The sequence below is a fragment of the Faecalimonas canis genome (assembly GCF_054601575.1).
The window spans coordinates 1-57,671 of record NZ_BAAHSI010000008.1; the positions used below are offsets into that span (position 1 = coordinate 1).

Below are 57,671 nucleotides of genomic sequence, written 5' to 3' on the forward strand. Positions count from 1 at the left end.
GGACTTTGTCTACAGTCTGTCTTCTTATAATAATAAGAAGTATTTCCGCTTGTATCCGGATCTGTTTTCAACGGCTGTAAACATTTATCATCTGTACAAACAACTGTATCTCCTGTAAAGAAATAGAACGAGTTCGACTTTGAAGGTGTGAAATTTGCAATTGTATTTCCTAACTTCTTAGCACCACTTGTTTTTAGTCCGTCATAGAAGTTAGAGTAAAATGCCGCTTTATTTCCGTCAACTCTGTTGTCTTTTAAGTAAGCATTTAATTCTCTATCCTCTGCACTGTCATTCAATCCGTCTTTCAATGTTTCCACAACTTCCGGTTTTAAACTTGCGCCATAGAAAATACGCATTGGATATGCTTCCTTAATTGACATTGTTGTTTCTGTATTTCCATCAACATCAATATTAAAGTGTCGTAACGGAATTAATCCACCCGGAATTTTAACTGTTACCGTATCACCTTTTTGAAGATTATCACTTTTCTTCACCTGAACAATAATTTCATTCAAGTTACCTTGTGGGTATAATTCAGAGTCACCACTTGCTTTTCCTTCATAGAAATAAGTTGTAACTCCATCTTTCGTTTCACTTCCTGTTGGTTTAAATACTTGATCAGCAAAAACCAAGTCTTTAAACTCGTCTACCTGCATATATTTTCCAAGTTCATCCGTAAATGTGATGTAACCTGATTTCCCCGCAAAACCTTCTTCAGTATGTGTTGGGAAACCCGAACCGCTATTTACTTCATCAAAGATTTCTTCAAAAATTTTATTAAGTCCATCTGTATCCTGCGCCGCTTTATAGTAATTTAATTTTTCAGCAGGTTCTCCTAACTCACTCCACTTTGTTGCATTTGGATAGTTACTTGATACACCATGCATATATGCATTAAATGAACTCGAAGTATTTTCAGGGTTGGCTTGGTCAAACACACCTATTGAATATATCTTTGCAGCATTATCCTTCATACGTTTTGCTATCTGAATAGTTGCATTTGCCGTAGCATCCTCAAATCCAGACTGCCCCGGTTGTCCATCTGTAAAGAAAATCACTACTTTCTGTGCATCCTGACGGGCATTTTGTAAAGATTTTTCCGCCTGCTCCATTCCTGCGTTTGCATATGTTGCACCATTTGCACTTAGGCGATTGATAGTTCCTTCAAACCTTGAAATTGTACTTGAGTTATATGCCGTAAGTCCCTGTCTAAGATACCCATTACTTGAAAAAGTCACAATAGACATACGGTGTTGTTTCTCTGTGTCTATAATAGAATCATTACGTTTTGCCGTTTCATTTGCAAACTGATTTACCGCAATCTTCAACGCTTCCATTTTAGACAATGAGCCAGGTTTTTCTTGACGAGTATAAAATTGAATTCCACTCGTGTCTGATGCATTCTTCTTCGGTGTCACTTCTTCTCCGTTTAATTCCCAACGTTTAAATCCACCGAATATACCTATTATGCGGTCAATTTTAATGTAGTTTCCATCTACCTTCGCGTAATACCTGTCACTGCGGGTACTTACACTATATGTCGGACTATAAATATACTCCATAGGATCACCCATAGACCCTGATGTATCAAGTACGAATACAATGTCAAGTGGCTTTTCTGTCAGCGTTACTGTATTCGATGTAGATGATAAAGCAGATAATCCTACAAGAAAATCGGAATTTCCTTTATCAATTGTAAATTCATTTCCTTGTGACGAAGCCGGAAGTTTTATATTCTTATCCGAAACGGTTTTATCCGTCCAAATTCGTCCTATATTTTCTGTAGAATTTTCTACAACTTTCATCCATGTTTCTAACGATGATTCGTCTGACACGGATTCCTCATTAAATGCTGCTCGCGACTGATTCTTCACATTGCCTGTGGATTTGTCCTTCGCATAAGACGTTATGCTATTAACAGGCACTAAACCAACAACCATACTGATTGCCAACAGAATCGCCACGAACGAATCTCTGAACTTTCTTCGTTCTCGTTTCATAATCATCTCTTCCTCTCCTATATATATTTACACTGCGAGCAGTGTATCTTAACAATAGAATTATACAAACCAAAGTGTTACTCTTTCGTTACTTTTACGACAAAAAATATTGGGGACGTAGTAAAATTGAAAAATACCCTGTCCCTAATTAGATTTCACTGTGTCCCTAATCGTTGAAAGGGGTGTCCCTTTTTTTAGATATGTTAAAAACCTCCGTAAAATCAGGCTTTTTCATTTTTCTTTAAAAAGTATATTATGAAAACCATTTTTACTTTGTTTTTGGCTCATTTTCGGACTTTTAGTATATTTTTAAAATCACAACCGTTTTTACTAGCAAAAAGGGACAGGGCGTTGTCAAAAAAGGGACGGGGTAAAACAAAATTCGGGACGTAGTAAACTTAAAGTTTACTACGTCCCGAATTTTCCAATTCCACAGCCGTTTCTTCCGCCCATGAATATTCCCATAAATACTGTCCAACACACTCTGCAAGTGATTTTTTTCTTTCCAAAATCGCATAATAATCACAATCTACTTTCTCATAATTAATATTACACGAACCTCTATTATTTACAAATACATCATCTATATCATATGCCTGAAAGATTTTTTTCAAATACATAACTGCTTTTCTATACAGAGTCTTAACACGTTCATCATACAATCTTTCTCCCCACAGTTTGTCCACCGCTTCTTCCATCGTCACATTTCCACCTCTGTGGTCTACGCAAAGCGCCAGCAATTCTTTCGCTTTTGCATTTGCAAAATACACAACCTGTCCATCTACAAAAACATCAAATCGTCCAAAAGTTCTAAAATAAATTCTTTTCTTTTGACGTTTAGAAAGATAGTATGAACGTTTTAGTACATCTCTGATTTCTTCCTGATTATATGGCTTTAAGACATAATAATCCGCTTTCATTTGAAAGGCATCCCGCAAATATTGTTCATAACCGGTCACAAATATAAGAACAATATCAGGATATAATTCCCTCACTTTTTTGCCAAATATAATTCCATCCATCTCAGGCATTTCAATATCCGTAAAAACAACTTCTACCGGATGTTCTTTAATATACTCGTACGCCTCAAGCGGATTTGTAAATGTTGCCACGATATCCACACCTTTAATTCCTGCGCATTCCATTTCAAACTGCTTTATCTGAAGCCACTCATCATCAATAATCACTATCTTCAATTTGCTCTCCCCCCCCCCCTAAATTTTGAGGAAATATTAAAGTTGCCTTCGTTCCTACTCCGCATTCTGAGTGTAGTTCACATTTTCCATGTGACATTTTTTCAAGCCGAAATTCTATATTTTTAAGACCCGTGGAATTTTCTTTTCTTTTTTCATTTACATCAAATCCCACACCATTATCTTCTACTTCTACAATATAGTTTCCGTCTTTCTTATAACTTCTAATCCACACACAGCCTCCGCCCATCTTTTTACGAATTCCGTGTTTAATTGCATTTTCCACAAGTGCCTGCACGCTCAGAGGAGGAATATAAAAATTTTCTTCCCTTATATCAAACACCACTTTTAACTGGTCCTTGAAACGCACTTCTTCAATATTGACATAAGATTTTATGTGCCGGATTTCTTCTGAAAATAAAATAGTTTTTTTGTTTCCAATCGCATCAATATTTCCTCGAAGATAATTTGAAAAATCATATACCATTTTATAGGCATCATCCGGAGAAATTTTTATCAGCGTACGGATTGAACCGAGTACATTGTATATAAAATGAGGCTGTATCTGGCTCATCATCAATTGAATTTCACTATTTTGCAGACGTCTGCTTAATTTTCTATTTAATCGTGCCGTATTATAAATTTCCCAAATATAATAGCCAAACAGATACATTGTATAAATAAGCACTGCACCTCTTATGCATATACCGAATGTATACCATTTTTTTGAATAGAAATGTACCCATTCAACCAACCCTGCCCCCAAAATGATAAGCATACAAACAAATTCTCCTTTATTATACCCCGCTTCTTTTTCTAAAACCTTTTTCCCATAAATAACGATAGCGTAAACAAACGATATAATAAATGAAACCAATATGTATCCTGCACTCTGTATCAAATCCTTTGCATCTGCCACCTGCAAAATCAGACATAAGACAGCATTGAAAAAACTCAAGTAAAATCCTATCCGTGTAATCTTTTGAATTTTTCCTTCTACTCTCTGCTCCAAATAACTCAAAAAAAATACATTGCAAAATAAGGCTGAAACCATTGTAACAAAATATATTGTTTCTACCCCTATTTCTTTATACACCATTTCCGACACACCACACAGCCAAAGAGAAACAAGAACAAACAATATTCCCAACGTTTCTTCACAACGGTACCCTCTAAATCTTCGCAAAAAAACAGATATAACAACCATAACTATTCCCATAATTCCTATAAATAGGCTTATTAAAAACTTCGGAAAATTTGTTTCTCTTATTGCATAATATAAACTATTATACGATCCCCAATATATATAATTCTGCTTTCCTTGAAATTGTTTATACGGAGATGAAACTTCAATACTAATGTGTTTTCCCTCGCTTTCTTGAGGTAAACGGATAAAATTCCATGTACTTGGTACAATTCCTCCTCTAATTTTTTTATCAGGATATGTATAAATCTCCTTACCATCAATCGAAACTCTCACTTTTTGTAACTGAGAGTGAAAAGCAATCGTCGTGTTTCTGTAAGGTATTTTCGGTATAATATTTTCCATGACAAATTTGCCTTTATCCGTTTTTTCTAAAACTCTAGGCAATTCCGGTATTATTTTCTTTCCGTCTTCTTTATAGTACCAGCCTTCCATTTTTTCAATTCTTTTATCCGGCTTTGCCGTACCCATCTCATTTTGTACAAGAAGAGAAAATATAAAAAGGATTGCCAGAATACCGGCAGTTATTTCTGTCACTCGTCTTTTTAACATTTCTTCATTTAAAATCTCTTTAAACTTTTTCATTTCTAATCTATCAACTACTTTATAACCCTAATTTTTCAAATACTTCCTGTCTTCCACGCGCCTCATCAAAATCTACTTTCTGATTTACAAGCACCTCGCTCGCTTTTCCTTTTCTTTTAAATATGGTTCTGAAAATTCTCTGTATCCATGCCACCGGAAGTAATATCGGGTATTTCTCTAAATATCTATATTGTAGTTTCATCAATCTGTATGGGAAAAAAATCGTAGAAATCCATACTTTCATCTGTCCCATCCAGACTTTTTTATCTGCTGAAGCCACAGTTTGTATTTTATAGTTTTCCACTGTTCCATAAACACCGCTGCCCACAATAATTTCCGTCAACTGTTCATAAAACGAATTACTCTTCTCACCTTGAAACCAGATTGCCGTCAATTGTTCCATATGATGCAGAAATTCTTTTAATCCGATTTTTTCTAATTCTGATTCCACATATGTCCAATTCATCTGTTCTTTCATTTTCTTTTCAAACTGCCAAATATCAACAATAGAACGAATTCCACTTCCTCCGTTTTCAAAATGTTTTGCAAAATGGGCAATTACATAAATATAGAAATCTTCCCATCCATATTTTTGCACATACGTCTTCCCTTCAGCCTGAACCGCCTTCTCCCAAGGATTTGCATAATAAGCAGCAAACCTGCTGTCCTCATCGACTAAACAATAGTGCATTTCTATATTCATAAACGGCTTTCTAAAATATACATGGTGATGGTCATCCTTATGGTCACAATAATATCCGAGTTTTGTCAGAATTTCTTCTACTTTCTCTTCCTGCTCCAATCGGAATAAAATATCAATATCCGCCATCATACGAAGGTCCGGCTGTGGATAGAACTGCTTCATAAACACACCTTTTAAAGCCATACAGTATACTCCCGCTTCCTCAAACGCCTGCAGCAACTCTTCTAAAGAAAATTGTTGCGTAGTATCTCTTGCCACTTCCAACTGCCATGCCTGTTCAAATTTTTTGCGAATTTCCTGCGGAATATTCTCCTTACCCTGCATTTTATCAAGCCCATGCGCCACAACAGATTCAATCTTATGAAATTTGCAAATCTTATATAATGCCTCCCAATTTATATTTCCTGTCGCAACCGGACTTTCGCCTCCTTCAAGACTATATCGTATAATCTCGAATAAAAATCTCCATTTTTGCACCTTACTCATACTTCACCTCTATAAATTTTTTATTTTCAATCTTGACTGCACGATCACAACATCTTATTCCCGCTGCCGTATGAGAAATACAGATAATTGTTTTTGTATTCATTTTCTTTAAATTCTGTAAAACATTCCATTCTGTTTCTTTGTCTAAAGAAGCTGTACATTCATCCAGCAAAAGTATCGGCGCATCGTCCAAAATTGCTCTCACAATCGCAATACGCTGAATTTGTCCCATGGAAAGTCCTTCTCCTCGTTCTTTAAGCACAGTATCTAGTCCCTGTGGTAAAGTTTCGATATAATCCCAAATACACGCAACTTCTGCGGCTCTTTGAATTTCTGCATCTGTCACCTTGGGATTACAAAATGTAATGTTCTCCCGAATTGTTCCCGACATAATCATATTTCCCTGCGGAACATAGGAAAATACATTTCTTGTGCCTGCATCAATTTCAATTTTCTCAGACACAGTTTCTAAATATAATTTTCCCTCAGAGCATGGCATAAGGTGTAAAAACAGTTTTACAAGTGTACTCTTCCCTATTCCTGACTCTCCTACAATCGCAAGCAACTCGCCCTTCTCCACACGAAGAGAAACATTCTCTAAAACCTTTTCCCCTTCAGTATAAGAAAATGTAACATTGTCAACAACAATTCCCATAAAATCTCGATAAAATTGCATCACATCTAAAATTTTAGATTCTGCCTGTTCATCGGTCATCTCCTCAAGTTCCATTAAACGCTCGGCAGATGCCTGCATACTATAATACTGAGGAATTAGTCCTGAAACATTTCTAAACGGTGCTTTAATCTGTTGAATAATCTGCAAAAACGCGGTCAAAGTTCCGAAAGTCATCGCCCCTACCGAAATCTGCAATGCTCCCCAAGCAAGCGCCGCATAATATCCCGCCGTAAATAACACATATACCATTGTGTTTGCAAAATTGCTGATCGTATTTCTTTTAATTCGTATCTTATAATTCTCCTGCTGAAATTCATTTAACTTGCCGCCAACAGCACTTTCATTTACAAACGATTTAATCACAATAAGATTTTCAAAACATTCCTGCATATAGGAACGCACAACACCATTGGTTCTTTGTACTTCCTTATGTAAATATTTAAAATGCCTGCTGTAAATTCTGCTGAACACACAAACTAATCCGCCGACACAAAGCACAAGCCCCGTGAAACGTGCATCAATAGAAAACAAAACAAACACACCCGCCACTATTTTTGTCAACATAGAAATCGCCTGTGGAATCAGTGACACAATACTGCCGACAACAATATCAATATCACTTGTCAGACGGTTAAGAATTTCACCGGAATGTACTTTGCTCACTTCCTGATATTGTTTCCGCAGCACTTTTGCAAATACCCCCTGTTTCATACGCATCTCAATTTTAGTTGTTGTGCGTATTCTTACATTACTGCTCGCAATATTCAAAACTGCCTGAAATATAATTAACAGTCCAAGTAAACCTATCTGTGCCCATAAGTTCCCCGTCCGACTTCCTGTTGCAATATCAAGAACATTACTCGAAACAAGCGCAAGCAAAATAAAACTACCAGCTATCGTCCCACTAATAACCGCCAGCAAAAAAATATACCCGATAAAATGCCGACTATATTGATAAATCCATTGAAGTGATGATATTTTTTCTTTCTTCATCCCTACTCTTCCAAAACTCCCGCCTCTCTCATTTTACTTAAAAATGCATCCAAACTTTTCTTCGCCTGTTCTTCTCCAATTTCATACCTTTCCAGTATTTCTCGTAATACCTTTTCCTCTGTTGTTTCTTCCTTAAGAAGTTCCCAAATTTCTCCACCTGTTTCATTTAAATGAATCATTCCATGAAAGTTTTTTGCCGCTTCCCAATAGGAACAACTACCGCACGTTCTCCAACCTGACGTTTTAAAAATCCTTCTTTAATTCTCATACCTTTTCTCCAATCTTTTTCTTCCATTATACTTTTTTTATCATAAATAACAAGTCTTTCTGCCGATTATGACTTCGACAATGTTTCATATGCTACCTTTACGGCAACTAAAGAAATATTACATTTCAACACAAAAAAAGGAATTTCACAGACCATTCCGTCTATAAGTTCCATAAATTGCATTAAACTTTCCGGTTCTTCCGGCAAAAACAATTGATGAAACAAACGCTCCACTACTTCTTTATCGTCAATCTTTCTTATTTCATTCTCTATCCCTCTCTCTATAAAACAAACAGATTGTATCGGGGCATATTTAGGTGAACCGAATTTTTCTTTTCCCATCCATGCAGTGCCATACGCATACCATCTTCCATTCTGATAGCGAATAATCGGTTTATCTCCATTAATATAACTTGCTCTTCCTTTAAAGTATTCCAACCAAAGTTTTGTATGCGTCGTTTTTCCCACTCCGCTTTTTGCCGTAAACACATAGGCTTTTCCATCTAATTCTATCACTGCTCCGTGCATAACAAACGCTGAAAACGGAATTAGTTTTCTCGCAATCGCCCTATAAATACAGACACTTTCACACATTCCTCTTGTAACCCCGTCCGCCGCAAACTCTGTATATTCCGTTTCAATTTCCTCATCCGAAACCTCCATCTCTATATCCGGTTTTCGTCCGCTTTCATCCAGCCAACCCGCACATTGTCTTTCGATGTATGTATATTTGTAGTTAATTTGAATACTCAAATCCGCCATTCTTATCTGTAGGCTTTTCTTTTCCATATTTCCTTCTCCCATATCACAATTCCTTATTTTTATAATCGAGATTATCGTAACACATTCAAATGCCACTAACAATAGCACTTTGAATTCCTATATATAAAAAACTACCAAATACATCTCTGTAAATGGTAGTTATCTGTATTACTCATTCATATTCGCTAATTTAGCCGCCTGATCCGCTGCAATTAAAGGATCGATAATCTCATCTAAATCCCCGTTCATAATATTGTCAATCTTATATAATGTCAACTTAATACGATGTTCCGTAACACGTCCCTGCGGGAAGTTATAAGTACGGATTTTTTCAGAACGATCGCCTGTACCAATCTGACTTCTTCTTGCTTCTGCCTCTGCTGACTGCTGTTTTTCCAATTCTAATTCATATAATTTAGAACGAAGTAACTTAAATGCTTTTTCTTTATTCTGTAACTGAGATTTTTCTGTCTGGCTGTAAATAACGATTCCTGTCGGGTAGTGAGTTAAACGCACTGCCGAGTCAGTTGTATTGACACACTGTCCACCATTTCCTGACGCACGCATAACATCAATACGAATATCTTTTTCATCAATTACAACGTCAACATCTTCCGCCTCCGGCATAACTGCAACAGTGATTGTTGAAGTATGAATACGTCCGCCCGACTCCGTTTCAGGAACACGCTGTACACGGTGTACCCCGCTTTCATATTTCATTCGTGAATAAACACTCTGTCCGCTCACCATGAAAACAACTTCTTTAAATCCGCCGATTCCATTTTCATTAAATGAAATCAACTCTGTTTTCCAACGTTTACTCTCGGCATAATGAACATACATACGGTATACCTCCGCCGCAAATAAAGCAGATTCATCTCCACCTGCACCTGCACGGATTTCCACCATAATATTCTTATCATCGTTAGGGTCTTTTGGAAGAAGTAAAATTTTCAATTCACGTTCCAATTCTTCCACCCGTTTTTTTGAAGAAGAAAGTTCTTCTTTTGCCAACTCTCTCATTTCTTCATCCGATTCCATTTCCAGCATTTCTTCACTGTCCGCAATCGCCTGTTTCGCACTCTTATATTCATTATATGCATCTACAATCGGTGTTAACTCCGCCTGTTCTTTCATCAACTTACGAAAACGATTCTGGTCATTCGCTACATCCGGTTCTTGTAACTCGCCCATGATTTCCTCAAAACGAATGATTAAATCTTCTAATTTATCAAACATATTTTTCCTCCTATCCGTTTATCCTCTTCTGAGATATTTTACACGCCATAGACTACACGGTCAAGCCCTGCCAAATCCTTTTTTATTTTCACATTAGAAAATCCCGCCTCTTCCATAAGCGTTTTTACTTCTTCTCCTTGGGTATGTCCTATTTCAAAATATAGTTTTCCATTCTTTTTCAAATATTTTCTGCTCTCTTTTATAATCTTTCGGTAAAAATAAAGTCCGTCTTCCTTCCCGTCAAGCGCTATCATAGGGTCATGCAATTTCACTTCATCTTCCAATTGTTCTATCTCTTTTGTCTTTATGTAAGGGGGATTTGACACAATCACATCATACATCCCCTCAACATTTTCAAACAAATCACTTTGAACGAAAATCGCTTCCGTATTATGCTTTCGGGCATTTTCTTCCGCTACTTCCAACGCCTCTTTAGAAATGTCAATACCGATTCCCTTTATCGTATCCTGTCCTCTGCCTTCCTGCATCATTTTCAATAAACTGATTAAAATACAACCCGAACCGGTACACACATCAAGAACACGCATATTCGGCTCTAAATCCTCCAAAACAGTTTCCACCAAAATTTCCGTATCCTGTCTTGGAATCAGTACGTTTTCATTTACCGCAAAAGTCAATCCCATAAACTCCTGCTCTTTCGTCAAATGCTGGAGCGGAATTCTTTTCGCCCTCTGCTCAATAAAATATTCGTACCGTTTTTTTTGCTCGGAATTCATTTCCTGCTTTGGATTGACATAGTACATTGCTCTGCTGATTTCCGTTATATGCTCTAAAAGAATCCATGCATCAATGGGTGCATCCCCAATCTTATGCTCTTCCAATACTTTTTTTCCAAAACCATATGCTTCTTCCAGTGTCATTCTTCACTCACTCCATACGTTTCTTTCTGATATGTTTTCCAGTCAAACACAGCCTCAACAGATTGAATTGCAACTTCTATCATATCGTCATCCGGCTCTTTTGTCGTCAAATTCTGTAACCATAACCCCGGCTTACTCAATAAATTTACAATCGGATTGTCACTATTTCCCGCCCATTTTATCAGTTCATAGGAAATCCCTGCGATTACGGGTATTAACGCAATTCTCAATCCGACTTTTACAAGTTGAGAATCCGAGCGGATAAAAAATATCATTACACAACTAACAATCATAACAAACAAAAGAAAACTCGTTCCACACCGCTTATGCTGTTTAGAACTTTTTCTCACATTCTCTACATTCAGCGGCAAGCCATGTTCTATACAGTTGATACATTTATGTTCTGCGCCGTGATACATAAACACACGCTTTATATCTTCCATCTTGGAAATAATCAAAATATATACAATAAAAATAAGAATACGGATAACCCCTTCCAATGCAGCCAGTACTGCTTTTGAATGTATTACATCATCTGCAAGACTAATCAGAAAATACGGCAGAACCATAAAAATCCCCATAGCAAGTACAACGGAAAACGCAACCGTAATTCCCATGAAAATAGATTCTTTCCTGTTCTTCTTTCTTTCTTCTTCTTTTGTCAGGGGAATCTTTTCTTTTTCTTCCTCATAAAACTCTGCCGAATAAGTCAGCGTTTTCATGCCGAGAACCAATGAGTCGATAAAATTAAACATCCCTCGTATAAACGGTGTTTTCGTCAAAAATCTGCACTTTACAACTCCTTTATACACATCTTTTTTCACTTCTATTTCACCGTCAGGCTTTCTTACCGCTACAGCGTAATCTTCTCCATTTTTCATCATTACACCTTCTAAAACAGCCTGACCTCCTATATTGGACGATTTCATCAGTGACCTCCAATCTTTTCCTTAACGCAACAAAGGTTGAGGTTTTGCAACCTCAACCTGTAAATGCTGGATTCTATTATGCCTGAATTCCGTATTTCTTGTTAAACTTGTCAACACGACCACGAGCCTGAGTAGCTTTCTGCTGTCCTGTATAGAATGGATGACATTTTGAACAAATTTCTACGTGAATGTCTTCGTTTGTAGAACCTGTTACGAATGTGTTACCGCAGTTGCAAGTTACTGTTGCCTGATAATAATCTGGATGGATTCCTTCTCTCATGATTTTCACCTCTCTATTTTTATTTGTGCGTAATTTTGTACGCATTAACATTTTTCTCAAACATCTTTTTGATTGTATCACAAATTCATTCTCTTTGCAAGTTGTTTCTACAGGAATTTCGTTTTTCGTACTGTTTGTACTAATTCTTCATTATTTTTCGTTCGCGAAAACATATTTAAAATACTATCCACCGCTTCCTCAGCCTTCATTCCATTCAATGCTTTACGCATACTGTTAACCGCTTCCTGTTCATCCAGCGATAATAAAAGATCTTCGCGTCTTGTACCGGATTTTGCAATATCAATAGCAGGGAACACTCTTTTCTCCTGCAGTTTTCTGTCTAAAACAAGTTCCATATTTCCCGTACCTTTAAACTCTTCGTAAATAACATCGTCCATCTTACTTCCCGTATCCACAAGGGCTGTTGCCAAAATAGTAAGACTTCCACCCTCACGCATATTTCTCGCTGCACCAAAAAATCTTTTCGGCATATGAAGAGCAGCCGGATCCAAACCGCCTGAAAGTGTTCTTCCGCTTGGAGAAACCGTCAGATTGTACGCTCTTGAAAGTCTTGTAATACTGTCTAATAAAATAGTAACATCTTTCTTATGTTCTACCAATCTCTTAGCACGTTCAATTACCATTTCCGAAACACGTTTATGATGTTCCGGCAATTCATCAAATGTAGAATAAATTACTTCCACATTTTTACCGCAGATTGCCTCTCGAATATCGGTTACTTCTTCCGGTCTTTCGTCAATTAGCAGGATTAAAAGATGCATTTCCGGATTATTTTTCAAAATAGAAAGTGCAACTTCCTTTAACAATGTAGTTTTTCCCGCTTTTGGCGGAGAAACAATCATACCGCGCTGTCCCTTACCGATTGGGGAAATCAAATCCATAATACGCATTGCCACACTGCTTCCTGTACCTTCTAAGTGCAGTCTTTCATTTGGGAAAATAGGTGTCATCTCTTCAAAACAACTTCTTTGGGAAGCCTCTGCAGGATTTAACCCGTTTATTTTTGTCAGATACAATAGTGCGCTGAATTTTTCTGTCGGAGATTTCACTCTTGTATTTCCCACAACAATATCACCTGTTTTTAAATTAAAACGACGAATCTGCGAAGGAGATACATACACATCATTTTCTCCCGGAAGATAGTTCGCACAACGAATAAATCCGTATCCATCAGGAAGCACTTCTAAAATACCGTTTGCTACAATTCCGCTGTCAAGTTGTTCAATATCCGCCGTTCCCGATTTCTCATTTTTCACTTCTTCTCTTACCGCTTTTGCCTTGTCCTTTTCATCTTCAACCAACATTAATTCAATAATGTCCGCTTTCTTCATTGTCGAAATACCTTTTAAATGTCTTGCCTTTGCTAATTCTCTCAAAGTTGCCAATGGTAAAGACTCATATTTTTCTTTCATATTTTTCTTCCTTCCTTATTCACTTAACACTGTGGGAATTCTCGTCAGAACTGACTTTCTTTGAATTATGTGCTAATTATACACTATTTTTTTTTAAAAGCAAAGAGTTTCTCAGAAATTTTATCATGTTGATTTGCTTTCACAGGAATGGTATATTAATGTACAGAGAAACCGTCAATGTTTTATTTGACTGTGTAAAAATAAGGAAAAGGTGTGAAATTATGACGACAAACGAAAAAGCATTACAGATGCATGAACAATGGAAAGGTAAAATCGAAACAGTAGCAAAAGCAAAAGTAAACTCCCGCGAAGACCTTGCAATCGCATACACTCCGGGTGTTGCAGAACCTTGTAAAGTAATTGCCGAGGACAGAGATGCTGTTTATAAATACACAATGAAGGCTAACACAATCGCCGTTATTTCTGATGGAAGCGCCGTTCTCGGACTTGGAAATATCGGTGCATACGCCGCACTTCCCGTTATGGAGGGAAAGGCTGTTCTTTTCAAAGAATTTGGAAATGTCAATGCAGTTCCTATCTGTCTTGACACACAAGATACGGAAGAAATTATTAAAACAGTTGTAAATATTGCTCCTGCGTTCAGTGGAATTAATCTAGAGGACATTTCTGCTCCGCGTTGTTTTGAAATCGAAGAACGTTTAAAAGAACTTCTTGACATCCCCGTTTTCCATGATGACCAGCACGGAACTGCCATTGTCGTATTAGCAGGTATCATCAACGCACTTAAACTTACAGGAAAAGAAAAAGAACACTGTAAAGTAGTTGTAAACGGTGCAGGTTCTGCCGGAATTGCCATCACAAAACTTTTACTCACTTACGGATTCAAACATATTACAATGTGCGATATTAATGGAATGATTTCCAAAGCATCTCCAAATCTAAACTGGGCACAGAAAAAAATGACAGAATTGACAAACCTTGAAGGAAAAATAGGTTCTCTCACGGACGCTTTAAACGGTGCGGATATTTTCATCGGTGTTTCCGCTCCAAATATCGTCACAAAAGAAATGGTACAGTCCATGAATAAAGATGCTATTTTGTTTGCCATGGCAAACCCTGTTCCTGAAATCATGCCGGATTTGGCAAAAGAAGCAGGTGCAAGAGTTGTCGGTACAGGACGTTCCGATTTTCCAAATCAAGTAAACAATGTCGTTGCATTTCCTGGTATCTTTAAAGGCGCTTTGGAAGGGCGTGCCACACAAATTACAGAAGAAATGAAACTTGCCGCTGCAAATGCCATTGCAGGACTTGTATCAGATGAAGAATTAAGTGACACAAATATTCTCCCGGAAGCATTTGATCCACGCGTTGCAGATGTAGTAAGCAATGCGGTAAAATCTCTTATCTAATGAAACGTTGGGGTGAAAAACGATACTATTCCCTCGATTATTATTTAAGGGAAGTTTACGGCGAAAAGTTATATAAACTTTCCCTTAACGGAGGAATGACCTGTCCAAACCGTGACGGAACACTGGACAATCGGGGATGCATTTTTTGCAGTGCGGGCGGCTCGGGAGATTTTTCCGCCCCTTCCTCCATTAATATAAAAGAGCAGATTGCCTACGGCAAGAAATTAGTAGAAAGAAAATATACGGGGCATTCGTATATTGCCTATTTTCAAGCATATACAAATACTTATGCCCCCGTTTCGTATTTGGAAAAAATTTTTACTGAGGCTATTGAAGAACCAGAAATCAAAATACTCTCAATAGCAACCCGTCCCGACTGTCTGGGTAAAGATGTTTTAGATTTACTCACACGATTAAACAAAATCAAACCTGTATGGGTTGAATTAGGGCTACAGACAATTCATGAAGAAAGTGCCTTATTTATCAGGCGGGGCTACCCGTTAAATGTTTTTGAAACTGCCGTTAAAAATCTTCGTACTATCGGAATCACAGTTATTGTCCATACAATTCTTGGACTTCCAAATGAAACCGAAGAGATGATGCTAGAAACTATTTCCTATCTAAATCGGTTAGATATTCAAGGCATTAAACTTCAGTTACTGCATATCCTAAAAGGAACGGATATGGCAATATTCTTTAAAAATCATGAATTTCATCTTCCCACTTTAGAAGAATATATGGTATTATTAAGTAGATGTATATCTTTACTCCGTCCAGATATTGTGGTTCACCGCCTTACAGGTGACGGTCCTAAAGATTTACTTATCGCACCACTTTGGACAGGCAGCAAACGTTTTGTCCTAAATTCCATACAGCGATATTTTAAAAGCGAAGACATATGGCAGGGAAAAGAATATTTCCCTCAGTAGAAAGGGGTGTTTGTATGTCTGAAACCTTTACTTTATACAAACTCATTGTATTATATATGTTGGAAAAAGTTGATTTTCCTCTTACAAACGGACAAATTTCAGAATTTATTTTGGATAAAGGCTATACCACTTATTTCAAATTGCAGCAAGCATTATCAGAAATGGTGGACGCCCGATTTATTCAGGAAGAAACAACCCACAATCGTACTTTATATCATCTTACGGAAGAGGGCAGCGAAACAATCCAGTTTTTTATTAACAAACTATCTCCTGCCATTCGCGACGATATAGATGCGTTTTTTAAAGAGCATAAATACGAATTAAAAAATGACGTTTCCGTTAAAGCAGATTATTTTCCAAATGCCAATCAGGAATTTTCTGTCCGCTGCCAGATTATTGAAAATAATGCAAGTCTTATGGAACTTGTTCTTACCGTTCCTTCCGAACATGAAGCGGAAACCATCACAAATAACTGGCGTCAGAAAAACGAAGAAATTTATGCTTTTCTTATGAAAAATCTGTTATAAACGTACAAAGCACGCTTCTTAATAGGAACGTGCTTTTATTCTGTCCAAATATTCTTTTATCTCCTTTTCATGTCCGTTTTCTGTCGGATGATAGAAAGTCACATCTTTTATCTCATCAGGGAGATACTGTTGTTTTACATAATGTTCTGGATAATCATGAGCATATTTATATCCTATACCATGCCCTAAATTTTTCGCCCCTTTATAATGAGAATCCTGTAAATGTGGCGGAACCGTTGTCTTTTGATTTTTCACATTATCCATTGCATTGTTAATTGCCATATAGGAAGCGTTACTCTTCGGAGCAGACGCCACATATGTTACCGCCTGTGCCAAGATAATTCTCGCCTCCGGCATACCGATTCTTTCTACTGCCTGCGCCGCCGATACAGCTACGGTCAAAGCATTCGGATCTGCATTTCCCACATCTTCCGATGCACAAATCATAATACGCCTTGCAATAAATTTAATATCTTCCCCCGCATATAACATTTTCGCCAAATAGTAAACTGCCGCATCAGGATCTGATCCCCTCATACTTTTAATAAATGCTGAAATCGTATCATAATGGTTATCTCCGGTTTTATCATAACGCACAACTCTTTTTTGAATACATTGTTCTGCCACTTCCAACGTAATGTGAATTTTCCTATCCTCACTTCTAGGTGTTGTCAGTATACCCAACTCTATTGCATTTAACGCATTTCTAGCATCTCCGCCTGAAATATCCGAAAGAAATTCCAACGCATCCTCGTCTATCTCTCCATGATACGTTCCCATTCCTTTTTCCGTGTCATATACCGCACGTTTTAACAGGATTTTTATATCTTCTTTGTCCAACGGTTTCAATTCAAATACGCTGGAGCGAGAAAGTAATGCCCCATTTACTTCAAAATACGGATTTTCCGTTGTTGCACCAATTAAAATAATTGTGCCATCTTCCACAAACGGAAGGAGGTAATCCTGCTGTCCTTTATTAAATCGATGAATTTCATCTATAAATAAAATTGTTCTTTTTCCGTACATTCCCAAATTATTTTTCGCCTGTCCGATAACGGATTCCATATCCTTTTTTCCGGCAACAGTTGCATTCATCTGCATAAATTCTGCACTTGTTGTATTGGCAATCACCTTCGCCAAAGTCGTTTTCCCTGTTCCCGATGGACCATAAAAAATAATAGAACTTAATTTATCCGCCTTAATGGCACGATAAAGCAATTTATCTTTTCCAATAATATGTTGCTGCCCTACCACTTCTTCCAATGTTGTCGGTCGAAGCCTTGATGCTAAAGGCGACTCTTTTTCTTTCGTATTTTCCCGCATATATTCAAATAAATCCATATTGTTTCACCTACACTCCTGCTAATTCCCTAATGACTTCTCCTGCGATAATCAATCCTGCCACAGAGGGAACAAAAGCAACACTTCCCGGAAGAGAACGGCGTTTTCCCTTTTCTTCCCCTGTCACTCGTTCCGAAATATTAATCGGCTGCTCATCAGAATACAATACTTTTAATTTTCGTATTCCTCTCGCCTTCAGTTCTTTTCGCATTACCTTGCAAAGAGGGCATACTGATGTTTTGTAAATATCAGTAATTTCAAATCTTTCAGGATATAATTTATTCCCCGTTCCCATACTGCTGATTATCGGAATATCCTTCTTCTTCGCCATTTCCACCAAAGCAAGTTTTGCCGTTACTGTATCAATGGCATCAATAATATAATCCACCTGCTCTGTAAATAGTGTTTCGATATTTTCAGGAAGAACAAACATTTCATGTGTTATTACTTCAATCTCCGGACAAATATCTTCTATTCTTTCTTTCATTATTTCCGTCTTATATCTTCCTACCGTACTGTGATAAGCAATGGACTGCCTGTTAATGTTTGTTATAGAAACCACATCGTTATCCACAAGAATAAGTTTCCCAACTCCGCTTCTTGCAAGGGCCTCTATACAATGAGAACCTACTCCCCCGACTCCAAAAACCATTACCGAAGATTTCTTCAGATTTGAAACTCCTTCCTCTCCGAGCAGCAGTTCTGTTCTTGAATATTCGTTTATCATTGCATTCTCCAATCTATTCTAATATAAGTTTATCTACCGTCACAAATTCATACCCTTCTTTCTGTAAAATATCAATAATCCGAAGGGCTGCATCGACTGAACTCTGATAGCAGTCGTGCATTAATATAATATCATTTTCTTTTACCTCCGTCACTACTTTATTCACAATTTCATCTGTGTTTTCCGTTGTCCAGTCCAAAGGGTCAATCGACCACGCCACCGGAAATACGTCCATTCTTCCAATTAGATTTTTCTTCCAACTTCCAAAAGGCGCTCGCAAATATTCTACATTTTCCTTTGTCACCTTCTCAATCACCTGATTTGTCTTCCTTATTTCCGACACAGCCTCCTCGTCTGATATTTTACTTATATCTACATGGTTATATGTATGATTTCCTATGAGATGTCCTTCTTCTTTTTCCCGCTGAATCAATTTGGGATTTGCCTCTGCCATTTTCCCTATGACAAAAAAACTTGCCTTTACGTTTCTCTCTTTTAAACCGTCCAACAATCGAGGCGTATATGTTTCACTTGGTCCGTCATCAAATGTAATCGCTATTCTGGGCTTTTCTGACAATATTTTTTCTGTTTCCACCACCTCCTGTCTATGCGGAAAATTTATCCCCAATGCCTGAAGTAATACGAATGTGTATAACAATCCACACAAACAGGACCCGTTTTTTATTTTTTTCATTTTACACAACCCTTTTCTCTATATTCTATAAAACATATGAAAATGTTATATAAAACTTTCTTTCTCTATAACAAATAAAAAATAACAGGCTGTTACACCAATGTCATTAAGTTAAGATATTGAAAATGTATTTTCTTATAGAGCAAGGTATATAGAAATATGTACCCTGCTCTTTTTTTGCGATTTTAAAAAAAGGGTTGACAAATATCAAAAAATTTGCGGCGAAGCCCCTTGTTTATAGGAGGTGACGTTAATGAACTTAAAAATTGTTTACTAAAGATTATTGATAAAATGGCACTTTCTTCTGACGTCTTTAATCTTTCAGGAAAGCCGGCTTTTTGTCGTAAAAGTAAATTCAACTTTTCCACGTTAATTCAATTTATTCTTTCTTTTGGATGTAACAGTCTTGGACATGAGATAGGAGAATTTTTTGAATATAGGAAAGGGTTTCCAACTGTGTCAGCATTTGTCCAACAAAGAAAAAAAACTCAGTTACACTGCCTTAGAACATCTGTTTTATCGCTTTAATGAATGTACATTTAAAAAACCTGTCCTTTATAAAAATTATCGTTTACTTGCAATTGATGGAAGTGATTTTTTACTACCTTACAACTCTCAAGAAGATAATGTTATGGGTGATAATCATTTCTCGACACTCCATTTGAATGCACTTTTTGATGTTTGTAGTAAAAACTTTTTGGATGCCATTGTTCAAAAGGGATTGCACGAAAACGAAACTGGTGCAGCATGTGAACTTGTGGATCGAATCGATGAAAAACATCCTGTTATAATCATGGCAGACCGTGGTTATGAGAACTATAATCTTTTTGCTCATATTGAAGAGAAACTTTTTGATTATGTTATAAGGGTTAGAGATTCTGATAGTTCCTGTATGGTTTCTGGGCTAAATCTTCCCAAAACAGAGGAATATGATATTACAAAACGGGTGGTATTAACTAGACATTCCACTGGTCCAGCTGCGATTAACACAAAAAAATATAAGTATCTTTCAAAAAAGTCCCGATTTGATTATATTGAAAATAGCAAAAGTCCTGATTATGAGATAACAATACGGTTTGTCAGGTTTCTTTTGGATGACAATACATATGAAGTTCTTGCAACGAGCCTTCCAGAAGAAATATTTTCAACGGAGGATTTGAAAGAAATCTATCATCAAAGATGGGGAATAGAAACCGGCTTCAGAGAATTGAAATATATTCTTGGATTGTCTGCATTTCATTCTAAACAGGAGAATTCCATTTTACAGGAAATATATGCAAGATTAGTTATGTACAACTTTAGCATGTTGATTGCTCAACATGTAAAACCAAAAGAAAAAGACCTGAAGTATAAACTACAGATCAATTTCACGCAGGCTACCAAAATCTGTTTGAACTTTTTCAGGTACAAAGGAAAGGAGCCTCCTTATGATATTGAAGCCACAATTCAACGGTTCTTACTCCCAATAAGACCCAACCGAAAACGACAGCGAGTTTCTGTCAGTACATGTGTGGTTTCATTCAATTATAGATTAGCATAAATCAGAAATAATTCAATCCTTTTTACTCCTCCGATTTCGAAGGAGTTATTGTAGTACAAAAAATCAAACGAAATTTTTCTTGTAATACAAAATCAGAGCATATCCGAATTAGATATACTCTGATTTGTATATTTTTGTTTTGAATTGTCATTTACATCATTTTAACTTAATGACATTGGCTGTTACACCTGTTATCCTTATTTCTTCTTTCTGACGCTATATCCAAAAGTTCCAAGCAAATTTCCGACACCATAATATTCTCCGTGAGAATATACAATCGGTTTTGCCCTTGACAATTCAAATTTATTTTTTTCATTCAAATAAGTTTCGTCAATATCAACCGCAACAACATCTGCCAAAAACATATGATGAGATCCTAATTCTTCAATCTTTCTCACTTTACATTCAATATTGACAGGACTTTCCTTAATAAGAGGAGCATTAACAATACTTGCTTTCTCTTCTGTCAGTTTCATTTCTTTAAATTTGTGTACATCTCTTCCCGAACGCACACCACAATAATCTGTCGCATAAGCCAAAGCCTCTGTTGTAAGATTTACAACAAATTCTCCGGTACTTTTTAAAATATCGTAAGAATATCTCTCCGGTCGAACAGAGATAGACAGCATCGGCGGATTTGTACAAATAGTTCCCGCCCATGCCACTGTTATAATATTAGATTTTCCATTCTCATCTGCCATACTGACCATAACGGCAGGCAATGGATATAACATATTTCCTGCTTTCCATGTCTGTTTTGCCATTTTTTCTCCTTAACTCTGCAATGATACTACAATCGCAGGTATCAACTGTTTTTTACGCGATACAACACCTTTTAAAATAATCTCTTCCGTATCCCCCGACAAATCAAATGCTTCCAACACAAGATTTTTTGCATTATTTCCAACACAGAGTAATTCGGTTGCTTCTTCAATAATATTAGTCAACATAATGAACATCATATCAATACCTTTTTCCACAAGAGCAGTTTTTAAATACGGTAAAATACGTTCCTTAATCTCATCTAATTCTTCTTTACTCATTGAATTAATCTGTCCTACACCAAAATCAACTCCGCTTACTTCAAACTTTTTGAAATCCTGAAAACAAATTTCTTTTGCCGTCTTATTAACAAGATTACTTCCTGCCTTAAACATATTTCCTGCCAGTTCTTCAATATCAATATGTGCAATTTCAGCCAATTCTCTCCCTGCTTTTTCATCTACTGCCGTACAAGTTGGCGAACGGAACATTAGTGTATCTGAAGTAATCGCCGAACAGAGAAGACCTGCTATTGTTTCATCAATCTCTACGTTATTTTCTAAATACATCTGATATACGATTGTTGCTGTACATCCTACGGGCTGATTTCTGAAATATACCGGACCAACGGTTTCAATTCCCGTTCCTAAACGATGATGATCTATAATCTCTAATATATCTGCTTCTTCTATTCCGTCAACCGCCTGTGTTTTTTCATTATGGTCCACTAAAATAATCTGCTTTTTCTTCGCATCCAATAAACGTCTTCGGGAAATAAATCCCACAAATCTTCCATGTTTATCAATAACAGGGAAATCACGATAACGCTTTTTCGTCATAACTTCTTTAATATCATCAATATAATCACTCGTCTTAAATGCAGTAAAATTTTCTTTTGTCATAAAATGTTTTACCGGAATACTCTGGTTAATCAATCTCGCCACCGTAAACGTATCGTGAGGTGTGCGGATAATAACACAACTTCTCTCTTCCGCAATCTTTTTGATTGTTTTTGAAACAGTTGCATTCTGACATACAACAAGACAACTTGCATCCATTTCTAACGCACACAATTGGGATTCATAACGGTTTCCTAAAATAACCAAATCGTCCTGCTCAATAAAGTTTTCCATTAATTCAGGACTGGATGCGGCAATAACCACCTTCCCTTTAATAAAGTAAGCGTGTTCATTTCCAGTTACAATCTCCCCGTCCAATGTATTTGCAATACTTCTGTACTGCGTTCTTGCAGACGCCAATATATTGCTATCATACACTTCCATATAAGAAGTAGCAATATCACCGATTGTAATCAACCCTTCCAATTCCCCGTTTACTGTAACCGGCATTGTTTTCGTATTATTCTCTTTCATCAATGCCCAAACTTTTTTAATGGATACACTGCTCTCCACACCCGACATCTTATTAATGTCAATATCTTTTACCTGTGTCTGTACATTATTTAACAGCCCCGGAGGAGTTACGCCAAAGCGTTTCAATACATATTGCGTTTCCTCATTTATCTGTCCCGCTCTCTTGGCAATATAATCATCTCCCGTAATCTGCTTTTTCAAATTTGCATATGCCAATGCAGAACAGATTGAGTCCGTATCCGGATTTTTATGCCCCACCACATATACTTTTCTTGCTTTCTTGTTTTCCATAAATTCTATATCACTCCTCGTTTAAATAGGTTGCTATTTTTTACTATGCAAGTGAAAAAAGAAACAGTCAAAGAACGTACTTCCATGACTGTTTTCTTCGCTAATCAACCTTTTTCTTACAATTGAATGTTTTTAAATAAATCCCCTAAACTTGTTCCGATTTCCTCTGCTTTTGGGATTTCCACTTCCTCAACCACTTCCTCTTCCGGTTCAATTAACGCTTTCATGCTCAGGCTGATTTTACCGTCTTTGACTCCGATAACTTTTACCGTAACTGTATCTCCTACTGCCAATACATCCTTTGAAGATTTGATACGTTTATCAGAAATCTGAGAAATATGTACAAGTCCGGACAAATCATTTTCCAAATGCACAAATGCACCGTAAGTCTGTAAAGATTCTACCGTACCTTCCAAAACGCTTCCCACTTCCACAGTGCTAAGTCTGCGTGCTTTTTCTTCATTTTCCTTCTCTTTTAAAATTTCTCTGGCAGACAGTACTAATTTATTCTCCGCCTGATTAACATCAATGACACGCACTTCAATCTCTTTCAATAAATATGCCTCTATATTTTCCACATAAGAAAGAGATAAACGTGAAACAGGAATAAATCCTCTGATTCCTTCAATATATGCGATTGCTCCACCATTTACAATTCCTTCTACTTTAACGGAAAGATTTCTCCCTTCTTCCATATAGCGTGTGACAATGTTCCACGGATTTGCCACATCAAACTGGTCTTCATAATCTGCCATAGTTTCTGTCTGTAATTGTTCTTCGCTCATAATCTACACCTCTTCACTACTTCATTCTGTGCAATTATTGTACCACAAATATATACTAAATTGCACCCCTACTTTTTCTTTTCACGTTCTTTAATAATCATCACAATCTGATAAATACAATATGGTATCAAGGATATTACACCTGCCATTAAGAAAAACGGTATGGTAAACACGATAACAACTATTTTCACCACTGTCGATACTTTACCGATAGCCTTCAAAAGAAGATATACTCCATTAATTATCCCCGCTATGAGCCAGCCACCCAACAAACCTATTTGAAGTGCAAACAATGCTCTATTTCCCCAGAGGAGTAACTCTACATCCATCATCGATAACGACTGATAAAGCCGAAGCCCCATAGCGCTGTAAATAATAAAGCCAATCGCATATCCCAAAACTATCCAAAGCAGGTAATTTATCCTTTGTCTTCGTTTGTACTTTTTTCTTCCGTTAAAAAATTTCAAATCCGGTTTTTCTTTGTACAACTGATTTTCTTCCCACCGTACACTCTCTGACACATTCTGCTCTTCCTCTTCTTTTCCGTTCATAACTGCCAGAAGTCTTTCAGCATTTTTTACATAGTATGTACGGTTTCCATGTTCTAAGACAAACTGACAATATTCTTTTGCCTTATCTATATTCCCTCTTCCAAACTCTGCTCTTGCCATCAATGTATATACGGAAACCTTCTGAAGCATTCGGGACATTTCAGAAGCACATTCTGAAATCAGTTTATCATAGACTGGATAATCTTTTCGATATGCCGACACTTGCAAATCCATCCACTTTATCTGCTGAATAATCAATTTCTTTTCCATTGCTTTAGCATTCTTCAATTTCTTTTCCAAAACATTTTTCACCTTTGCCAACTGCTCTTCGTCATGTTTAACGGAAAAATACATTCTCATAAAATCATAATAACTCAATTCAAAACGTGATGGCAAATCAGAAAAGTCTATTTTGTTCATTAACTCGTATGCCGAATCTTCATATCCCTGCATTATAAGTGCCGTAGCAATCTGGATATTGTAAAAATTTTTTACTCGCTCTTTTTTTGCTTTCATGCGAAAGTATTCGCATATTTCTTTGAAACGAAACGGATCACATTCCTCATACAAAACATCTTGCATTTTCTTCATTTGGGTTCTTTTCCAAAATCCAAAAGATAGTTCCGCACCTAATATAATAATCGTAGAAACTCCCCACACACCACCTATATCGTTAGTGCTAATTAGTTCGTATCCTGTAAAAAGTAACCAGCCAATTACAACAATATAAAGTATTATTGTACCAAAATACACTCGTTTCCTATAATTTTCCGCCCATTTTCTATCCGTAGACACCCACTCCTTTTTACAATTGCTCTAAATCCTCCATCCAAATTGTCATACACGCATCACTCGGCATTCTCAAATCTCCTCTTGGAGATAATCCTACCGTTCCGACCTTTGGTCCATCCGGCAGACATGAACGTTTAAATTGTTGTGTAAAGAAACGCCTGCAAAAACTCTTCAACCATTTTAAAATTGTTGCATCTTCATATTCACCGGCAAACGCTTTCTTGGCAAGACGATAAATTTTAGAAGGTTCATAACCATATCGAAGCATATAATACAAATAAAAGTCATGCAATTCGTAAGGTCCTACCACATCTTCTGTTTTTTGTTCAATTTCTCCCTCTTTCGCTGGAAGAAGTTCAGGACTGATTGGTGTATCTAAAATATCCAATAATGCTTTTTGTAAAGTTTTATCTTCGCATTCTAAAGCACAGTGTTTTACGATAAACTGTACAAATGTTTTCGGAATGGAAGAATTAACTCCGTACATAGACATATGATCGCCGTTATACGTTGCCCAGCCAAGCGCCAACTCTGACATATCTCCCGTTCCGATTACCATACCGTTTTCCATATTGGCAATATCCATTAACACCTGTGTTCTTTCACGCGCCTGTGCATTTTCATAAGTAACATCAAAAAGATCTTCTCTTTGCCCGATGTCTTTAAAATGATTTTTAACCGCCTCACGAATCGAAATTTCCCGAAGAGTCACACCCAGTTTTTCAATCAAAATACACGCATTTTGATATGTTCTGTCCGTCGTTCCAAAACAAGGCATCGTCACTGCCGTAATATTTTTCCGATCAATTCCAATCATATCAAATGTTTTCACTGCCACAAGCAATGCTAATGTAGAATCTAAACCACCGGAAACACCAATAACAACATTTTTACAATTTGTATGCTGTAAACGTTTTTTCAATCCTAATGCCTGAATCATCAAAATCTCTTCACAACATTCATCTCTTTCTTTTTCATCTTCAGGAATAAACGGCATCCGGGAAATACTTCTTGTCAACTCTGTTTCTTCCTTTTCGATTTCAAAAGGCACTGTAACCAAGAAATGTTTCCCGCTCATCTGCTGAAAAGTCGTATTCTTTCTTCTCTCATTTAATAGGCGGTGTACGTCTATTTCCGAATAAATGACATCATTCATATAACGTCTTGATTCTTTTAAAACAGTTCCGTTTTCTGCAATAATATTATGTCCTCCGAAAACTAAATCTGTTGTAGATTCTCCCGCACCTGCGTTGGCATATACATATCCTGCAATCATTCTGGCAGACTGCCCCGAAATTAAAGATGTTCTATACCCGTCTTTACCATATGTTTCACTACTTGCCGAACAGTTTACAAGAATTGTCGCTCCCTCTGTTGCCGCCATAATGCTTGGTGGAATCGGTGACCAGACATCCTCACAAATTTCTGCAGAAACAATCAATTCTTCCATACCTTTTGCCTTAAAGAGAATTTGCGGTCCAAACGCAACCTGCTCGCCTTCGTACAAAATTACTCTTGCTTCTTCCGGACCTGCCTGAAACGTTCTCATCTCATAAAATTCCGAATAGTTTGGCAAAAATGTTTTTGTCACCAATCCTATAATTTTCCCTTTATTTAACGCCGCCGCCACGTTATATAGTTTTCCATTAATTGCCAACGGAACACCTACAAAAACCAAGGCGTCTTTATTCTCTGTGTAAGCCGCAATTTCATTTAATGCCTCTCTGGCACGTTCCAACAAAATATCCTGAAAAAATAAATCTCCACAAGTATATCCCGTCACGCAGAGTTCCGGAAAAACAACGATTTTTGCCCCATTGGCAACCGTTTCATCAATTAGTTTGCAAATCTGCTCTGTGTTATATGAAATATCTGCCACCTTAATATCCGGTGTCGCTGCCGCTACTTTTACAAACCCCTGTTTCATAATCTATCTGCTCCTTTTTAACATTTCTTTTAATTCTTCTACGGAAAATGTATAGTTCGTGTTACAGAAATGGCAGTTTACTTCTATTTCTTTTCCGTCATCAATCATTTCCTGAATATCTTTCTTACCGATACTGATAATCGCTTTTTCTACCCTTTCTTTTGTACAGTTACAGTAAAACTGAGTTGGAACTGTATCCGTAAATTCAACGTCCAATCCTTCCAATACTTCTTCCAAAATATTTTCCGGTGTATACCCCCTATCTAACATTGCCGTAACAGACGAAATTTTCTTAATATTTTCTTCCAATTTCGACAATACCTCTTCCTCAACAAAAGGCATAACCTGTACAATAAATCCGCCTGCCTGTTTTACCGTATTATCTTTTTCCATTAATACCCCCAACCCTACTGAAGACGGAACCTGTTCAGATGTGGCAAAATAATACGTCAAATCTTCCGCAATCTCACTTGTCTGTAAAATTGTCTGCCCCACATACGGCTCTTTTAAGCCCATATCTTTAATAACGCTTAATACCCCCAAATCCAATGCGCCTGCAACATCTAATTTTCCCTGTTTATTCGGTGGCAACATAACATTTGGATTTTCCACATACCCTTTAACATTTCCGTGTCGGTCCGCCGTAACGGTCAACGCTTTAATCGGTCCGTCACATTTAATCTGAATAGTAAGCATATCCGTATCGTTTTTCATCATACTTCCCATCATTGCACCGCCTGTCAAAAGCCTTCCAAGCGCTGCTGTTGCAACAGGGCTCGTATTGTGCGCCTGTCTTGCTTTTTCCACTACGTCTTTTGTTGTTGCGGCAAATGCACGAATCTGGTTATTTCCTGCTGTTGCTCTTACAATATAATCTTTCATTTCTATTTTCCTCTTTCCCTTGCTATTACATAAACTCGTTCACTGTTTTCTCTTGGTTCTTCATGAGTAAACGCATCATACGCTGCCACATATTCCAACCCCGACTTCTCTACCAAACGACGAATCGTTTCCAAGCAATATGCTTTCTGATAATGAGTTTCCTCATACTTATGATAATAATCTGACTCTCCCTCACGGATAAACAAACTGAGTTCATACTCATTTATCTCTTCCTCATCATAATAATAATTATCCCAAATAAAACTGCATTCATCTCTGTTTTCCGCAATTGTCCTATCTCCCAAAAGTTCCCGATATTTATAAATGGTATTGAAATCAAAAATAAATATCCCTTTCGGGTCCAAGTAATTATTTACAAGTCTGAAAACTTCCGTCAATTCATCTTCTTCCATGATATAATTGATTGAATCACAGACACTGACAACTGCTTTTACCGTGCCATATAACTCAAACTCTCTCATATCCTGTAAAAGATACAAAATATCATGACCGGAAGATAACTTCTTCTCAAGGGCAATCTCCAGCATTTCTTCAGCATTATCTATTCCAATCATATCGTATCCTGCCGATGCAAGCAATTCCGTCATCGTCCCTGTTCCACACCCCAGTTCCAAGACCAGCCCTTCCGTCACTCCGTATTCTGTTAAAAGTTCTTTTACATAAACACTCCATTCTTCATACGGAATATTATCCATAAACGTATCATAGACAGATGCAAAACTTGTATACGCTTCCATTTGGAAATCACCTCTTTCTAAAACATAATCTGTTTTATTATACCATATCTTTTTATTTAAAATCAATCCCGCTAATTTTTCTTGACACACTATTTATTCCGCGTTAGAATGTAGAAGAAATAAATAAACTCGGTAGGTGAGGTTACCATAGGGATTTGGTTTTTCCTAAGATTGCTGCCGCAAAATTGTGGAGACACAATTAGTTGGTTAGCAGGCTATGTCGGAACAAGGCATAACCTAATGCAATTTTTATGCCCTATGATACTAAAGCTTGAACGATGTCCATTGTGGGAGTATTTTTATACCTTGTCATTGTTTAAGCAGTGACAAGGTTTTTTATTTTTATTCAGAAAGGCAGGTGAGGGCAATGGATGCTGGGGCCAGTAGGTATATCTTAATATTGGTAAATAAAATAAAAAAAGAAAAAAGGAGATGTCATCATGAACACAACAATTTTTATGGAACTTTTGGCAAAAAGAGAATTCAAAGCCATTCGGAGCATTCTAGAAGTGATGAACGCAGTGGACATTGCCATTCTGCTTTCCGAATTAGAAGATAAGGAACTTGCATTGGCATTCCGCCTAATTCCAAAAGACAAGGCAGCCGATGTATTTTCCAATATGAATAACTCCATGCAGACTTATCTCGTAAATATTTTCACAGAAAAAGAATTAAAAGAACTGCTGGATGATCTGTATATGGATGATACCGTAGATATGTTGGAAGAACTTCCTGCAAATCTTGTTACAAGAATACTGGACACGGTTGACAGTACAAAAAGAAACAGCATCAACCAGTTGCTGAATTACCCTGACGACAGTGCCGGAAGTATTATGACAACTGAATATGTCAATCTAAAAAAATCCATGACAGTTAAAGATGCTATGCTACACATTAAAGCGGTAGGTATTCACAAAGAAACCATTTACACTTGCTATGTACTTGAACATCGCCGTCTAATCGGTATTGTGTCCGCCAAAGACTTAATGACAATGGAAGATGATACTGTCATTGAAGAAATCATGGAAACAGAAATCATCTCCGTTTCCACTCATACCGATCAGGAAGAAGTCGCAAAACTTTTCTCTAAATACGGACTTCTCGCTGTTCCTGTATTGGACACGGGAAATTTAATGGTCGGTATCGTCACTGTCGATGACGCTATGGATGTTATGGTTGATGAGGCAACAGAAGATATTACCATTATGGCAGCTGTAAACCCAAGTGAGAAATCTTATTTTGAAACTTCTGTTTTTTCTCACGCAAAAAACCGTTTTTTATGGTTGTTGATTTTAATGCTTTCTTCTACTATCACCGGATCAATCATCACCAAATATGAAAACGCGTTCGCAGCTATACCGCTTCTTGTATCATTTATTCCAATGTTAATGGATACCGGTGGAAACTGCGGTTCACAAAGTTCAACTTTGATTATCCGAGGACTCGCCTTGGAAGAAATTAAATTTTCGGATATTTTCCGTGTTATGTTTAAAGAATTTCGCATTGCCCTTTTAGTCAGCGCCGGACTTGCCGTTGCAAACGGAATCCGTATTTTCCTAATGTATCATGATGCGAAACTTGCAATTGTAATCGGACTTTCTCTGATTGCTACCGTTATTATCGCAAAATTAATCGGCTGTATCCTTCCGTTATTTGCAAAAAAATTGCATTTAGACCCTGCCATTATGGCTGCACCGCTTATCACAACACTTGTGGATACTTGTTCGATTATCATTTATTTTTCTATTGCAACAAAAATATTTGCTTTATAGACAAAAACTCAGACCAATTCAAAATCGGTCTGAGTTTTTTAGTTATTCTTTTTCCGCCAGCATTTTCTTCAAATAAACTAAGAACCATGCTACTAAAATCACGCCTTTAAAAATACTTGAAATGGTAATACTCCACCAAATTCCGTTTAAACCTAATGCTGTTGATGTAAGTGCTATAGCCATCGGAATGCGGGCTGCTGTCAAAATAATGCTTGAAATTGACGGTGGAATTGTCTTTCCCAGTCCCGAAAACGCTCCTGCCGTTGTCAACTCAATACACATAAAAAGTTGGGATACTCCTAAAATTTTCAAATAATCTACTCCCATCGGAAGTACATCTGCTTCCGGAATAAAAATTTTAAAAATAACCGCCGGAAATACCATAAGTACAAACGTACAAAAAATTCCCCACACGATTTCTATACGCATTGCCACTTTATATCCCTGTACAATTCTCTTTTTATTTTTCGCCCCATGGTTCTGTGCCATAAAAGCATTTACAGCCGCACCAAATCCTTCGGCAGTCATCCATGAAATAGACTCAATCTGAGAACCCACTTTCTGAACTGCCACCGCACTATCACCAAATCCTGCAATCATTCGTGCGATAATCATAGAAATACTTGTAAAAATCATACTCTGCACACCTGTCGGAAAACCGATTTTTACAATTGTCATCATACTTTTCTTATCCACTTTTTCAAGCAAACGCACCTTTTGAAAAATAATCTCATCTTTTAAAGCCGCCATAATAAATACGCCTGTTACAATCATCTGTGCAAAAACCGTCGCAATTCCTGCACCCATAACACCCATTTTAGCAAAAGGACCTACGCCGAAAATCAGAACAGGATCCATAATAATATTAATAACAAGCCCTGCTGCAGTTGCTACAAAAGATGTCCTACTATTTCCCATAGCCGTCATAATTCCGGTAAAAATCTGATTTAAAAAGGAGAAAATCACTCCCCCGCAAGTAATCTGTAAATAAATTCTTGCATCAGCAACCACCTGCCCGCTGTTCAGTTTAAAAAAATCAATCAGCGGATTTGCCAGTACAACTGCCAGCACACCATAAATCAAACCTAACGCTATCCCTAACTGCAATGCGCTTTTTGCATAACTTACCGCCTGTTTATCTTCTTTCGCCCCCAAAGCCTGCGCTACTTTTACCTGACCGCCCATTTTTGCCAATGTAGCCAGTCCGTTTGCCAGCCACATATACATTCCAGCGGCGCCTACCGCCGCCACGGCTGAACTTCCCACTCTTCCAATCCAAATCATATCCGTCAGGTTGTACGCCATCTGGATAAGTGATGTCGCCATAATCGGAAGTGCCAACCCTGACAGTGACGGCAGAATCGGCCCTTCTAACAGATTAATGTTTTTCTTCATTTCCTTTCACTCTCTCATATCTTGTAAATACATACTCTAAATCAAAATACGTCTGTTCCTCAGTAATCCCCGTCATTTTCCAACCTTCCATTTCATCAAGATTTGGAAAATATGTATCCGCCTCATAAGCATGGTCAATCTTTGTCACATACGCTGTTTTACAATACGGAAGAAGTTGTCTGTAAATACTTTCCCCTCCGATAACATAAATCTCTTCTTCTCCATATTTTTTCAATTCTTCCAATGCCTCTTCCACACTTGTAACGACAACGGCATCTTTTACTTTATAATTTTTATCTTTTGTAATCACGATATTTGTACGGTTTTTAAGAGGCTGTCCTGCCGGAAAACTTTCTAAGGTCTTTCTTCCCATAACAACAACCTTTCCCATTGTTGTTTCACGGAAAAATTTCATATCTGCCGGAATACTTACTAAAAGTCTGTTTCCACAGCCGATTGCCCAGTTTTTATCTACTGCTACGATTAAATTCATTCTCGTTCCTCCTTACACTGCAATTGGAATATTTTTAATCTGCGGACCTGTCTGATAATTATCCAGCCTTACGTCATCCGGTGTAAATTCATAAAAATCTTTTACTTCCGGATTAAGCCAGAATGTAGGAGCCGGATAAGGCTCTCTTGAAATCAACTCTTCAATTAAAGGAATATGTCTGTCGTAAATATGCGCATCCGCAATAACATGAACAAGTTCTCCAACCTGCATATCACACACCTGTGCAAGCATATGCACAAGCACTGCATACTGGCATACATTCCAGTTATTCGCCGCTAAAACGTCCTGCGAACGCTGATTTAAGATAGCATTCAATACTAATTTATCACTGTCCTTTTTCTTTGTCACATTAAATGTCACACTATATGCACATGGGTATAAATTCATCTCATGTAAATCCTGATGTACATAAATATTGGTCATGATACGGCGACTATACGGATTATTTTTCAAATCATAAATAACCCTATCCACCTGATCCATCATTCCTTCTTTGTACTGATGTTTCACTCTCATCTGATAACCGTATGCTTTCCCGATAGAGCCATCCTCATCTGCCCAACTATCCCAAATATGACTATTCAAATCATTAATATTATTTGATTTTTTTTGCCATATCCAAAGCATTTCGTCCACACAACTTTTGATCCCTGTACGACGCAATGTCAATGCCGGAAATTCCTTTGATAAATCATAACGGTTTACTACACAAAATTTTTTCATTGTATAAGCGTAACTGCCGTCCTCCCATTTCGGACGCACCTTCTCGCCTTCCGTACTTACTCCATTATCAATAATGTCACGACACATTTCTATAAACACTTTATCTGCATAACTCATTTCATTATCTTCCCCTTTATTTTTTTACTTTAACCAGTTCAAAAACTCTGGCCTTTGACAGTGCTTTTGCTACAATATAGAAAAGAAAACTTTCAATCGGAACAGACATAACCTGTTTCCATACTCTGACCGGAATTAAAGCCCAAAACGCTTTTCCATACATAATGTGTAACCAGTATGTCCCTAGAAATACATTTACAATAATTGATACAATAATTTTCGCAATCAAAATTCTTTTAAACGTGATTGGACGATGATATAAAATCACCCCATAAATAACCGCTCCCAAAATTGCGTTAAATGTAAATCCAAAGAAATACGCTCCCGTAGGTTTTAACACAAACTTGATAATGTCAGTTACACCACCCATAATTCCGCCTACCACCGGACCGAACAGCAATGCCGTCATTTCATTGGCGATAAAGGAAAATCCGATTTTCAGAAAATCCGTTACCTGAATGGTAAAAAAGAATCCGAGTACGACACCGATTGCAATAAACATCGCAGTCACTACAATCGTTTTCAAATGTTTCAACTCTTGCCAAGAATCCTTAAACTGTGCTTTCATTTGTTCCATAAAAAATACCTCCTTTGCAGTAGTCCTCAAGCCACGCATAGCAGGTATACAATACAAACATATCTGTCATGTGTAGCAGCGGGATGCAAAATATGTACCGCAAGCCATTCACTTTTCGTCCCACCGGCAACTCCCCGTCCGGTCAGCACTTAACGCACATATTTCTACTCTGCTTTTTTATTTTATTTTCTTAGAAATTGTATCACAGTATGAAAAAAGATGCAAAAGAATTTCAAATTCCTCTGCATCTTTTTATTTTTTAGGCTTTTACCGTCACACTTTCTCTATGTTTTTTCGGATTTTTTTCCACTACGTCTTCATAAATCAGTTTCTGGCGTGTACCAAATTTTTCTTTATACTGTTTTCTCGCATATCCATAAAATATAATTCCCAAAAGTATCCATGCTCCTACGATTATCCACTCTTCCGTAATCAACTGAGAATTTCCCGGCACTACATATAACAGACACATGATTGTTGTTGTCAGAACAGCCATTCCTCCAACAAACTTTGCATTTTTCACTTTATACGGCCTGTTCATGTTCGGTTCACTTTTTCTTAGTTTTAAGAAAGAGGCAGAAACCATAAGATACGCAAGACAAACTGCAAAACTTCCCGCATCCGTAATCCATGTCATCATAGATTTACCGAAAAATGGTGCGATTACTGCAATAATTCCTACTAAAAGAATGGAATTTGTCGGTGTTTTTGTTTTCTTATTTACTTTTGCCAAAAATGCCGGTGCCATATGTGATTCAGATAGTGCCGCAATCGCTCTTGAACCACCCATAAAGAATGAATTCCAACTTGTAACAATCCCCATAATACCACCTAAAATACATACTGTAGAAGCAACATCGCTATTGAAATATGCTTTCTTCATCGCATCAGCCGTTACCAACTCAGATATACTCAAATCACCTTTTGACATAATAAGTGAAACTGCAAAAATAATTAACACATACCATGCAACCGCCATAAAAATAGAAAAGATAATAATTTTACCGATTTTCTTAAACGGAATGTTAATCTCCTCTGCCGCCTGCGGAATAACATCAAATCCAACAAGCATAAACGGTGTCATTACCGCAACTTTAAACACACCGCCAATCTCATCCCCTTTCAAAAACATCGGGTCAAGATTTGCCGTATTACCACGAACTACCGAGACCGCTATCAATGCAATTCCTACTAAAGCAATAACAACTGTAAGAATTGTCTGCACGTTTGCCGCTGTTTTCGCTCCCTTATAATTAATATAAGTAATAATAATCGCTGCCACTACCGCTACGGCAACCCAAGAAGCATATACATCAAAACCACCAATTGTATACATATATCCTTTTGTCACAAGTGACGGTGCAATGTATTTAATAACTGTCGGGAAAGCACACGCTTCAAAAGCAACAACACCTACATACCCTAAAATAATTGCCCATGTACAAATAAATGAACCGTTTTTACCAAAAGCCCTCAAACTAAATATATGTTCTCCTCCACATTCCGGCATTGCGGATGTCAGTTCTGCGTAAGTCAGACCTACAAACAATACCATAAATCCGCCGATTCCAAATGCAATCATTGCTCCGACACTGCCTCCATAATTAATCCATTCACCTGTCATAACAATCCAGCCCCAGCCAATCATCGCTCCAAATGCAATAACGAATATATCTTTTGAACTTAAGACTTTATCATATTTTGATTTTTTCTCACCCATAATTTTTCCTCACATTCTGTTTTTATGACAACTTCACTATCTCTAAAAGTTGTCACTCCAAGTAACAACTTTATTATATTCCAAAGTTGTCATTTATTCAAGTACCACTTTGTGAAAAATTACCCAAATTTAGCACATCCATTTTTAGCATATTGTACAGAGAAATAAAAAACCTGACTACCAACAAAATACTGCTGATAATCAGGGTATATTTTCTTCTCTACTTATCGGGATACATAAATCCTTTTACTCTATCGGGACACTCTTCATCACCTGTATAATATACAATGTCATTCAATCGGAAAACTGCTTTTGGTCCCGGTGACATAATCAAAGTTCCCTTTCTTTTTATGGCTATCACTGTCGCAAATGTTTCCTGCCAAAAGTTAATAGAACCAACTGTTTTGTTTAAATACGGTGTTTTTTCCGTAATAACAAGTTCATATGGAATAAACGGATTAATAGAACGATAATTATCGATCTTCTTGATAACTTCATCTAAATATCCGTATAATTCTTTTGTCGCTTTCTGCTGCTTCTCCACATTTTCTAAAATATTTCTTTTCAGACTCTGTATAGACTGCATGTGTTGGTGTTGCTGCAGAAAATTCTTGGCATTATCTTCTGATTTAATAACAACCCCGCTATTCTTCGCAACTTCCACAACGTCCCAGTCAGATAATACGCACATCGCTCTTCGTGCTGTTTCCGATGATACTCCATAACGACTTCCAATGGAAGACCTTGCATACACTTTCATCCCCTCTGTGTAGGTGCCTTCCACAATCTTATACGCAATATCCGCGGCTATTTGCTGGTACTTCGGGATTCCCACTTCATTTTTCAATTCCTTTTCCATAGATTTCCCTCCGAGTTTATACTTTTATATACAAAAAAAGCACGAGACGGGATTCGAACCCGCGACCCTCGCCTTGGCAAGGCGATACTCCACCACTGAGCCACTCGTGCATATTTGTTCTGCTCGTCAGAACAATTATTCAATTATTTCTTTTTGGAAGCACGAGACGGGATTCGAACCCGCGACCCTCGCCTTGGCAAGGCGATACTCCACCACTGAGCCACTCGTGCGTATTTGTTCTGCTCATCAGAACATCATTAATTATACTTCTGATTTTTATATTTGTCAACACTTTTTTTCATTTTATTCGTTTATAGACGTCTAAATCAATCTGTGTTAGTATATTTTTTAAAGATTACGATACATTCAGAGGAGGTATTTATATGAACCCAAAACAACAGGCTTATGAAAATCTTGCAAACACTATTATTAAAAATCTTGCCAAACGTAACATGGAAGGATTTTATTGTCCCGACAGCAGTTCAGCAGTTACTCTTGCAATGGAAATTATCGGCGAAAATGCCTCTGTCAGTTTCGGAGGTTCTGCCACTTTAAAGGAAACGGGAATACTGGATACTTTAAGAAAATCTTCTGCCCGCTTGATTGAACCATTTTCCGCTAAAACACCGGATGAAAAACGTCAAGCCTTTCTCGACTGTGTTTCATCAAACTATTTTCTTATGAGTTCCAACGCAATCACTATTGATGGTGAACTTATCAACATTGACGGAAACGGAAATCGTGTTGCCTGTCTTATTCACGGACCTGAACACGTTCTTCTTTTAGTAGGCATGAATAAGGTTGTTCCTGATGTAAAGACAGGTATATCCCGCGTACAAAACATGGCTTCTCCTGTCAATGCAGTTTCACTCAACAAGAAAACACCTTGTGGAATTACCGGACATTGTGGTGATTGTCACTCCGCAGACTGTATGTGTTGTCAAATAGTTGTCACAAGACATTCCAGACACACCGGAAGAATTAAAGTCATTTTGGTCGGAGAAGAACTGGGCTTTTAATTTCGCATATGAAAGAGGGGAAGATTTTATTCTTCCCCTCTTACTTTTATTCTTCTGTCTTTTCTTCTTCCACAACAATGGCAAGTCCTAATTCATCCAACTGTTTCTGGTCTACTCCTGCCGGTGCTTCCGTCATTAAGTCCGAAGCATCTTTTACTTTCGGGAATGCAATCACATCACGGATACTATCCTGTTTTGCCATAAGCATAATTAAGCGGTCTAATCCGTAAGCCAATCCTGCATGAGGTGGAACACCATATTTGAAAGCATTTAATAAGAATCCAAACTGTTCCTGTGCCTGTTCTTTTGTAAATCCTAATACTTCAAACATTTTATTTTGGATTTCCTGATTAAAGATTCGAACACTTCCTCCACCAAGTTCTGTTCCATTTAAAACAATATCGTATGCTTTTGCACGAACTTTTCCCGGATCTGTATCAATCAAATGTAAATCTTCTTCCATTGGCATTGTAAACGGATGATGCATTGCCGTATATCTTCCTGCTTCTTCATTCCATTCTAATAACGGAAATTCTGTTACCCACAAGAATTTATATTCGTTTTTATCCAATAGTTCTAACTGACGCGCAATTTCCAAACGGAGATTTCCAAGAACGTCCCAAACAACTTTATTGCAGTCCGCTGCGAATAGTAATAAGTCGCCGTTTTCTCCACCCATTGCATTTACAAGTGCAGTCATTTCCTCTTCACTCATAAATTTAGCAAATGAAGATTTCATTGTTCCATCTTCCTGAATTGCAATATATGCCAAACCTTTCGCTCCATATCCTTTTGCAAAATCAACTAATTTGTCAATTTTCTTACGAGGCATTGCCCCCTGTCCTTTTGCATTGATACCACGAACGCTTCCGCCCTGCTCAAGAGCATTTTTAAATACAACAAATTCACATTTTTTTACAACTTCAGAAACATCTGTCAATTCCATACCGAAACGAATGTCCGGTTTATCAGAACCAAATCTGTCCATTGCTTCCTGCCATGTCATTCTCTGAATTGGAAGAGAAACTTCTACGCCAAGAATTTCTTTGAATACTTTTGCAAGTAATCTTTCATTTACATCAATTACATCATCTACATCCACAAAAGATAATTCCATATCAATCTGTGTAAACTCCGGTTGTCTGTCTGCACGCAAATCTTCATCACGGAAACATTTTACAATCTGGAAATATCTGTCATATCCCGCACACATTAACAACTGTTTAAAAATCTGTGGTGACTGTGGAAGTGCATAAAAACTTCCCGGATGTACACGACTTGGCACAAGATAATCTCTTGCTCCTTCCGGTGTACTTTTAATTAACATCGGTGTTTCAATTTCCAAAAATCCTTCTTCCGCCAAAAACTGACGTGTCAGTGTGGCAACCTGACTTCTCATAATAAGATTTCTCTGTAAGTCCGGTCTTCTTAAATCTAACACACGATTTTTTAATCTGACTTCTTCTTTTGTCTTACTGTTTTCTTCAATTGGAAATGGAGGTGTTTCTGCCTCCGATAAAATTCGAAGTTCTGTCGGAAGAATTTCAATATCACCTGTCGCAATATTTTCATTTACTGCTCCCGAACGCTTAGCAACTTTTCCTACTACTGCCACTACATATTCCGAACGAAGACTTCCTGCCTTTTCAATTAATTCTGAAGAAACGCTTCCTTCTTCAAAAACAACCTGAACAATTCCCGAACGATCTCTTACATCGACAAAGACAAGTCCTCCTTTATTTCTATTTTTCTGCACCCAGCCCATTACGGTAACCGTTTCTCCGATATGGCTGCTGTTAAGTTCTGCACATCTATGACTTCTTTTCAGTCCCTGCATTGATTCTGCCATCTTTTCTCCCTGCTTTCTTTATAGTTTATCTTTAAAAAATTCCTGTATATCGTTGTACCCTTCCGAAGAAAGTTGTTCTTTTTGGAATTTTTTATTTTTCTTCATTACGCTAATCTGTACCTGATTACCTGCGGCACGCTCTTCTTTTGCGAGTGAAAGTACTTTCAACAATCCTTGCTGATTCATTCCCTTTTCGATTAAAAATGCCTTTTTATTTTTCGCTGTCGGCACTTCATAACCTCTTTCTAACAACAACATAACGATACGCTCAAATCCGATTGAAAATCCACATGCCGCTGTCTGCTGTCCCGTAAACTTTCCAATCATCTCATCATATCTTCCGCCGCCGCCAACAGAACCGCCAAACTCATCCATCGCAATTTCAAAAATCGTTCCTGTATAATAAGACATTCCACGAACCAGCGTCGGATCAAAACTGATTTTAAATTCAGCCTCCTTAACACTGTCTACGCTTGTAATAATCATCTCCAACCCATCAGCAGCTTCCGCATCTAAAAATCCTGCTAATTTTTCTTTACAATAGCGAACACCTTCCACATCATTTGTAATTTCTTTAAACAATGCCAAATATTTATCCACAGACTCTTTTGCATATCCGTTTGCTTCCAACTCGGCTGCAACTCCGTCCAAGCCGATTTTATCCATTTTATCTAAAATAATGAAAATATTGTCATAATCTTTTTCTGCAAATCCACTATAAGCCGCCATTGCTTTTAAAATTTTTCTGTCATTGATACGAATTGTAAAATTCTTAAAATCTAATTTTCCAAGCAATGTTGTTGTAGCCAAAATCAACTCTATTTCTGCTAAATTTGTCGGCTCTCCTAAAATGTCAATATCACATTGCATAAACTGACGAAAACGTCCACGCTGAGGTCTGTCTGCACGCCACACGTTTCCCATCTGCAACGCCTTAAACGGAGAAGGCAGTTCATTTGACGCATTCGCATAATATCTGCAAAGCGGAACAGTAAGATCATATCGAAGTCCCCCGTCTACTACGTCACTTTCTGTCTGTGCCGTTTCTAATTTTAACTTTTCTCCACGTTTCAGGATTTTGAAAATTAATTTTTCATTCTCCCCGCCCTGCTTACTGCATAAATTCTCAATATGTTCCACACATGGTGTTTCAATGGAAGAAAATCCAAATGTACTGTATGTTTCCTTAATTAAATGAATGACATAATCTCTAATCTCCATTTCTCTAGGCAACATATCTTTCATGCCTGTCATCGCTTTCTTCTTTAACGCCATAGCCATTCTCCTTTTCTCTCTATCATTTCATCAATACGTGTAATATACGCATCTACATCTTTCACGTTTTCTATACGCACAATATTTTTCAAATTACCGGATTTTTTATCCTGTATTTCTTTTCCTTCTGGAAGAACAATCTTCGTTGATGCGCCTGCTCCAACCGCAATAATTGATTGTTTTTCCTCCATAATTAGTATATTGTATATTCCCGCTTTGTCAACCTTTGCATAACCAACATTTTCAAAATTTCCTGCAATATTTTTCTGGCGATACAAATAATATGGACTCAATCCCATTTCATCGGCATATTTTCCCGCAAGTTCAATCATTTCTGCTAAAGTTTCCGATTGATTTATAAGTTCTTTCTTTGCTTCACTCTGATTTAATTTCGCCGCCCTTTTGATCGCTAAAGAATGTACCGTAAGATTATCGGGATGTAATTCTTTTATTTTTTCCAAAGTATCTCTCATATCCGCAACTGTTTCTCCCGACAACCCGGCTATTAAATCCATGTTTATATTATCAAATCCCAATTCCCTTGCCATATGAAATACATTTACAACATCTTCTACGGTATGTTTTCTTCCAATGCTGTCCAATGTTTTCTGCTGCATCGTCTGTGGATTAATAGAAATGCGGGTAATACAATGCTTTTTAAGAACTTCCAACTTTTCTCTTGTAATACTGTCCGGACGCCCTGCTTCCACTGTAAATTCTTTTAACTCTTTTAAAGAAAACTTTTTCTCCACATGAGTCAGAAGTTTGTCCAACTGGTCTGCTTCCAAAGTAGTTGGAGTGCCGCCACCTATATAAATAGTATTTAATTTTTTCTCTCTTGAAACTTCACCCACAAAAGAAATTTCTTTACAAAGCGCCTCTAAATATTCCTCTGTTCTGTTTTTCCACTGTCCTATCGGATAAGAAGTAAAAGAACAGTAAGAACAGGTTGTCGGGCAAAACGGAATTCCAATGTAAAGGCTGTATCCATCCTTATAATCCAATTTTTCTAAAAGACTTTTTTCCCGTTTTGCAATCTCCATTCCTAATGTTGCTTTTTTCTCAGACACAAGATACTGCTCTTGAAACCACCTCTTAATCTCTTCTTCCTGCTCTCCGTTCTCCAACTTTTTCATTAATATTTTCGTTGGTCTTATTCCCGTAAGAACACCCCACGCCATACTCTTTCCTGTATATTCCTTCATCATTGAGTAAATTTTTTTATTTACTTCGCTTTTATTTTCTTTCTTTGTACATTTTTTGTTTACTTCCAAAATTTCTAAAACCGTTTTATTATTTATATCTATAGAAACTATTTCATTTCTTTCGTAACCAATATGTTGCTTTATCTCTTCGTTTGGCAAAAAACCTTTAATAATATGAAATGCATCATACGCATAAAACTCTTCTTTTAAGTAAATATCAACCATTTTTATCTCTCTCTTTTATAAAATAAGGGACGTAATTTTTCCTTCCGAAAATACGTCCCACAATCTCTTGACTCTTTTTTCTACTGAATGAAAGGATTTTGCTGTCTTTCGTATCCGATAGAAGTCGCCCCCATGTGTCCGGGATAAACAATCGTATCGTCCGGAAGACACATCAACTTCTCACGAATCGAACGAATCAATTCGGATGTGCTTCCTGTCGGGAAATCTGTTCTTCCCACCGATGCATAAAATAATGTGTCACCGCTAAATAAAACTTCTTCCTCTTCCACATAATAGCACACACCGCCTTTTGTATGTCCCGGTGTATGAATCACTTGAAAAGAATATCCAATCAGATTTAATACATCTTTATCTTTTACATATTTTGCTCTTGTGAAAGCATAGCCATTTGTATATGTCTTAGATTGATTTAAAACCGGATCTTTAATTAACTCTTCCTCATTCTCATGAACATAAACGGGAACATCAAACATTTCCAATAATCCATCTAATCCTAAAATATGATCAAAATGTCCGTGTGTAAGAAGAATGCCTTTCACATCCAATTTTTCCTCTAAAAGATAATCTTTTAAATTCTTAGAACAAGCTCCCGGGTCAATAATAACCGCTTCTTTTGTTTTCTCATTATGCACCACATAACAGTTCGTGCTGATTATTCCTGTTACTATTGTTTTAATTCTCATTTTTATCTCCTAACTTACTGCACGTTCGATGTCAATAACTCCTTCTATCTGTCGAAGTTTATCTGCCACTTTCGCAAGTTCTTCTCTTCCATGTACGATAAATCCGATTTCTAACGTTACTTTGCCCTGTTTACTTGTTCGGGCATTCATTGATTTTACGTCAATTTTATTTTCCGTAAAGACTTTGGAAATTTCCATAAGCAATCCTGTTCTGTCCACAGCATACATACGGATTTCCGCCACATACTGACCGACACCTTTTTCTTCTTCCTGCTCCCACTCTGCATCTATCAGTCTTGCACGTTCCCGCTCTGATAAATGAATAATATTTACACAGTCTGTTCTATGGATGGACATACCTCTGCCTCGTGTAACAAATCCGACAATTTCATCTCCCGGAACAGGATTACAACATCTAGAAAAACGCACAGCCATATCATCAATTCCCTTGACGATAATACCGCTTTTTGATTTTGTCACATGAACTTTATTTTTCGCTGCCTCAGATACTTTTTCTAAAATTGTTTCATCTGTGATTGCTTCTTTATGTTCTTTATTGTACTCTTCCAAAAGTCGATTGACAATCTGGCCTTCTTTCAAACCACCGTGCCCCAGCGCCGCAAGCACTGCCTCCCAATCTTTAAATCCATATTTCCGCTGTACAACCTGCATATATTTCGGCTTCGTTAAATCACTGAGTACCAAAGCCTTCGCTCTGCAATAAGCCGCAAGCATTTCTTTTCCGCGAATAATATTTTCTTCTTTAAATTCTTTTTTAAACCACTGGTTAATTTTATTTCTTGCCTGTGTACTTTTTACAATATTCAACCAATCACGGCTTGGACCTTTTGAATTTTGCGAGGTGAGAACTTCTATTCTGTCACCATTTTGGATTTTATAATCAATCGGAACTAATTTACCGTTTACTCTCGCCCCGACCATTTTATTCCCTACCGCACTGTGAATTGCATAGGCAAAATCCACAGGCGTCGAACCATTTGGAAGGTTCTTCACATCTCCATTCGGAGTAAAGCAATATACATCTTCCGCAAACAAATCCAAATCTCCCTTTAACAGAGATAAAAATTCACGGTTATCCGTATCCTGCTGCCATTCCAAAATCTGTCTGAGCCAACTTAATTTCTCTTCTGCACGAGTTGCAACGCTCTTCTCACTTCCACCGGTTTCTTTGTATTTCCAGTGAGCAGCAATACCATATTCCGCCGTCTTATGCATTTCTACTGTACGAATCTGAATTTCAAAAGGCTGACCCGATGGTCCCATAAGAGTTGTATGCAAGGACTGATACATATTCGGTTTCGGCATTGCGATATAATCTTTAAAGCGTCCCGGTATAGGTGTGTACATCTCATGAATTGCTCCAAGGGCAGCATAACAGTCTTTTACAGAATCGACGATAATACGAATAGCAAACAAATCATAAATCTGATCTACCGTCTTATCCTGATTTACCATTTTCTTATAAATACTAAAGAAATGTTTTACTCTGCCATATACTTCCGCTTTGATATTTGCATTTTTCATATGTGTGGAAACTTCTTCCACTATTTGCTGCACAAACTCCTCCCTCTCCGTCTTTCTCGCATTAATCTGATCAACCAAATCATAAAACACTTCCGGCTGGGAATACTTCAATGCTAAATCATCTAACTCCGTCTTAATCTTGGAAATACCAAGACGCTGTGCAATCGGAGCATAAATATCCATTGTTTCTCTCGCTTTTTCTTTCTGCTTCTCAGGAACCATAAATTGCAATGTACGCATATTATGAAGCCTGTCAGCAAGTTTAATCAAAATAACACGAATATCTTTTGCCATTGCAAGAAACATTTTCCTTAAGTTTTCCGCCTGTAATTCTAACTTATCTGCTGAGTAGGATAACTGTCCTAATTTTGTTACCCCATCTACAAGCAATGCAACTTCACTTCCAAACTCTTCGGCAATTTCTTCCTCAGACATAATCGTATCTTCCACTACATCGTGGAGAATTCCTGCCGCAATTGTTTCCTTATCCAATTCCAAATCAGCAAGAATCAATCCGACCCATGTAGGATGAATAATATATGCCTCTCCCGATTTTCGTGTCTGTCCCTCATGTGCTTCCTTTGCAACCTTATACGCTTTCTCAATCAGTGAAATGTCTGTAGACGGGTGGTATTTCCTAATTCTCGCAATCAGGGCATCGTACAGTTTATCTGAATCCTGATAATTCTCCGGTGCTTTTACCGCATGACCGTCAACAACTTCTAAATTTTTATATGGATTCTCCACGATGTTGTTCTCTGCCATAAAGATACCTCCCTCTTTCCTCTTCATTAATTACCCGGATAGGTAATTACTGCTTCCATCTGATAATCCTCTAATCTCTTTCTTCCTTCCAAACCTGCCAATTCAATCAGGCATACAATTTTAACGACTTCTCCGCCCATTCCCTCGATAAGTTTAATAATGGCTTCCATAGTTCCTCCTGTTGCCATTAAATCATCGATAATCACTACTCGCTGTCCCGGTTTAATAGAATTTTTGTGCATTTCAATCTCAGCACTTCCATATTCCAAATCATATTGAATTGAAACTGTTTCACATGGTAGTTTACCCTTCTTACGCACAGGTATAAAAGGTTTACCCATATTATATGCAATCGGAACTCCGAAAATAAATCCTCTTGATTCCGGTCCTACGACAACGTCAAATTCATCTTTTCCTATACGCTCCTGCATCAAGTCAATTGCTAAATGCAGCCCTTGTGCATCTTCCAACACACTTGTAATATCTCTAAAAATAATTCCTTTTTCCGGAAAATCCGGAATACTTCTTATATAATCCTCTATTGGCTTCATCTCTACGCCTCCAAATTTCTACAAAATATGTATATTATTATAGCACTTCTCCGTCATAAATCCAATATACTATTGATAATTCTGTATGACAATCTGCAACGTTTTTCGTCCTCTATACTCATTTACGGACGGATAATATGTAATATTCATTCTTCCGCTTTTCTTTTCAACCGTTTCCATAAAATCTTCTATATCTCCAAAATACATACCTTCCATTGTCGTTCCATACATATCAGAAAGTTGCACTTTCAGTACATTATTATTTTTTCCCAATATCCTTGTTTCTTTCACCTGTACATCTTTCTCAGCAAATACCGGTTTCGGATTTGCCTTTCCAAAAGGCTCTAAGCATTCTAACTCTCCAATAAGCGTTTCACTTACATAAGCAAGTGGCAACTGCATATCAATAGAAACTTTTTCATATAGTTCTTCTTCGCTTAATGCACAGTTCTCATTTAGCCGTCTGCGAAACACATCAATATTTTCAATAGCTATAGATAAGCCTCCTGCCAACTTATGTCCTCCAAACTTTCCAAGAAGGTCTTTACATTTTATCATCTCATCATACATATGATATGTGTCTATGGAACGCCCTGAACCTTTCGCCCCCTCTTCCGCATTCGTCAGAACAAATGTAGGTTTATAATATTTTTCTCTAATTCTTCCGGCAACGATTCCCGCAAGACTTTCGTGACAATCCGGCAAATAAATCACAAGAACTCTATCCTCTTTTAAAGAAGTATTTTCTACCTGCTCAATTGCCTCTTCGACCGCCTCCGCCGTCATCTCTTTTCGACTATCATTTAACGCTTTCAAATCGCCTGCCAGTATATCCGCCTCCGCCTTTGTTCTTGCACGCAAAAGTTCCAATGCCCTCTTAGCCGTATCCAGTCGCCCGCTGGCATTTAAACATGGTCCGATTACAAATCCGATATGGTAAGAAGACAAGCGCTCCACATCTACCCCTGTGCATTCCATAAGGGCTTTCAATCCAAGATTTTTGGTCTGTTTTAGTTTTTCTAACCCATATTTTACAAAAATACGATTCTCACCGATTAAATCCATGACATCGCCTACAGTGGCAATAGCCACATTTTCGATAAGATATTCAATCTCCGCTGATTCTCTCCCCTCTACATTAAACAATGTTTCTACCAGTTTATAGGCCACACCCGCTCCGCAAAGATGTGGAAACGGATATTCACAATCTTCTCTTTTCGGATCTATAACCGCATCTGCAGGAGGCAGTAGATAATGAATGCCCTCCTCAGTTTCCTCATAAGGCACTTCATGATGGTCGGTTACAATAATCGTCATTCCAAGACTTTTTCCATAAGCAATTTCCGCCCGCGCGGCAATACCATTATCACAAGTAATAATCGTATCCACGTCGCTTTCAAACGCCCTGTCTATCAAAGTTTTATTCAATCCATATCCGTCTTTCATTCTGTCGGGAATATCCACACTCACATCGCCACCGAGTTTTTCAATTCCCTCCAGCAAAATATAGGTAGCGTTAACACCATCAATATCATAATCCCCTATAATCCGAATTGGTTTTCTTTCCTGAATTTTCTCTCTGATAATATCAACTGCAACTGACATATCTTTCATCAATATACCATCATATAAGTCCTCTACTTTTCCACGAAGATAAAACTCTATTTCTTTATCTCCCACTATATCTCTATTACGAATTAATCTGGCAATTACCGGACTAATATGGAACTTTTGACTAATTCCCTGAAAATCAGCACCTTTTCGCGTTAAGAACCATTTTTCCATTTTATTTCCCGCCTTTATCCATAAGACGAAACGGGGGATTAAATAATCCCCCGTCCTGTCTTTTTCTTATTTTTTCACAATTTTTTTCTTCATTGCATACCATAATGCACCGGTGATGCAAACTGATGAATATGCTCCGACAACTACACCTACCATAAGCGGTGCTGCAAATTCTTTTACGGAACTTACACCCAAAACATAAAGTGCTGCTACCATGACAAATGTTGTAAATGATGTATAAATACTTCTTGTAAGTGTCTGTGTAATACTTCTGTTTACAACTTCTTCAATTGTATCTTTTCTGCTTCCTGTTTTTAACTCTTCACGAATTCGGTCGAAGATAACGATTGTCGCATTGATTGAGTAACCGACAATTGTCAACATACAAGCAATAAATGTATTACCAACTGAAATTCTTGCAATTGCATAAAATGCCAATACAACTAATACATCATGCAATAAAGCAACGATAGCACTGCTTGCAAATCTGAAGTCTTTAAATCGTAACCAAATGTAAAGCAACATACATACTGTAGCAATTAATACCGCAATAATAGCGTCTGTTCTCATTTCTGAACTTACTGTTGAACTGATGTTATTGTAAGTAATTTTCTTTTCATCTACTTTAAAATTATCCACAAGTGCTTTGTTTAACGCTTCACGTTTCTTTAAGTCTAGCACCTGTGTTTTTACAACAACCTGTTTTGTTCCTTTTACTTTCTGCATCTGTACATTTTTGTCACCTGTTACTTTTTCAATAACCGGTGTTACTTTTGCATCTAATTCTTTAATGGAATAATCTTCGTTAAAAGTTACGTTTGTTGCTGTACCGCCCTTAAATTCAAGGCTGTAATTTAAAATATCATTTCCCTGTGTTTTCTGAACACCCATTGCTGCAAAACCACTTAATACAAGTACAATCGAAATAATAAAGCATACTTTTCTCTTTCCAAGGAAATTGATTGTTTTTCTTTCTTTCTGAACACCGTATAATTTTTCACTTCTAAGTCCAATTGCATAGAATGCGAAAATAATTATTCTTGTTACAACAAGAGCCGTAAACATAGAAACGACAATACCTAAAGCCAATGTCTGTGCGAATCCTTTTACAGTACCTGTTCCCTTTAATCCTAATACTAAAGCGGCAATTAAAGTTGTAATGTTTCCGTCTACAATAGCAGATAATGCTTTCTGAAAACCTTTTTTCAATGATGTCTTGACATTTCTTCCCGCTGCCAACTCTTCTTTTACTCTGGCGAAAATAATAACGTTGGCATCTACTGCCATACCGATACCTAGAATAATACCTGCTATACCAGGTAATGTTAACGTAATATCAAATGCATTTAATAATACAAGGATAATTCCTGTATAAATACATAAAGCAATACTTGACGCAAACCCCGGAAGAAGATATACAACGCACATAAATACGAAGATAATTGCCAGACCGATTGCGCCTGCCATTAAACTCGTACTGATTGCCTCCTCACCAAGTTGAGCTCCTACAACGCTTGAGTTGATTTCCTCTAATTCTACCTGAAGTCCACCGATGCGGATTGTTGAAGCAAGTTCTTCTGCCTCTTCATATGTAAAATCACCTTCGATTACAGCCTGTCCATTTGTAATTGCACTATTTACCGTAGGACTGCTGATAATCTGCCCGTCATATACAATGGCAATCGGTTTGCCTAAGTTTTTCTGTGTTGCGTCTGCAAATTTCTTTTTACCTTCTTTTGTCATTTCAAGCGAAACCATGTTTTTCTTATTTCCGGAAGTATCTTCCTGAATCTGTGCAGTAGCACTCTTAACATCTGTTCCGTCTAACACAACTTTTCCTTCAGAATCCTGAAATTCCAATGAACCTGGTTTTCCAAGTTCTTCCAATACTTTGTTTGCATCTGTTACGCCTGGAATTTCAATAGAAATACGGTCATCACCTTCCTGATAAACTCCCGCTTCCGTACTATACTGCTCAACACGTTTCTGCAACTTGTAAACAGTATCACTCATTTCTTTTTCTGATGGTTTTTCACCTTTTGCCTGATAAGTAATACTTACCCCACCTGCTAAGTCAAGACCTAGCTTAATGTTCTTTGCTGCTCCAATATGTCCGCTTCCAAATCCGACAACTGTTGTAAATACAAGAAGCCCTGTCAGAAGAGTTACTAGGAACAGGCTAATGACACCTTTGCTTTTTTTCATTTTTTACACCCTTTCCTTATCTGCCAATGCGGCTTTTATCATAATCGCACATTCCACACGTTTTCTCTCCATTTCACATCCAACATCATATGTATCATGAATAGAACCGTGGAATTTATATGAATTTGCCATGCAGCCACCGCTACAATAAAATTTAGCAAAACAGTTTTTACACTTTTCTTTAGAATACACGCTACATCCTCTAAATTCGTCTGCAATCTCAGGTTTTGTAATTCCCTCGTCAACATTTCCCATAAGGAAATCTTCTTCCCCTACAAACTGGTGGCACGGATATAAATCTCCCCACGGAGTAACTGCCAAATATTCTGTTCCCGAACCACAGCCCGACAAACGTTTTGCCACACATGGACCTCCATCCAAATCAAGCATAAAATGGAAAAACGTAAATCCTTTTCCTTCTCTTTCACGTTTAATCATTTCTTTTGCCAATGTATCGTACTCTTCAAAAATCTGCGGAAGATCTTCTTCTCTAATTGCATAAAAATCACTTTCCTCGCCTACAACCGGTTCGATGGAAATCTGTTCAAATCCCAAATCCGCAAAATGAAGAACATCTTTTGAAAAGTCAAGGTTATCTCTCGTAAACGTTCCTCTAATATAATACTTCTGCTGATTACGGCTGTCTGCAAGTTTTTGGAACTTCGGAACAATCAAATCATAACTTCCTTTTCCATTTCTGAACGGACGCATTTTATCGTTGACTTCTTTTCTTCCGTCAAGACTTAATACAACGTTATCCATTTCTTTATTAACAAATTCCTGCACTTCATCATTTAAAAGCACACCATTTGTTGTCAAAGTAAATCGGAAGTTCTTGTTATGTATTTTTTCCTGCTCTCTTCCGTAGGCAACTAAATCTTTTACAACCTGCCAATTCATCAAAGGCTCTCCTCCGAAGAAGTCTACTTCAAGATTTCTTCTGTTTCCTGAATTTGCAATCAGGAAATCTAACGCCTTTTTCCCCACTTCATAGGACATTAATGCTCTGCGTCCGTGATATTCTCCCTCTTCCGCAAAACAATATTTGCAGGCTAGATTACAGTCATGAGCGATATGAATGCAGAGTGCCTTTACAACCGTTTTTCTCTTCTTCACTTCTCCTATATATTCTTCATAAACGTCTTTTGTAAATAATTGTCCTGCCTTTGTAAGTTCTTTAATATCTTCAAATGCTTCAGCAATCTCTTCTACCGGATATGTCTGTCCCAAATCCGCTTTCATCTTCTCCAGCGTTTCATTCTGCTCGAGCAACTCCATATTATCTTCCACGCCCATTTTATCCAAACATTCGATAATATCGTAACACATATCATCTACTACATGGACAGAACCACTGTTGACATCCAAGACAATATCGTATCCGTTATTCTTGTACTGATGAATCACAATGTTTCCCCTTTCTGTATATAAATATTTTTTGTTTTGATTTTTCAGTTTTAAAAACAAAAATGTACTTCGCACATCTCATGCGGAGCGTTTCCTGTGTACAGAAATAAACTTCCTATACAACAAGAAAAAACAGCGACCGAAGCCGCTGCCCAGTTCTGACTATGCAATCTCTATTATTTCTTCTGTTCGCAAGTCTGGTTTCCTACTGTGCATGATGTCTTACATGCTGACTGACAAGATGTCTGGCATTCTCCACAGCCACCTTTTTTCACTGTATTATTTAATGTCTGTGCATTTAATGTTTTGATGTGTTTCATATCAATTCCTCCTTGAATATACATTAACTTGTTTTATTATAACACAGTACACTCCGTTTTTAAAGTCTTTTTTATAACTATTCAGCCGTACAAAACGTCACATAATCTCAAGTATAAACTTGTTTGCAAACAAAAGTTATGAAACCATTCCCCCAAGCATTCCTCCTCCCGCACAGAGCAAAAGTGTTGTCACAAGGTTCGTTCCATTACTCTGCAACTGGTGATTGACTGCAAATGAAACGGCAAAAAGTAGCAAAAAGTAAATCACTCCCAACACAAGCCCCCAGATAAACTTCTGCTCTTCCACCAATTTTCCCATAATAAAACCGCCCACAAAAGTAGAAATAACATAAGTAGCAACAATTCCTACAGTCACCTTTTGTTCATCTAAATCTATTTTATACAACAGAAGTGCCAGTATCATCAGCAATATTCCCGTCACCACATATCCTGCCAACAATGCCTTTAGCAACCATATTCCTTTCGATTCCTTTTTCTCCTTCTTTCCCACAAAAACTCCTCCTTTACCTCTGTTCTAACACAATCTATGATTGTCCGAGGAGTTTTATGCCTTTACTGCTCCATTTGTTTTCCTAAAAATCCCGCTCCTGTCTGCGCCAATATTTTTTCCGAATCACCAAACTTTTTATCTCCGTTTTTGCCAAGAAGAATAACTGCACCAATCACATCTCCCTCACATATAATCGGACTAATCGCCTGCGAAACATATTCCTGCATTTCCGCATCAGTAACCTTCACATATGCTTTTTCTCCACATCCCGCCACAAAAGACTTCCGCATTTCCATTGCTTTCCGCATTTCAGATGTTATTCCTTTTTCTGAAAGTGTTTTCTTACCACTCCCCGAAACCGCAATAATCTGCTCTGTATCCGCAATACATATCGTATATCCCGTCACCGAAGATAAACTTTCCGCATACTCGCATGAAATTTTATGCAGTTCTCCTATTGGAGAATATTTCTTCAAAATCACTTCTCCGTTTCTATCCGTAAAAATTTCCAATGGATCGCCTTCTCTTATTCTTAATGTTCTTCGTATTTCTTTCGGAATAACAACCCTTCCCAAATCATCTATTCTTCTTACAATCCCTGTTGCTTTCATTCTATTTTCCTCCATTTTTCTTTTCCAATTGGAAATAGTATCTGTAAATGGAAATTTTTTATACATCTTGAAATGTAAAAACAAACATTGACTTTAACTGCTTATCTTTTATAATGAAAGTATATGATTTCAAGGAGGTAGAACAATGAGTAAAATAGACGAAGTAAGAAGTGCAATGGTGACTGCCATGAAAGCCGGAGATAAGGAAACAAAAGAAACTTTATCCATGCTTTTATCCGCTTTAAAAAACAAAGCAATTGAAAAACGTGCCGACCTTACGGAAGAAGAAGAAACACAAGTTATTATGAAGGAAATCAAACAGACAAAGGAAACTTTGGAGATGACACCTGCTGACCGCACAGAAATCATAGAAGAGTGTGAAAAACGTCTTGCCGTTTTAGAACAATATGCACCAAAAATGATGAGTGAAGAGGAAATCAAATCTGTTATTGACACTACTCTTTCCGAACTTGGCATTGATGCTCCTACTCCAAAAGACAAAGGACGTATTATGAAAGAATTAATGCCTAAAGTAAAAGGTAAAGCAGACGGAAAATTAGTAAACGATTTACTTATGGCTCGTTTTTAATTGTCATAAGTACAATTAAAAAAAGAAGGTGTGGCAAATCCGATTGCCACACCTTCTTTTTTATTTCTGTTCCTGCTGATTTGCAGGTTGCTTAAGCGCCTTTAATGTTACTCTCTGTTTTGAAAAACTAATTTTTTTCCATTCATTTTTATTTACGTCAATTTTCGCTTCTTTAAGGAATTTTTTTACTAATTCTTCGTATTTTTTATTTTCACGTTCTACAATAATTGTCTGTTTTTCTTTGTCTGTTGCCGCTCTGTCTAATAAACTTGTCACTTTTGCAACATAATATCCTGACGGCGTTTCAACTACGCCTGTCATTTCTCCTGCTTTTAATTTATCAACTACTTTAATTAAATCTTCTGAAGGAGCAGTATCTTTCGCATCAAAAGTTTTTGTTGTCGCTTCATATCCGTTTGCTTTTGCATATGCTGCAAAATCTGCCTGTGCTTTTGCTCCCTCTTGGAATTTTGTTGCTTTTTCTTTTAACGCTTTTTTCTCATCATCATCCATTGTTGTAGAAGTTTTATCTTCTGCCGTTTTTGTAAATGTAAAGAATACATACTGCATACTCTTCTGAGCAGCCTCATCATCACTTACATTTTTATCAACATCGGCTACCATCGCTTCTCTCATTTTATCTTCAATGGTAAGTAATTCTAACACACGTTTTACTGTATCTTCGTCTGCCGAAACCACTTCTTTCGCACCGTCTTTATTTGCTTTTAAAAATTCTTTCGCAATTGTATCAATCTTCTGCTTTTCCTCAGCAGTCAATTCCACTTTATAATCTTTCATATGATCTTCTAATACATACAATGTTTTTAGAGATTCCAAAATTCTCTTCTTCATGCTCTCTTCCATTGTTTCGGACTCAGCCACTTCTGATTCCCACATATCATCTCCCATATATGCACCATACTGTGCCTCAGCCATTGCCTGCTGATATCTGGCAAAGAAATTCGCAACTCCCATATTTACCTTATCTTCACCAACTGTCATTAATGTCGCTTCATTATTTATCTTTCCGCACCCTGTAATTGCCGTTGCTGACATAGCAGCCGCTGCTACTAAAGCAACAATTTTCTTTCTTGTATTACCCATAACGTCCTCCTTCGTTTTACTAACTTCATTATTATATCGTCTTTTCCTTATTCTATCAATCCCTTTATCCCACTTATCACACTTTTTACACATTCCAATATATTTTCGTCTTTCTCACGTTTATTTCTTCCTTTTTTCTGGTAAATAAAATATGGATTTGTTTCTACTTTAAAGTTTAAATTACCTTTATATTGTTGGAGAAGAAGCGGAATACGGTCTGCACATACCTTTGCTTTCTCGTACATAGTAAATTTATATTCTTCTCCCTTTTGCTCAATGGAAATAATATATGCACTGTGGGCAAACGCTTTTACCGAAGCAATCCGGAGTAATTGCTGTACTTTTTTTGGAATATCTCCGAAACGGTCTATTAATTCTTCCACCATTTCGTCCATTTCCTCCTCATTTTCAATGCTGGCAATTCGCTTGTAAATATCCAGTTTCTGATATTCATTAGGTATATACGAAGTTGGAATATAAGCGTCTACATTTAAATCGATTGTTGTCGTATATGACTCCTCCTCCATTTCTCCTTTTAAATGCTTTACAGCCTCATTTAGCATTTTGCAATATAAATCATATCCGACCGCCTCCATATGTCCGTGTTGCTCTGCACCCAAAAGATTACCTGCACCACGAATTTCCAAATCCCGCATAGCGATTTTGAATCCCGAACCCAAATCCGTAAATTCTCTAATTGCAGATAACCTTTTCTCCGCAACTTCCTTCAACAATTTATCACGTTTATATAGCATAAACGCATATGCCATTCTGTTAGAACGTCCTACCCTTCCGCGCAACTGATAAAGTTGTGAAAGCCCTAATTTATCCGCCTCATGAATTATCATTGTATTTGCATTAGAAATATCAAGCCCTGTTTCAATAATTGTAGTAGATACGAGTACATCAATCTCTCCGTTAATAAAATCATACATAATTTTTTCCAACTGATGCTCACTCATCTGCCCATGGGCATAAGTAACGGAAGCCTCCGGAACAAGACTTTGAATCCTGTCTGTAATTTCTTCAATATCTTTTACTTTATTATAAACATAGTAAACCTGTCCCTCTCTTGACAATTCACGCTGAATAGCTTCCCGAACCATTTCATCATTATATTCCATAACATAAGTCTGAATCGGAATCCTGTCCATCGGCGCTTCTTCCAAAACACTCATATCCCTAATTCCAATCAAACTCATATGGAGTGTTCTCGGAATCGGTGTTGCCGTCAGTGTCAGTACGTCTATATTTTCTTTTAATTTTTTGATTTTTTCTTTATGCTGTACACCAAAACGTTGTTCTTCATCAATAATCAAAAGGCCCAAATCTTTAAATTTCAAATCATCACTCAACACTCTGTGTGTCCCGACAATAATGTCAACCAACCCTTTTTTCGTATCTTCAATCGTTTTTTTCTGTTGTGTAGGCGTTCGGAAACGACACATCAAATCCACCCTCACCGGAAATTCTTTCATTCTCTGCACAAATGTATTGTAATGTTGTTGTGCCAGAATTGTCGTGGGAACTAAATAAACTACCTGCTTATTTTCCTGTACAGCCTTAAAAGCCGCACGGATTGCCACTTCCGTTTTACCATACCCTACATCTCCGCAAATTAGACGATCCATGATCTTATTGCTCTCCATATCCCGCTTTGTCGCTTCAATGGCCAGCATCTGATCTTCCGTTTCCTCAAACGGAAACATTTCTTCAAATTCTTTTTGCCAAACAGTATCCGGACCGTATACAAATCCCTCTTCACGTTGTCTTGCCGCATACAATTCCACCAGATCTTTTGCAATCTCTTTAACCGCCCCTCTGACCCGTGTTTTTGTCTTTGTCCACTCCTGCGTTCCAAGGCGATTTAACTTCGGTTTCTTTGCATCCGCACTCGCATATTTCTGAATTAAATCTAATTGTGTAGCAGGAATATAAAGGTTTCCGCCTCCCGCATAAGAAATTTTCATATAATCCTTGGATGTTTTATCCATATCAATTTTTTCTATTCCCTGATATATCCCCAGACCGTGATTTTCATGAACAACATAATCTCCTATTTTCAATTCAGAGAAACTTTGTATTTTCTGTCCTTCGTAAACTTTTCGCTTACGTTTCTTCTTTCCTTTACCAAAAATATCCGTTTCTGAAATCACCGTAAATTTCAACAGCGGATATTCATATCCTTCTGCCACATGACCGAAAGAAACTAAAATCTCTCCATCCTGCACAAGCCGTTCTTTCTCATCACTGTAAAAACTGCTCAGATTATAATCTCTCAAATCCTCCGCAAGTCGTTTCGCCCTCGTTCTTGAACCCGAAAGAAGAATAACTCGATAACCACTTCGTTTCAATCGTTTCAAATCTCTTGTAAGCATCTCAAAACTATTGTTATACGGATTTACACTCTTCGTATGAATACTATACAAATTATTTATTTTAAACTCCCTCGTCCGTATCTCCAATGCCGAAAACCCTACACAATAGCACTCGTTCATCTTAGCAATAACCTGCTTTGTCTGATAAAGAGGTATACGCACATCCGAAATCTCACAGCCTGCTTCTATACGGTTTTTCTGGGCTTCCAAATATTCTTCTTCCACCCCTGTTCCTTTTTCCAGTAACCTTGCCGGTTCATCCAAAAACACGATTGTTTCTTCCATCGGAAAATAATCCAAAAAAGAAACTCTTTCTCCTTCCTCTTCCTGAAAATCCGTTGCCGGATAAATAACAACCTCATCTAAATTTTCTATAGAACGCTGACTTTCCACATCAAATGTACGAATGGAATCAATCTCATCGTCCCAAAATTCAATACGAATCGGAACTTCTTCAGTCAACGGATAAATGTCAATAATTCCTCCCCGCACAGAAAACTGCCCCATACTATCAATCTGCACTTCTCTATCATAGCCAAGAGCCGCCACTTTTTCTTTCAAAGAATCAAAATCCACCGTATCTCCGACTTTTAGCGTAAAAATTCTTTCTTTGATTTTTTTCAGCGGTAAAAGTGAATCCATAAACCCATCAAACTCAGTAATTACCGTCACCTCTTTTTCTGTCAGCAACGCCTGAATTACTTCCATCCTCTCTTTTACAAGCGCTTTCCCTCGCAAATCCGCCTGATAAAACAAAAGGTCTTTTGGCGGATAATAATATACCTTTTCATCTAAAAATTTATATTCTTCGTAAATCTGTTTCGCTTTTGCTTCACTTGAAACAGCGATGACCCTATATGTTGAATCATCGCCAAGAGCATACATTAAATGTGTTTTTTGAGAACTGACACAGCCGGCAATCTGTATCATTCCCTTTTGTTTTTTCTTTTCTTTCTGTATTTCTTCAAATTCCGCCAATTCTTTCAGCGGTTCTACAAAAGCCTGCATATATCCTCCTTTTTCTATTTTGCCTTTTTGTTAAACTCATTCATGGCAGTTTCAATC

The 57,671-nt window shown here is 37.4% G+C and carries 50 protein-coding genes, 2 tRNA genes and 2 riboswitches (1 of these 54 running past the window's edge); of the genes, 7 read left to right on the forward strand and 45 right to left on the reverse strand.

The window, feature by feature from the left end; genetic code table 11:
- The 12 genes from ACYPXO_RS02280 to rho all read right to left on the reverse strand — a co-directional run.
- Window positions 1–2,006 (reverse strand): vWA domain-containing protein (locus tag ACYPXO_RS02280; RefSeq protein ID WP_459639073.1); only part of this gene is annotated, 2,006 nt, incomplete at its 3' end.
- 392 nt (window positions 2,007–2,398) lie between these two features.
- Window positions 2,399–3,187 carry a response regulator gene (locus tag ACYPXO_RS02285; protein ID WP_459639190.1) on the reverse strand — a complete coding sequence of 263 codons (789 nt, stop codon included), beginning with the start codon at window positions 3,185–3,187 and terminating at the stop codon, window positions 2,399–2,401.
- Complete coding sequence (locus tag ACYPXO_RS02290) at window positions 3,177–4,982, reverse strand: sensor histidine kinase (RefSeq protein WP_459639074.1); 1,806 nt, start codon at window positions 4,980–4,982, stop codon at window positions 3,177–3,179. Before ACYPXO_RS02290 ends, ACYPXO_RS02285 begins: the two co-directional genes overlap by 11 nt.
- A 19-nt stretch (window positions 4,983–5,001) precedes the next feature.
- Window positions 5,002–6,171: a nucleotidyltransferase domain-containing protein gene (locus ACYPXO_RS02295; protein WP_459639075.1), complete on the reverse strand. Its 1,170-nt coding sequence runs from the start codon at window positions 6,169–6,171 to the stop codon at window positions 5,002–5,004.
- Window positions 6,164–7,840, reverse strand: coding sequence for an ABC transporter ATP-binding protein (locus ACYPXO_RS02300; RefSeq protein ID WP_459639076.1), 1,677 nt, complete (start codon window positions 7,838–7,840; stop codon window positions 6,164–6,166). Before ACYPXO_RS02300 ends, ACYPXO_RS02295 begins: the two co-directional genes overlap by 8 nt.
- Window positions 7,841–7,842: 2 nt before the next feature.
- Window positions 7,843–8,019, reverse strand: coding sequence for a PqqD family protein (locus tag ACYPXO_RS02305; RefSeq protein WP_459639077.1), 177 nt, complete (start codon window positions 8,017–8,019; stop codon window positions 7,843–7,845).
- A 155-nt stretch (window positions 8,020–8,174) separates the two neighbouring features.
- A complete protein-coding gene (locus tag ACYPXO_RS02310; protein ID WP_459639078.1) occupies window positions 8,175–8,897 on the reverse strand; it encodes a hypothetical protein in 723 nt (240 codons plus the stop codon).
- 141 nt (window positions 8,898–9,038) lie between these two features.
- Window positions 9,039–10,109: a peptide chain release factor 1 gene (gene prfA / locus ACYPXO_RS02315; RefSeq protein WP_459639079.1), complete on the reverse strand. Its 1,071-nt coding sequence runs from the start codon at window positions 10,107–10,109 to the stop codon at window positions 9,039–9,041.
- Between the two features lie 38 nt (window positions 10,110–10,147).
- Window positions 10,148–10,990, reverse strand: a complete 843-nt coding sequence (prmC, locus tag ACYPXO_RS02320; protein WP_459639080.1) for a peptide chain release factor N(5)-glutamine methyltransferase — start codon at window positions 10,988–10,990, stop codon at window positions 10,148–10,150.
- Window positions 10,987–11,919, reverse strand: coding sequence for a DUF1385 domain-containing protein (locus ACYPXO_RS02325; protein WP_459639081.1), 933 nt, complete (start codon window positions 11,917–11,919; stop codon window positions 10,987–10,989). Before ACYPXO_RS02325 ends, prmC begins: the two co-directional genes overlap by 4 nt.
- A gap of 76 nt (window positions 11,920–11,995) precedes the next feature.
- Window positions 11,996–12,199, reverse strand: a complete 204-nt coding sequence (gene rpmE, locus ACYPXO_RS02330) for a 50S ribosomal protein L31 (RefSeq protein WP_459639082.1) — start codon at window positions 12,197–12,199, stop codon at window positions 11,996–11,998.
- Window positions 12,200–12,306: 107 nt separating this feature from the next.
- Window positions 12,307–13,632, reverse strand: coding sequence for a transcription termination factor Rho (gene rho / locus ACYPXO_RS02335; protein WP_459639083.1), 1,326 nt, complete (start codon window positions 13,630–13,632; stop codon window positions 12,307–12,309).
- A gap of 221 nt (window positions 13,633–13,853) precedes the next feature.
- On the opposite strand from rho, the gene ACYPXO_RS02340 reads away from it, so the two are divergent.
- From ACYPXO_RS02340 to ACYPXO_RS02350, 3 genes are read left to right on the forward strand one after another with little or no spacing between them, the layout of a single operon-like run.
- Window positions 13,854–15,002 (forward strand): NAD(P)-dependent malic enzyme, encoded by a 1,149-nt coding sequence (locus ACYPXO_RS02340; RefSeq protein WP_459639084.1) that lies wholly within the window; start codon window positions 13,854–13,856, stop codon window positions 15,000–15,002.
- On the forward strand, window positions 15,002–15,931 hold the full coding sequence (locus ACYPXO_RS02345; protein ID WP_459639085.1) for a TIGR01212 family radical SAM protein: 930 nt from the start codon (window positions 15,002–15,004) through the stop codon (window positions 15,929–15,931). Before ACYPXO_RS02340 ends, ACYPXO_RS02345 begins: the two co-directional genes overlap by 1 nt.
- Before the next feature lie 14 nt (window positions 15,932–15,945).
- A complete protein-coding gene (locus ACYPXO_RS02350) occupies window positions 15,946–16,458 on the forward strand; it encodes a DUF4364 family protein (protein ID WP_459639086.1) in 513 nt (170 codons plus the stop codon).
- Window positions 16,459–16,476: 18 nt separating this feature from the next.
- Here ACYPXO_RS02350 and ACYPXO_RS02355 read toward each other — a convergent pair whose 3' ends face one another.
- The 3 genes from ACYPXO_RS02355 to ACYPXO_RS02365 are packed head-to-tail and all read right to left on the reverse strand — an operon-like array spanning window position 16,477 to window position 19,220.
- A complete protein-coding gene (locus ACYPXO_RS02355; RefSeq protein ID WP_459639087.1) occupies window positions 16,477–17,799 on the reverse strand; it encodes a replication-associated recombination protein A in 1,323 nt (440 codons plus the stop codon).
- 10 nt (window positions 17,800–17,809) lie between these two features.
- Window positions 17,810–18,526 carry a tRNA threonylcarbamoyladenosine dehydratase gene (locus ACYPXO_RS02360; RefSeq protein WP_459639088.1) on the reverse strand — a complete coding sequence of 239 codons (717 nt, stop codon included), beginning with the start codon at window positions 18,524–18,526 and terminating at the stop codon, window positions 17,810–17,812.
- 13 nt (window positions 18,527–18,539) lie between these two features.
- On the reverse strand, window positions 18,540–19,220 hold the full coding sequence (locus ACYPXO_RS02365) for a polysaccharide deacetylase family protein (RefSeq protein ID WP_459639089.1): 681 nt from the start codon (window positions 19,218–19,220) through the stop codon (window positions 18,540–18,542).
- A gap of 430 nt (window positions 19,221–19,650) precedes the next feature.
- Here ACYPXO_RS02365 and ACYPXO_RS02370 point away from each other — a divergent pair, with 430 nt between their 5' ends.
- The gene (locus ACYPXO_RS02370; RefSeq protein WP_459639090.1) at window positions 19,651–20,760 is read left to right on the forward strand and encodes an IS4 family transposase; all 1,110 of its coding nucleotides are present in this window, start codon (window positions 19,651–19,653) and stop codon (window positions 20,758–20,760) included.
- 197 nt (window positions 20,761–20,957) lie between these two features.
- On the opposite strand, the gene ACYPXO_RS02375 is transcribed toward ACYPXO_RS02370, so the two are convergent.
- From ACYPXO_RS02375 to ACYPXO_RS02405, 7 genes are all read right to left on the reverse strand, one after another.
- Complete coding sequence (locus ACYPXO_RS02375; protein ID WP_459639091.1) at window positions 20,958–21,524, reverse strand: flavin reductase family protein; 567 nt, start codon at window positions 21,522–21,524, stop codon at window positions 20,958–20,960.
- Between the two features lie 9 nt (window positions 21,525–21,533).
- Window positions 21,534–23,186, reverse strand: coding sequence for a putative manganese-dependent inorganic diphosphatase (locus ACYPXO_RS02380; RefSeq protein WP_459639092.1), 1,653 nt, complete (start codon window positions 23,184–23,186; stop codon window positions 21,534–21,536).
- 116 nt (window positions 23,187–23,302) lie between these two features.
- On the reverse strand, window positions 23,303–23,971 hold the full coding sequence (locus ACYPXO_RS02385) for a S1 RNA-binding domain-containing protein (RefSeq protein ID WP_459639093.1): 669 nt from the start codon (window positions 23,969–23,971) through the stop codon (window positions 23,303–23,305).
- A gap of 68 nt (window positions 23,972–24,039) precedes the next feature.
- A complete protein-coding gene (locus ACYPXO_RS02390) occupies window positions 24,040–25,317 on the reverse strand; it encodes a hypothetical protein (RefSeq protein ID WP_459639094.1) in 1,278 nt (425 codons plus the stop codon).
- A 10-nt stretch (window positions 25,318–25,327) separates the two neighbouring features.
- Window positions 25,328–27,241: an NAD(+) synthase gene (locus ACYPXO_RS02395; protein ID WP_459639095.1), complete on the reverse strand. Its 1,914-nt coding sequence runs from the start codon at window positions 27,239–27,241 to the stop codon at window positions 25,328–25,330.
- 3 nt (window positions 27,242–27,244) lie between these two features.
- Window positions 27,245–28,123 (reverse strand): Hsp33 family molecular chaperone HslO, encoded by an 879-nt coding sequence (hslO, locus tag ACYPXO_RS02400; protein ID WP_459639096.1) that lies wholly within the window; start codon window positions 28,121–28,123, stop codon window positions 27,245–27,247.
- A 2-nt stretch (window positions 28,124–28,125) separates the two neighbouring features.
- On the reverse strand, window positions 28,126–28,881 hold the full coding sequence (locus ACYPXO_RS02405; protein ID WP_459639097.1) for a class I SAM-dependent DNA methyltransferase: 756 nt from the start codon (window positions 28,879–28,881) through the stop codon (window positions 28,126–28,128).
- A 121-nt stretch (window positions 28,882–29,002) separates the two neighbouring features.
- A riboswitch (M-box (ykoK) riboswitch) is annotated at window positions 29,003–29,171 on the forward strand.
- Window positions 29,172–29,321: 150 nt separating this feature from the next.
- Between ACYPXO_RS02405 and mgtE the strand changes: the two genes are divergently transcribed.
- Window positions 29,322–30,653, forward strand: a complete 1,332-nt coding sequence (gene mgtE, locus ACYPXO_RS02410) for a magnesium transporter (RefSeq protein WP_459639098.1) — start codon at window positions 29,322–29,324, stop codon at window positions 30,651–30,653.
- 42 nt (window positions 30,654–30,695) lie between these two features.
- On the opposite strand, the gene ACYPXO_RS02415 is transcribed toward mgtE, so the two are convergent.
- The 8 genes from ACYPXO_RS02415 to ACYPXO_RS02450 all read right to left on the reverse strand — a co-directional run bounded on the left by ACYPXO_RS02415 (window position 30,696) and on the right by ACYPXO_RS02450 (window position 36,788).
- Entirely contained in the window at window positions 30,696–32,048 is a 1,353-nt protein-coding gene (locus ACYPXO_RS02415; RefSeq protein ID WP_459639099.1) for an MATE family efflux transporter, read from the reverse strand.
- Window positions 32,032–32,541: a dihydrofolate reductase gene (locus ACYPXO_RS02420; protein WP_459639100.1), complete on the reverse strand. Its 510-nt coding sequence runs from the start codon at window positions 32,539–32,541 to the stop codon at window positions 32,032–32,034. Before ACYPXO_RS02420 ends, ACYPXO_RS02415 begins: the two co-directional genes overlap by 17 nt.
- Window positions 32,542–32,553: 12 nt before the next feature.
- Entirely contained in the window at window positions 32,554–33,402 is an 849-nt protein-coding gene (thyA, locus tag ACYPXO_RS02425; protein ID WP_459639101.1) for a thymidylate synthase, read from the reverse strand.
- A 16-nt stretch (window positions 33,403–33,418) separates the two neighbouring features.
- Complete coding sequence (locus ACYPXO_RS02430; RefSeq protein ID WP_459639102.1) at window positions 33,419–33,979, reverse strand: folate family ECF transporter S component; 561 nt, start codon at window positions 33,977–33,979, stop codon at window positions 33,419–33,421.
- A gap of 74 nt (window positions 33,980–34,053) precedes the next feature.
- Window positions 34,054–34,153: riboswitch (THF riboswitch) on the reverse strand.
- Between the two features lie 85 nt (window positions 34,154–34,238).
- Entirely contained in the window at window positions 34,239–35,699 is a 1,461-nt protein-coding gene (locus tag ACYPXO_RS02435) for an APC family permease (protein WP_459639103.1), read from the reverse strand.
- 220 nt (window positions 35,700–35,919) lie between these two features.
- Entirely contained in the window at window positions 35,920–36,558 is a 639-nt protein-coding gene (locus tag ACYPXO_RS02440; RefSeq protein WP_459639104.1) for a GntR family transcriptional regulator, read from the reverse strand.
- A 38-nt stretch (window positions 36,559–36,596) separates the two neighbouring features.
- Window positions 36,597–36,668 (reverse strand) — tRNA-Gly (locus ACYPXO_RS02445).
- Window positions 36,669–36,716: 48 nt separating this feature from the next.
- Window positions 36,717–36,788: transfer RNA gene (locus tag ACYPXO_RS02450), tRNA-Gly, on the reverse strand.
- Between the two features lie 153 nt (window positions 36,789–36,941).
- Here ACYPXO_RS02450 and ACYPXO_RS02455 point away from each other — a divergent pair.
- A complete protein-coding gene (locus ACYPXO_RS02455; RefSeq protein WP_459639105.1) occupies window positions 36,942–37,577 on the forward strand; it encodes a lactate utilization protein in 636 nt (211 codons plus the stop codon).
- Window positions 37,578–37,623: 46 nt separating this feature from the next.
- On the opposite strand, the gene aspS is transcribed toward ACYPXO_RS02455, so the two are convergent.
- From aspS to spoVT, 12 genes are all read right to left on the reverse strand, one after another.
- A complete protein-coding gene (gene aspS / locus ACYPXO_RS02460) occupies window positions 37,624–39,426 on the reverse strand; it encodes an aspartate--tRNA ligase (protein ID WP_459639106.1) in 1,803 nt (600 codons plus the stop codon).
- Between the two features lie 18 nt (window positions 39,427–39,444).
- Entirely contained in the window at window positions 39,445–40,701 is a 1,257-nt protein-coding gene (hisS, locus tag ACYPXO_RS02465; RefSeq protein ID WP_459639107.1) for a histidine--tRNA ligase, read from the reverse strand.
- The gene (gene hemZ / locus ACYPXO_RS02470; protein ID WP_459639108.1) at window positions 40,692–42,131 is read right to left on the reverse strand and encodes a coproporphyrinogen dehydrogenase HemZ; all 1,440 of its coding nucleotides are present in this window, start codon (window positions 42,129–42,131) and stop codon (window positions 40,692–40,694) included. The genes hisS and hemZ overlap by 10 nt, the downstream gene beginning before the upstream one ends.
- Window positions 42,132–42,211: 80 nt before the next feature.
- On the reverse strand, window positions 42,212–42,835 hold the full coding sequence (locus tag ACYPXO_RS02475; protein ID WP_459639109.1) for an MBL fold metallo-hydrolase: 624 nt from the start codon (window positions 42,833–42,835) through the stop codon (window positions 42,212–42,214).
- Window positions 42,836–42,844: 9 nt separating this feature from the next.
- Entirely contained in the window at window positions 42,845–45,145 is a 2,301-nt protein-coding gene (locus ACYPXO_RS02480) for a RelA/SpoT family protein (RefSeq protein ID WP_459639110.1), read from the reverse strand.
- A gap of 26 nt (window positions 45,146–45,171) precedes the next feature.
- A complete protein-coding gene (locus ACYPXO_RS02485; protein WP_459639111.1) occupies window positions 45,172–45,696 on the reverse strand; it encodes an adenine phosphoribosyltransferase in 525 nt (174 codons plus the stop codon).
- Between the two features lie 69 nt (window positions 45,697–45,765).
- Window positions 45,766–47,481: a single-stranded-DNA-specific exonuclease RecJ gene (recJ, locus tag ACYPXO_RS02490; protein WP_459639112.1), complete on the reverse strand. Its 1,716-nt coding sequence runs from the start codon at window positions 47,479–47,481 to the stop codon at window positions 45,766–45,768.
- Window positions 47,482–47,547: 66 nt separating this feature from the next.
- On the reverse strand, window positions 47,548–49,686 hold the full coding sequence (gene secD, locus ACYPXO_RS02495) for a protein translocase subunit SecD (RefSeq protein ID WP_459639113.1): 2,139 nt from the start codon (window positions 49,684–49,686) through the stop codon (window positions 47,548–47,550).
- Between the two features lie 3 nt (window positions 49,687–49,689).
- Window positions 49,690–51,093: a thioether cross-link-forming SCIFF peptide maturase gene (gene scfB, locus ACYPXO_RS02500; RefSeq protein ID WP_459639114.1), complete on the reverse strand. Its 1,404-nt coding sequence runs from the start codon at window positions 51,091–51,093 to the stop codon at window positions 49,690–49,692.
- A gap of 176 nt (window positions 51,094–51,269) precedes the next feature.
- A complete protein-coding gene (gene scfA / locus ACYPXO_RS02505; RefSeq protein WP_009460520.1) occupies window positions 51,270–51,413 on the reverse strand; it encodes a six-cysteine ranthipeptide SCIFF in 144 nt (47 codons plus the stop codon).
- Between the two features lie 136 nt (window positions 51,414–51,549).
- On the reverse strand, window positions 51,550–51,924 hold the full coding sequence (locus ACYPXO_RS02510) for a TIGR04086 family membrane protein (protein WP_459639115.1): 375 nt from the start codon (window positions 51,922–51,924) through the stop codon (window positions 51,550–51,552).
- Between the two features lie 62 nt (window positions 51,925–51,986).
- On the reverse strand, window positions 51,987–52,535 hold the full coding sequence (spoVT, locus tag ACYPXO_RS02515) for a stage V sporulation protein T (protein WP_459639116.1): 549 nt from the start codon (window positions 52,533–52,535) through the stop codon (window positions 51,987–51,989).
- Window positions 52,536–52,680: 145 nt separating this feature from the next.
- Here spoVT and ACYPXO_RS02520 point away from each other — a divergent pair, with 145 nt between their 5' ends.
- Window positions 52,681–53,124 carry a GatB/YqeY domain-containing protein gene (locus ACYPXO_RS02520; RefSeq protein ID WP_459639117.1) on the forward strand — a complete coding sequence of 148 codons (444 nt, stop codon included), beginning with the start codon at window positions 52,681–52,683 and terminating at the stop codon, window positions 53,122–53,124.
- 60 nt (window positions 53,125–53,184) lie between these two features.
- On the opposite strand, the gene ACYPXO_RS02525 is transcribed toward ACYPXO_RS02520, so the two are convergent.
- The 3 genes in view from ACYPXO_RS02525 to pth are tightly spaced (at most 47 nt apart) and all read right to left on the reverse strand, a layout consistent with a single transcriptional unit that may run on beyond the window.
- A complete protein-coding gene (locus ACYPXO_RS02525) occupies window positions 53,185–54,228 on the reverse strand; it encodes a peptidylprolyl isomerase (RefSeq protein WP_459639118.1) in 1,044 nt (347 codons plus the stop codon).
- A gap of 47 nt (window positions 54,229–54,275) precedes the next feature.
- Window positions 54,276–57,614, reverse strand: coding sequence for a transcription-repair coupling factor (gene mfd / locus ACYPXO_RS02530; RefSeq protein ID WP_459639119.1), 3,339 nt, complete (start codon window positions 57,612–57,614; stop codon window positions 54,276–54,278).
- Window positions 57,615–57,628: 14 nt separating this feature from the next.
- A protein-coding gene (gene pth, locus ACYPXO_RS02535; RefSeq protein ID WP_459639120.1) for an aminoacyl-tRNA hydrolase crosses the window boundary here: on the reverse strand, window positions 57,629–57,671 show its end. The gene runs 530 nt beyond the window's last position; the window shows 43 of its 573 coding nt (coding positions 531–573); its start codon lies beyond the right edge, outside the window; the stop codon is at window positions 57,629–57,631.

What these genes read in the sequence shown, in the direction of transcription:
- ACYPXO_RS02290 (WP_459639074.1), bottom strand. Translation starts at nt 4,982, where the DNA reads ATGAAAAAGTTTAAAGAGATTTTAAATGAAGAAATGTTAAAAAGACGA.
- ACYPXO_RS02295 (WP_459639075.1), bottom strand. Translation starts at nt 6,171, where the DNA reads ATGAGTAAGGTGCAAAAATGGAGATTTTTATTCGAGATTATACGATAT.
- ACYPXO_RS02300 (WP_459639076.1), bottom strand. Translation starts at nt 7,840, where the DNA reads ATGAAGAAAGAAAAAATATCATCACTTCAATGGATTTATCAATATAGT.
- ACYPXO_RS02305 (WP_459639077.1), bottom strand. Translation starts at nt 8,019, where the DNA reads ATGATTCATTTAAATGAAACAGGTGGAGAAATTTGGGAACTTCTTAAG.
- ACYPXO_RS02310 (WP_459639078.1), bottom strand. Translation starts at nt 8,897, where the DNA reads ATGGAAAAGAAAAGCCTACAGATAAGAATGGCGGATTTGAGTATTCAA.
- prfA (WP_459639079.1), bottom strand. Translation starts at nt 10,109, where the DNA reads ATGTTTGATAAATTAGAAGATTTAATCATTCGTTTTGAGGAAATCATG.
- prmC (WP_459639080.1), bottom strand. Translation starts at nt 10,990, where the DNA reads ATGACACTGGAAGAAGCATATGGTTTTGGAAAAAAAGTATTGGAAGAG.
- ACYPXO_RS02325 (WP_459639081.1), bottom strand. Translation starts at nt 11,919, where the DNA reads ATGAAATCGTCCAATATAGGAGGTCAGGCTGTTTTAGAAGGTGTAATG.
- rpmE (WP_459639082.1), bottom strand. Translation starts at nt 12,199, where the DNA reads ATGAGAGAAGGAATCCATCCAGATTATTATCAGGCAACAGTAACTTGC.
- rho (WP_459639083.1), bottom strand. Translation starts at nt 13,632, where the DNA reads ATGAAAGAAAAATATGAGTCTTTACCATTGGCAACTTTGAGAGAATTA.
- ACYPXO_RS02340 (WP_459639084.1), top strand. Translation starts at nt 13,854, where the DNA reads ATGACGACAAACGAAAAAGCATTACAGATGCATGAACAATGGAAAGGT.
- ACYPXO_RS02345 (WP_459639085.1), top strand. Translation starts at nt 15,002, where the DNA reads ATGAAACGTTGGGGTGAAAAACGATACTATTCCCTCGATTATTATTTA.
- ACYPXO_RS02350 (WP_459639086.1), top strand. Translation starts at nt 15,946, where the DNA reads ATGTCTGAAACCTTTACTTTATACAAACTCATTGTATTATATATGTTG.
- ACYPXO_RS02355 (WP_459639087.1), bottom strand. Translation starts at nt 17,799, where the DNA reads ATGGATTTATTTGAATATATGCGGGAAAATACGAAAGAAAAAGAGTCG.
- ACYPXO_RS02360 (WP_459639088.1), bottom strand. Translation starts at nt 18,526, where the DNA reads ATGATAAACGAATATTCAAGAACAGAACTGCTGCTCGGAGAGGAAGGA.
- ACYPXO_RS02365 (WP_459639089.1), bottom strand. Translation starts at nt 19,220, where the DNA reads ATGAAAAAAATAAAAAACGGGTCCTGTTTGTGTGGATTGTTATACACA.
- ACYPXO_RS02375 (WP_459639091.1), bottom strand. Translation starts at nt 21,524, where the DNA reads ATGGCAAAACAGACATGGAAAGCAGGAAATATGTTATATCCATTGCCT.
- ACYPXO_RS02380 (WP_459639092.1), bottom strand. Translation starts at nt 23,186, where the DNA reads ATGGAAAACAAGAAAGCAAGAAAAGTATATGTGGTGGGGCATAAAAAT.
- ACYPXO_RS02385 (WP_459639093.1), bottom strand. Translation starts at nt 23,971, where the DNA reads ATGAGCGAAGAACAATTACAGACAGAAACTATGGCAGATTATGAAGAC.
- ACYPXO_RS02395 (WP_459639095.1), bottom strand. Translation starts at nt 27,241, where the DNA reads ATGAAACAGGGGTTTGTAAAAGTAGCGGCAGCGACACCGGATATTAAG.
- hslO (WP_459639096.1), bottom strand. Translation starts at nt 28,123, where the DNA reads ATGAAAGATTATATTGTAAGAGCAACAGCAGGAAATAACCAGATTCGT.
- ACYPXO_RS02405 (WP_459639097.1), bottom strand. Translation starts at nt 28,881, where the DNA reads ATGGAAGCGTATACAAGTTTTGCATCTGTCTATGATACGTTTATGGAT.
- mgtE (WP_459639098.1), top strand. Translation starts at nt 29,322, where the DNA reads ATGAACACAACAATTTTTATGGAACTTTTGGCAAAAAGAGAATTCAAA.
- ACYPXO_RS02415 (WP_459639099.1), bottom strand. Translation starts at nt 32,048, where the DNA reads ATGAAGAAAAACATTAATCTGTTAGAAGGGCCGATTCTGCCGTCACTG.
- ACYPXO_RS02420 (WP_459639100.1), bottom strand. Translation starts at nt 32,541, where the DNA reads ATGAATTTAATCGTAGCAGTAGATAAAAACTGGGCAATCGGCTGTGGA.
- thyA (WP_459639101.1), bottom strand. Translation starts at nt 33,402, where the DNA reads ATGAGTTATGCAGATAAAGTGTTTATAGAAATGTGTCGTGACATTATT.
- ACYPXO_RS02430 (WP_459639102.1), bottom strand. Translation starts at nt 33,979, where the DNA reads ATGGAACAAATGAAAGCACAGTTTAAGGATTCTTGGCAAGAGTTGAAA.
- ACYPXO_RS02435 (WP_459639103.1), bottom strand. Translation starts at nt 35,699, where the DNA reads ATGGGTGAGAAAAAATCAAAATATGATAAAGTCTTAAGTTCAAAAGAT.
- ACYPXO_RS02440 (WP_459639104.1), bottom strand. Translation starts at nt 36,558, where the DNA reads ATGGAAAAGGAATTGAAAAATGAAGTGGGAATCCCGAAGTACCAGCAA.
- ACYPXO_RS02455 (WP_459639105.1), top strand. Translation starts at nt 36,942, where the DNA reads ATGAACCCAAAACAACAGGCTTATGAAAATCTTGCAAACACTATTATT.
- aspS (WP_459639106.1), bottom strand. Translation starts at nt 39,426, where the DNA reads ATGGCAGAATCAATGCAGGGACTGAAAAGAAGTCATAGATGTGCAGAA.
- hisS (WP_459639107.1), bottom strand. Translation starts at nt 40,701, where the DNA reads ATGGCGTTAAAGAAGAAAGCGATGACAGGCATGAAAGATATGTTGCCT.
- hemZ (WP_459639108.1), bottom strand. Translation starts at nt 42,131, where the DNA reads ATGGTTGATATTTACTTAAAAGAAGAGTTTTATGCGTATGATGCATTT.
- ACYPXO_RS02475 (WP_459639109.1), bottom strand. Translation starts at nt 42,835, where the DNA reads ATGAGAATTAAAACAATAGTAACAGGAATAATCAGCACGAACTGTTAT.
- ACYPXO_RS02480 (WP_459639110.1), bottom strand. Translation starts at nt 45,145, where the DNA reads ATGGCAGAGAACAACATCGTGGAGAATCCATATAAAAATTTAGAAGTT.
- ACYPXO_RS02485 (WP_459639111.1), bottom strand. Translation starts at nt 45,696, where the DNA reads ATGAAGCCAATAGAGGATTATATAAGAAGTATTCCGGATTTTCCGGAA.
- recJ (WP_459639112.1), bottom strand. Translation starts at nt 47,481, where the DNA reads ATGGAAAAATGGTTCTTAACGCGAAAAGGTGCTGATTTTCAGGGAATT.
- secD (WP_459639113.1), bottom strand. Translation starts at nt 49,686, where the DNA reads ATGAAAAAAAGCAAAGGTGTCATTAGCCTGTTCCTAGTAACTCTTCTG.
- scfA (WP_009460520.1), bottom strand. Translation starts at nt 51,413, where the DNA reads ATGAAACACATCAAAACATTAAATGCACAGACATTAAATAATACAGTG.
- spoVT (WP_459639116.1), bottom strand. Translation starts at nt 52,535, where the DNA reads ATGAAAGCAACAGGGATTGTAAGAAGAATAGATGATTTGGGAAGGGTT.
- ACYPXO_RS02520 (WP_459639117.1), top strand. Translation starts at nt 52,681, where the DNA reads ATGAGTAAAATAGACGAAGTAAGAAGTGCAATGGTGACTGCCATGAAA.
- ACYPXO_RS02525 (WP_459639118.1), bottom strand. Translation starts at nt 54,228, where the DNA reads ATGGGTAATACAAGAAAGAAAATTGTTGCTTTAGTAGCAGCGGCTGCT.
- mfd (WP_459639119.1), bottom strand. Translation starts at nt 57,614, where the DNA reads ATGCAGGCTTTTGTAGAACCGCTGAAAGAATTGGCGGAATTTGAAGAA.